The sequence below is a fragment of the Microcoleus sp. BROC3 genome (assembly GCF_036702515.1).
GTDB lineage: Bacteria > Cyanobacteriota > Cyanobacteriia > Cyanobacteriales > Microcoleaceae > Microcoleus.
In genome coordinates, this window is record NZ_JAUBTQ010000022.1 from 57,672 (window position 1) to 115,342 (window position 57,671).

Here is a 57,671-nt window from a genome sequence, read left to right on the forward strand (position 1 = left end):
AAATAATATCCTTACCTGAATCTTCCGAATCGAGATAGAGCATCACAGCGATGATTTGATTGGCAATTTCATCGTCAATGTCCCTGCCCAAGAAAATAATCCGTTCCCGGTAGAGGCGATCGTAGATATTAATCCACTGAGTATCATAACCACCCGGCATTTTGTAGGGAACTTTTGGCACACCTATAGGCATAATTCGGAACTCCGTTTAGTTGGTAATTGGCGATCGGGCAATTGGTTCTGGTTTATTAGTTATTTGTTACTTGTTATTTCCGGTTTTTTAGTTATTGGTTATAATGACCAATAAACAATAACCAATAACTAATAACTAATAACTAATACCCCCTAACCGAATTAGATGACTCCGGCAGGCAGCGGTTTCGGCAATTCTTCCGAACTTTCAAGAACGCGATCGATCAAACCGTATTCTTTAGCTTCATAAGGCGTCATGTACAGCAACCGATCCATATCTTTAGTAATCTTTTCGATCGGTTGGCCAGTACAGCTTGCAAAAATATCAAGCATCGTCGCTTTATTTGCCAGCACTTCCTTAGCCCGAATTTGAATGTCGCTTGCTTGACCCCGCGTGTAAGCCTTGGGTTGGTGCAACACAATAGAAGCGTGGGGCAAACTCGCTCGAAAGCCTTTTGTACCAGCCGCTAACAGCATCGCAGACATCCCCATTGCCGAACCGAGGCAAATAGTGTGTACGGGCGGCTTAATGTACCTGATCGTATCGCAGATAGCGAAGGCTTCTGTTTCAAAGCCGACGGGTTCGCCGCTGTAACCAGAAGTGCCGGTCGAGTTGATGTAGATTTTGATCGGCTTCTCGGGGTCTTCGTACTGCAAGAACAACAGTTCAGCGATAATCAGTTCTGTTACCGCAGGCACTAGAGGCATACCCAGATAAACGATCCGCTCCTTCAGCAACAGGGATGGCAAATCGGGAGGTGGCGTCCGAGAGTTCCCTTCCCCGTAGTATGGCGATTGCACAGCTTTAATTGGTGTGTTCATATAACCGAAATGTTGCCTGAACTGATGGAGCTATTCTTAAAGAAATAGTAACGCAATCTTTAGGTATCCCGCATGAAAGTTAGTTTGCTCCCGGTTTTAAACGACCCTAACCTTGACGCTGCTGCGCCCTCAACGCAGCGCCAGCTAGCGATTTCGGTGTCTGCGACGGCAAGCTCGATCGACTCCAGCGTACCCTTAAACCTGTGCCTGATTCTCGACCACAGCGGTTCGATGGGCGGACGCCCCTTGGAAACCGTCAAACAAGCCGCCGGACGGTTGCTAGACAGGTTGAAGCCCGGGGATCGCTTTTGCGCGGTGGCTTTCGACCATAAAGCCAAAGTCCTCGTCCCCAATCAAATTGTGGGAGATCCCAGCAGCATTAAACGGCAAATTGAGCAATTGCGCTCGGCCGGCGGCACAGCAATTGATGAGGGCATTAAGTTAGGTATTGAAGAGTTGGGCAAAGGCAAAAAAGAAGCTATATCTCAGGCGTTTCTGCTGACTGACGGCGAAAACGAACACGGCGACGACAGCCGCTGTTTGAAGTTGGCTAAATTGGCTGCCGACTACAACATGACTTTAAATTCTCTGGGATTTGGCGATAACTGGAACCAGGATATTTTGGAAAAGATTGCTGACGCTGGCGGCGGTGCTCTGGCTCACATTCAGCGTCCAGAAGATGCGGTTGACGAGTTTGGCAAACTATTTACTCGCATCCAAGGTGTAGGTTTGACTAATGCTTATTTGCTATTTTCGCTGATGCCAAAAGTACGGTTAGCCGAACTCAAACCGATCGCCCAAGTTGCCCCGGATACGATCGAATTACCGGTACAGCAAGAGGGCGATCGTTTTATGGTGCGCCTGGGAGATTTAATGAAGGATATAGAGCGAGTAGTTTTGGCTAATATTTATATTGGACAGTTGCCCGAAGGTACACAGGCGATCGGGCAATTGCAAATTCGCTACGACGATCCGACTGTCGGTCAAAGTTTGCTTTCCGATCCCGTTGCAGTTTCTGCTAATGTCTTGAAAGTTTATCAGCCGGCCCTTAACCAGACGGTGCAGCAGCACATTTTAGCTTTGGCTAAATACCGCCAAACTCAACTGGCAGAAACTAGATTGCAACAGGGCGATCGGGCCGGCGCGGCAACGATGCTGCAAACTGCCGCTAAAACAGCTTTGCAAATGGGCGATAAAAGTGCCGCAACTGTACTGCAAACCTCTGCTACTCGTTTGCAATCTGGCGAACAATTGAGTGAAGCCGATCGCAAGAAAACTCGGATTGCTTCTAAAACTATTTTGAAGTAATCGCGCGATTTGAAATTTTAAATAATTTTAAATTGGGCGATCGGACAATTCGGCGATGCCAAATCGCATCTACAAAAACGAAACCCGCACCCAGGCGGGTTTCAATATTGTGAGTCTCGCCTGCAAAAAGCGAAAGTCAGTGTATACCGATTGTTTCAAGCTGTGGATCGTGTAGAAGCTCGATCGTTTAGAATGTTTGTATCACCTATTAAGAGTGCTTGTATGAACCAGACAATATCTGATCAAGTACGCTGGACAACCGCCGATTTAGAACGATCGCCCGATAACGGCGATCGTTATGAAATTATTGATGGGGAGCTATTTGTGACATGGGCAGCACACTGGAATCATCAAGAAGTTTGTGGTAACATTTGCATAGAGTTAAATAATTGGTCACAAAAAACAGGATTAGGAGAATCAGTAATTAGTCCAGGAGTTATTTTTACAGATCTAGATTGTGTTATTCCTGATGTGGTTTGGATTAGCAATGAACGCTTGGCTATCTTGCTAGACGAAGCCGGCCATTTAACCGCCGCACCTGAGTTAGTTGTTGAAGTATTATCCCCCGGTGCAGACAATCAGAGACGCGATCGAGATTTGAAACTCAGACTCTATTCGGTGCGAGGAGTGCAGGAATACTGGGTTGTGAATTGGCAATTGCAGCAAATAGAAGTTTATCGCAGGGAACAAGCAAGTTTAAGGCTCATTGCTACACTGTTGAGCCATGATGAACTAACTTCCCCTTTGTTGCCCGGTTTTAGTTGTTCTGTAGCTCAAATTTTTTCCTAAATTATGAAATCATCCTTTTACAATTTAATTGCTACTCTAGTAATTTTTACTATCTTTGGTAATATATCCCCTGCTGTCTCTGCTAAATCCTCCGCAATATTAATAGCTCAAAAAACGATTGTTCAAAATCCTGCTGAAGATTTATTCAATAGTGCTTTAGCCAAATCAGAGGCTGGAGATATTCAAGGGGCGATCGCAGATTACACCGAAGCCATTCGCCTCAATCCGAACTACGCCAAAGCCTACAACAAACGCGGCATCATCCACGGCCGCAATCTCAAAGACTATCCAGCAGCTAAAGCGGATTTCGATCGCGCAATTGAAATTAACCCCAACTACGGCGACGCCTACTACAACCGCGCCCGAGTCCGCGAGTTCTTAGAAGACAAAGCGGGGGCGATCGCCGATTATCATAAAGCAGCCGAACTCTATCAAAAAGATGGCAATACCGACGATTATCAAGATGCCATCAAGCACCTTGAAATGCTGCAAGAATAAATTGCTTTTGAAAACATAGTATAATATGGTTAGTCTTTAACAAATATCAACTATGATTGCCAACAAAAGCCACAACTACGCATCCCCGGAAGACTATTTAGACGGCGAAAAAATCAGCCCCATAAAACACGAATACAGACAAGGCGAAATTTATGCTGTGGCAGGAGCAAGTGATGCCCATGAAACTATTTGCATCAACTTAGTAAACTTGCTCACAACTCATGTTAGAGGCAGAGGCTGTCGCATCTATGGGGGAAACATGAAAGCCAGAATTGAGCAAGCAGACGTGTTTTACTATCCCGATATTATGGTGACTTGCGACGAAAGAGATAGAAGCCTGGAATATTTAAAACGCCACCCGCGCTTAATCGTAGAAGTTCTATCTCCAACAACAGCAGCATTCGAGCGCGGAAATAAATTTGCCGACTACCGCACCTTAGAAACTTTACAAGAATACGTACTGATTAACCAAGAAAGAATCAGTGTAGAATCTTACCAGCGCAATGCAGAAGGGCGCTGGGAACTTTATCCTTACGCGGAGGGCGAAGAAATTCGCTTGGCTAGCGTAGACTTTCAATGCCCGATCGCACAAATTTACGAAGATGTTCTAGGAATCAGTTAAAATAGTCGATCGAACCGATATCAAAAATTTATCTGCGTTCATCCGCGTTCATCTGCGGTTAAACACTCCAAATTAACTATTCAAAAAATGTCCGTAATCTCTACCGTCACCGTTACCGTACCCGCCACAACCGCCAACCTAGGCCCAGGATTCGACTGCATCGGTGCGGCTTTAAGCCTCTACAACCGCTTCCAATTCTCCCGACTCGAACCCTCAGCAACCGAGAAACTAAAAATTACCGTTACAGGCCAAGAAGCCCCCAAAGTCAAGACAGACGACAGCAATCTCGCTTATCAAGCTTTTCTCAAGTTATACGATCGCCTCCAAAAATCGCCGCCGCCCGTAGCCATACATATAGATATGCAAGTGCCGCTGGCTAGAGGCTTGGGAAGTTCCGCTACAGCTATTGTCGGCGGGTTAGTCGGTGCAAATGAATTAGCCGGTGCGCCTTTGAGTCAGGTGGAAGTGATGCAGTTGGCGATCGAACTTGAAGGACATCCCGACAACGTTGTCCCCGCTTTACTCGGAGGATGTCGCCTCGCTGCTAGCAATGCACCCCCCCAACCCCCCCTTACTAAGGGGAGGCTAACAGAAGAATTCCCCCTCCCTGCTAGCAATGCACCCCCCCAACCCCCCCTTACTAAGGGGGGGCTAAGAGATGAATTTCCCCTCCGTGAAGCGGGGCTAACAGAATCACCCCCCCTCCGTGAAGCGGGGCCAACAGAATCACCCCCCCTTAGCAAGGGGGGGCAGGGGGGGGGTTCTTGGGAAATTTGCGATATTCCCTGGCATCACACTATTGTCCCGGTGGTAGCCATTCCCGATTTTGAACTTTCTACAGCCGAAGCGCGCCGAGTTTTGCCCGCAGATTACAGCAGGGCTGATGCGATTTTCAATGCCGCACACCTGGGTTTGCTGGTGCGGGCTTTGGAAACTGGCAATGAAAACTGGCTGCGCTGCGCCCTCCAAGACAAAATTCACCAGCCTTACCGGCAATCTCTGATTCGGGGATATGAAGCGGTGCAACAAGCTGCACTGAATGCAGGGGCTTGTGGAATGGTAATTAGCGGTGCCGGGCCGACGCTTTTGACTTTAACTGATGTGACTAACGCTGAGGCGGTTGAGAAAGCGATGGCGGCTGCTTGGGGGGAATTTGGGGTAAAGGCTGATGTAAGGGCGATCGCGATCGACACCCAAGGATCACAAGTTTCGACTCAATTAAGTTAGTTTACTTAAACAATCATTCAATTCCCCTACCAACCATTCTTTCTCAGCTTGCGGCAAAAATAAGCCAAAACAATAGTTACGCGACTTGGCGCGAATCCGGCAAAAAGTCATCGATTTTTTGAGCAATGGCAGATGAATTTTGCTCAACTTTACCCGCTGGATATCTTGAGGACTGATTTGAATTGGTCTAGTAAATAGACAAGAAGCAATCCTACACAAGCACCTACACAAGAACATCAAAGCATAAAATACGGTAAATATTATTACAGGTTTGCTTGATATAAATACAAACAGATGAAATGATTTACCTAGCGAGTCGGCTAAAGTGTATTTAAACAAGCTAACTGTCCCGTATATCAGTCCGGGAATTAACCATAGGATTAAATCAAAAAATAACAGAATCAAAGAGAAGGAAAGTAAAATTTTATAACTCTGATGAATGAACTGGAAAAACCCTGTGAGTTTACTAGGGAAACGATCGGGGTATATATTGATGAATAACCACCGTTTCGCGTCAATTAAAGTAATTCGGGATTGTGGCGAGCGCTTAAACATTTTTTCGGGATTAATCCCGCTTGGCTGTTCCCCTCGCAGCGCTAATAAAGCATCTTTTGCTGATTGAAATCGATCTTCAACTGCGGGTTCAATTATCTGATCTAACCACTCGGCAAACTCTGTAGAAATAGAGATGCGATCGCGGAATTTTACCTTCAGCTTTTGTCTGGGTAAATCAGATGGAAATTTCTGGGTTAACAGGAAAAGCAGCGTTGTTCCTAATCCATACAAATCTGTTGATAATACAGCTTTTCCTCGGAATTGTTCTGGTGCCATGTAACCGTAGGTCCCGACAACGGTACTGCCTCCAGTAACGGTATGATGGTAAGTATTTTGAACTGCGCCAAAATCAACTAGGAAGACTCGCCCATTTTTTTGCAGAATAATATTTTGGGGTTTAATATCTCGGTGGATCGCAGGAGGTAACAGCGATTGCAGGTAAGCTAGAATTTCTAGCAATTGATAGGCGATATGACGAACTTGAGCTTCACTTGGTTTCCAGCCATTTTCTATCAACTGTGCGAGAGATTTTCCCGGTGCGAGTTGTTGGGCGATATAAAAACAACGATCTTGGGAAGTATCAACTTGAAAGTAGTCAATGTAGCGAGGAATTCCCGGATGATTCAATCCCGATAAAGTTTTTGCTTCTCGTTCAAATAACTCGACTTTCTTCCATTCAGTTGTCAGACGCAGGGATAAAGCTTTGAGTGCAACTTTTTGATTGCTGTTTAAATCTACAGCAGCATAGGTGATTCCAACTCCACCCTGTCCTAATTTGCCGAGAATGCGATATCTTTCAGCAATGATTTTTTCCGATTGTTGTAGTGTTTTCATATTTTTGGGCCTGAGTTGATTGTGGATGATTAGTAGGTTGCACCGCGAGATATGAGTATTTTGGCTGCTGCTTCTCCGTCGGGGTTCCAGTTGGTTTCTGCTATCTTTAGCGGCGTCTCGCCATAGCAGTTGGTAGTGTTAATTTTTGCACCTTTAGCAAGTAGCAATTTTAAGATTTCTACAGTGCCATAATGTGCTGCTTTGTGGAGTGGAGTTGTGTTACACATATCTCTATTATTAACATCTGCACCGTTTTTAATTAGCAGTGCAGCAATATCATTGTGTCCGATCGCGATCGCTTGATACAACGGAGTTTGACCGTTCGCATTTCTAGCGTTAACCCTTGCGCCATTAGCAATTAGCAGTTCAGCGATATCTTGAGATCCTCGATCGACAGCTAGGTGTAACGGAGTATTTCCATATTCGTCCATAGCGTTGATATCCAGCATTAGCAAAGCAGCAACTTCTTTTGTGGTTGCATAGTGCAGTGGAGTTCTTTTTTCACTATCCAGAATCGCCACATTTGCACCGTCTTTAATTAGCTGTTCTACCAACTCCTTAAAACCTATTTTGGCTGCATTATGTAATAAAGTTGTACCCTTGCCATTTCGGGCATTTTCTTCTTTGATGTTAATTTTTGCGCCCGCAGAGAGTAGTATTTGTGCGATCGCCTTCGATCGCGCCCTATGTAGAGGAGTCAAGCCATTTTTGTTTTTGGCATTGACATCCGCACCTTTAGCAATTAGCGTCTGTGCCACTTTTATGCCATCGAATGCAGCAGCAAAGTGTAATGGGGTCCTGCCATGTGTATCCTTAGCGTTGACATCTGCACCTTTGGCAATTAGCGTCTGTGCCACTTTTATGCGATCGGACATAGCAGCGCTGTGTAATGGGGTCCAGCCATATTTATGCTTAGCGTTGACATCTGCACCTTTGGCAATTAACAATTCTGCCACCTCTTTTGAGCCAGCAAAGTGTAGTAAATTCTGATTATCTACCCTGCTATTAGCATTAATGCCAAGATCCAGATAATGCCTAACAGTTTGAGTATCTCCCTGTTCGACAGCATTGACAACTGCATTGGGTGTAAATCCAATCCGGTTGAGGATCGGATATTTAAAGTGATTGAAAACAGCAACAGTAGCAATAGCAGCAATTCCTATTTTGAGGCGTTTTTTCCATTGAGTCGGCTCGGATTTAACGCTAACTATTCGAGGATTGCGAAGAGATTCAAGCGCTTCTTGTGCCGATTCAAAGCGGTTTTCTAAATCTGACGCGATCGCTTTTTCTAACCAATCGGCAAATGCTGAAGAAATCTGAATTTGAGAGCGAAAATCTTTCTCTAGTATATTTGTCGGTAATTCGGCGGGGGAACGGTGGGTTAGTAAATACAACAATGTCGCTCCTAAACCATATAAATCTGTTGCAGGTACGGCTTGTCCGAGAAATTGTTCTGGAGCCATATAACCATAGGTTCCAACTACGGTACTTCCTCGCATTAAAGTATTGTAATAAGTGTTTTGCACTGCTCCAAAATCTACTAAGCAGACTGCCAAATCTTTGGGTTGGTGGGAATTAATGGGGGATTTGAAAACAATATTTTCTGGTTTAATATCCCGGTGGATAACAGGTGGTGTCTGTGAATGGAGATAAACTAAAATCTCCAAAATTTGTGTTGCAATGCGTTGAATTTCGGATTCGCTAGCGTGCCAGCCATTTTCAACTAAACTTGCTAGAGATTGCCCTTCTGCCAGTTCTTGTATTATATAAAAACAACGGTTATCGGGAGTATCGACATAAAAATAATCCAAATAACGCGGAATTCCCGGATGATTCAATTTTGATAAAACATTGGCTTCTCGTTCAAAGAGTTCCAGGACTTTCCAGTCATTCATCTTCTGTAAAGACAAAGCTTTGAGTGCGACTCGCTGGTGTGTTTGGAGGTCAACGGCTTCATAAGTTGTGCTACTACCGCCTTCTCCGAGTAGCTTTTTAATTTGATAGTGTTTGACTAAGTTATGGGGAATTTGTTCGACAATATCCATAGCATTATCCTGGGTGGATGAGTACCAACAAACATTTTATATTTGGGTTTTAAAACCCCAAATTTTGAAAAATTTATGCAAGGTAAGTTGAGTGTTTGAGTATATTTCAAACAAGTCAATAGAAAAGTCAATGACTGACTCTGTATATTTGCTTAAATTTCAATTACCGTATTTCTATGGATAGCTTACCCAGGATTTTGGAGTGTCATATCACCTTTGGCGAAAATTTACTTACGGGATATTGATCGTAATCGAGCCGATAATCATAGCCGGCGCGATCGTAAATGCCTGCAAGCAATTCCGGCAAATTAACAATAGGTTCTACATCTTCTTCGCGCAAAGGAAGTTGTCGGTCTTTTTGAGATGCTAGCCAACGTTCGTAGGCTTCTCTATCGCCACTTTCTCTCTCAGCGCCCTCTGCGTCCTCTGCGGTTAATCAAAAAAATTAGTGATTTTGGATACAATTCCCGACTAAACAGTCGATCGCACTCCTCAATTTTCGATGCGGATCTAAAATTCACCTAAAGTTCGACGCCCTTTGGCAAAACCCTTCCTAAGATAGAAGTTGGGGGACGATCGGTCTTGTAGCCGATTCAGGGGGCAAGTGTCAAGGACTCCATCGAACCCAAATCCAGAGCAGCAAGACAGGGAGGACATCAAAATCATGGTAAACGCGCCGACAGGGGAAGCCCGCCTGGGCCCGATCGATCAGGTGCAAGCCTTAGACCGCGATTGCACGACTCTATCCCGTCACGTACTCCAGCAACTTCACAGCTTTTCAGCAGATGCTCAGGATCTCAGTGCCCTGATGAATCGCATCGGACTAGCTGCCAAGCTGATCGCGCGGCGGCTCAGCAGAGCCGGGTTAATGGCAGATGCCTTAGGGTTTACAGGGGCTGTGAACGTGCAGGGAGAATCCGTCAAAAAGATGGATGTCTATGCCAACGAAGTGTTTATCTCGGTATTCCAGCAAAGCGGACTGGTATGCCGCTTGGCTTCCGAGGAAATGGAAAAACCCTACTACATTCCCGAAAATTGTCCGATCGGGCGTTACAGTCTGCTCTACGACCCCATAGACGGTTCTTCCAATCTTGACACCAATCTCAATGTCGGTTCCATATTCAGCATCCGCAAGCAAGAGGGGGACGATGCAGACGGCTCTGCTTCCGACTTGCTGCAACACGGGCACAAACAAATCGCTGCCGGCTACGTCCTCTACGGCCCCAGTACCATGCTGGTTTATTCGATCGGCCAAGGCGTTCATTCCTTCACTCTCGACCCCAGTTTGGGCGAGTTCATTTTAGCAACCGAAAACATTCAGGTTCCAGACAGCGGCCCGATTTACAGCGTCAATGAAGGCAACTTCTGGCAGTGGGAGGAATCTTATCGGGATTACATTCGCTACGTGCACCGCAGTCAAGGCTACAGCGCCCGGTACGGCGGGGCTTTGGTGGGAGATTTCCACCGGATTTTATTTCAGGGAGGCGTGTTTTTGTACCCCGGAACGGTCAAAAAACCGGAGGGCAAATTGCGCTTGCTCTACGAATCTGCTCCTTTGGCGTTTTTGATGGAGCAAGCCGGCGGGCGCGCCAGTACGGGCACTCAAGACATCTTAGACGTTGTGCCGACCAAACTGCACGAGCGATCGCCCTTGATTATCGGTAGCAAAGAAAATGTAGCGATGGTCGAGTCTTTTATTCAAGATCGATCGCGGAATCCTAGAACCGTCCAAGAGTGAAGGAAGTTCGGCAACGGATTGTGTAACGGATGTAACGGATGTAACGGATGTAAAGGATAGAAGGAAGAAGGAAGAGGGAAGAAGGAAGAGGGTTTTAACTTATAACTTTCGACTCCCAATTACCAATTCCCCATTGCCAATTTTCAATTACCAATTTTCCATTTCCAATTTCCAAGTCCCAATTCCCAATTATCAAATTGTAGGAGTTACAGTAATGACAGCAACGTCAACGAATCACCTGTTAGAAATCAAAGAAATTGGCCAAAGTATCTGGATGGACAATTTGACTCGCGATCTGATCGAGTCCGGCGAACTCAAACAGATGATTGAAAGTAGGGGATTGCGCGGGATTACATCTAATCCGGCTATTTTTGAGAAAGCGATCGCGGGTAATGTGATTTACGACGCGGATATCGAAGCTGGCATCCGGGCGGGTAAATCTGTCATGGAGATTTACGAATCTCTGGTATTTGAAGATATCCGCAACGCTTGCGACATTTTCGCCCCGGTTTACGCAGAGTCGAAGGGTTTGGACGGTTACATAAGCATAGAAGTGCCACCGACGATCGCCAACGATACAGAAAGCACGATTAGCGAAGCCTTGCGCTATTACCAAGCCCTCGGCAAAGAAAACGTGATGATTAAGATTCCGGGAACCGCTCAAGGTTTGCCCGCAGTCGAGCGAGTCATCAGCGAAGGCATTAACGTTAACGTGACTTTACTGTTCTCAGTTGACAGCTACGTCGAAACCTTCTGGGCTTACATTCGCGGTTTAGAAGCGCGGGCGGCTAAAGGTTTGGATATTAGCAATATTGCTTCCGTTGCCAGTTTCTTCTTGAGCCGGATCGACATCAATATCGATGGCAAGATTGACGAGAAACTCAAAAATGTCACAGATATTTCCACAAAAGCTAAACTGGAAGCAGTGAAGGGGAAAATTGCGATCGCCAATGCGAAGATAGCTTACCAGAAGTATAAAGAGATCGTAGCGAGCGATCGCTGGCAAGCATTAGCGGCTAAAGGAGCGAAAGTGCAGCGCTTGCTGTGGGCTTCCACCAGCACCAAAAACCCCAACTACAGCGATGTGATGTACGTCGATGAACTAATCGGCCCCGACACCGTTAACACTTTGCCGCCAAACACCGTTGAAGCTTGTTTCGATCATTGCGATGTCGCACCCCGGATTGAGAACAACGTTGCAGAAGCTTACACCCTGATCGAAAGTCTCAAAGATCCCGACATCGACATCAACTTGGACAAAGTGATGGGAGACTTGCTCTTGGACGGGATTGAGAAATTCGTCAATCCGTTCCAATCCCTGATGGATTCCTTGCAAGAGAAAGTCCAGAAGTTGTCACCCGTCGCTTAGGCAGATATCTGTATCCTGAAAGGCAGAAGCATTTAGGAATCGGAGTAGATAATTATTTGGGTTCTTAAAGGCTGAGTTTTAAATCCTCTCTAGGAATTTTGAGATTAATTGGTGTCAGAGTTCCTAGAGAGCAAAATCATCTGCCTCCTCTAGCAGTATTAAGAATCGATTAACTCTCTCACCCAGCAACTAGCAGAAATGACCGCAAACTATCATGATGTCTTAGCACGGTTAACAGCACTAGAAAAAGGAAAGTAAATGGTAACGCTACTTGAAAATCCACTGCGGGTCGGTTTGCGAAAAGAACGAGTGCCGGAACCACAAATTCTGGTAATCTTCGGAGCTTCTGGGGATCTCACCCAGCGCAAACTGGTACCTGCCATTTATCAGATGAAGCGCGATCGGCGCTTGCCACCGGAAACTACCGTGGTGGGAGTAGCCCGCCGCCCTTGGAGTCACGATTACTTCCGAGAGCAAATGCGCGAGGGCATTGAAGAATTTGGCGGCGGCATTGGCAAAGAAGAATTTTGGCAAGATTTCGCTCAAGGTTTGTACTACTGTCCCGGCGACATTGACAACCCGGAAAGCTATCAAAAACTCAAAGCTTTCTTAGCGGAACTCGACGAAGAAAGGAGAACTCGCGGCAATCACATATTTTATCTCTCAGTTTCTCCGAACTTTTTCCCAGAAGCAATTAGGCAACTGGGCGCGGCTCAAATGTTGGTTGACCCAGCAAAACACCGCTTGGTAATTGAAAAACCCTTCGGCCGCGACTTGAGTTCGGCAAAAGCTCTCAACCGAGTCGTGCAGCAGGTTTGCCAAGAACAGCAAGTTTACCGGATCGACCACTATTTGGGTAAAGAAACTGTTCAGAATTTAATGGTATTCCGGTTTGCTAACGCGATTTTTGAACCGCTGTGGAATCGGCAATTTGTCGATCACGTACAAATTACAGTTGCAGAAACAGTAGGCGTAGAAGACCGGGCCGGTTACTACGAATCCTCTGGGGCGTTGCGGGATATGCTGCAAAACCACTTGATGCAGATTTTCTGTCTGACGGCGATGGAACCGCCGAACTCGCTCGACGCTGACAGCATCCGCACCGAAAAGATGAAAGTTCTGCAAGCAACTCGCTTGGCAGATTTGAATAACTTGGAGTTCTCAGCGATTCGGGGTCAATATTCCGCAGGTTGGATGAAAGGGAAACCGGTGCCGGGGTATCACGATGAACCGGGGGTTGCTCCCAATTCGACAACGCCGACTTTTGTGGCGATGAAGTTTATGATTGACAACTGGCGCTGGCAGGGAGTGCCTTTCTACCTGCGAACCGGCAAACGGTTGCCGAAAAAAGTTAGCGAAATTGCGATTCAGTTCCGCGAAGTTCCGCTGCTAATCTTTCAGTCCGCGGCTCAACAAACTACTCCTAACGTTTTGACTATGCGCGTGCATCCGAACGAGGGGATTTCGCTGAGGTTTGAGGCGAAAATGCCGGGGCCGGATTTGCGGACGCGGACGGTGGATATGGATTTCAGTTACGGTTCTTCCTTTGGGGTGACATCTTCGGATGCTTACGATCGCCTGTTAATTGATTGTATGCTGGGCGACCAAACTTTGTTTACCCGTTCTGATGAAGTGGAAGAAGCTTGGCGGGTGGTAACGCCGGCGCTGATGGATTGGGAATCGTCCAACGAACAGGAGTTGGTTCCTAAATACGAAGCGGGTACTTGGGAACCGGCGGAAGCAGAACTGCTAATTAACAGAGACGGTCGCAAGTGGCGCAGACTTTAAAAGTCATTCGTCAGCAGTCTTTAATTTATTGGTCAGGATTAGCCATTATTGATTAGCTAAAAACCAATGACTAAGAACCAATGACTAATGACTAATAACAAATAACAAAGGAGAAAAGATTTATGACGATGACACCGATGAAAGCTCCCCCTCTGGTTTCCCTGCAAAGTCCTAAAGATGTGTCGATCGACCAAATAGAGGCCGAATTGAGTCAAATTTGGGAAAGTTACAGAGAATCAGGGTCAAATGGTGATGTTCCGATCGCTAGTAGGGCAACAACTTTTACTTTTGTAGTCTACGAACCCGAAGAAACTCAGCGTTTATTAGCGGATCTGGGGTTTTATGACGGGCCGGTGGACGGTATTACCGGGCCGATGACGGCATCTAGCATCAGGGCGGCTCAAAAAGCTTACGGGTTGCCGAGAACTGGCAAAGCTAACGCTGAATTGTTGGCGACTTTGCGGGAAGAAGTGGCTCGCAAAAATTCAAAAGGCGAGGAGATGGGATCGAGTGGTTTGGGTTCCGGGGGTTCGGGGGTGGCTGACGCGATTGTGGCTGCCAATCCCTGCCGGATTATTGCTCTGTGCCCGACGGCGGGGGAAGATACGGGCGTACAGGCTCAAGTCGCGGCTTATTGTCCGGTTCACAAGCGCACCACTGGCAATCTGATCTGCTGCGAGTACATTACGCTGCGGGGTACGGAAGCTGCTTTGGAACGGGTGAGCGGCATCGTGACGGCGTTGACTATCGCTGATTTGCCGACGCTGCTGTGGTGGAAAGCGAATCCTGATGCCGATCGAGGTTTGTTCCAGCGGCTGGCGGCAATTAGCAGTTCTGTGATTGTTGACTCTAGCAGCTTTGCCGAGTGTGAAGCCGAATTGCTGTTGATGCAAAGTCTGATTGAAGAGGGAATTCCGATCGCGGATCTGAATTGGCGGCGGCTGGCCGCGTGGCAGGAGTTGGCTGCTGAGGCTTTTGACGCCCCGGAACGTCGCGCTGCGATTCGGGAAATCGATCGGGTGACGATCGATTACGAACAGGACAATTCTACTCAAGCGCTGATGTATTTGGGTTGGCTGGCGAGCCGGCTTCAGTGGCGTCCGGTTGCTTTCAAACAGGAAGAGGGCGATTACCAAATCAAGCGAATTAAATTCGCGGGGCCGGACGAACGGGTTGTCGAAGCCGAGTTGGCTGCTATTCCTACTGCTGATACGGGCGATGTCCCGGGCGATTTGATTGCTCTGCGTTTGAGTTCTACGAACGAGAAGGCTGACTGCGGTACGGTTCTGTGTTCGGAAGTGGGCGGCTGTATGCGGATGGAAACGAAGGGCGGCGCTCAAACCGATCGGTTCAACCAGGTGAGTCCTCTGTTCGATCAGGTGACGGAACAGTTGCTGGGCCAACACTTGCTGAGTTGGGGCCGGGACGTGCTTTACGAAGAAAGTTTGGCAGTGACGGCTCAAATGCTGAAGTTAGCTAAGCGGTAAAAAGAAGTTCGGCAACGGATTGTGTAGCGGATGTAACGGATGTAACGGATGGATGGAATCAGGAGAAAGGAGAAAAAAATAAGCAAGACGGATTGAGTTAATATTCAGTGGGGCAGGCAATGTCTGCCCTACTTTTATTCTTCTCTTTTCTTCCTTCGCGCTCTTAGCGTCTTCGCGGTTCGTTAAATAGTTATTATTTGAGCGGTGCGAGAGCAATACTCATAACTTTATCAACTGTCTATTTTTATGAGGAAAGATTGCTTAAATCTTGATTGATACAGAAACCGCAGATACAAGGCAGATTAACACAGATAAACGCAGATAATTTCCTAATTAGAAAGTGACGTGGGCAATCTTATCTATTATTTATTTTAACTGACTAGAACTATGGCTTTAGTAATTGCTGGCGAACGCAGCGGTGCGGGAAAGACGACTGTGACGATCGCCCTTTTAGCTTATTTAATCCGCCGCGGCTTGAATGTTCAATCTTTTAAGGTAGGCCCGGATTACATTGACCCCATGTTTCATGCTTTTGTTACTGGTCGCCCCTGTCGGAATTTAGACCCGGTATTAACGTCTGAATCTTATGTAAAAAAGTGTTTTTCTCGTCATATTCAAGATGTCGATTATGCCTTAGTTGAAGGGGTGATGGGACTATTTGATGGAGTGAGTCGAAAAAATCAGGAATCAGGCAGGCAGGACACGGATTTTGACAGGGATACACGGATTAATTATCGAAAAGAAGAAGGCAATTATGATTTTTCCTTTGCTTCTACGGCTCATGTGGCTTATTTGCTGAATTTGCCGGTATTGTTTGTGATAGATTGCAGCAGGCTCTCTGGTTCTGTGGCTGCGATCGCCCACGGTTTTCGTTCTTTTAACCCTAACCTTAAATTCGCTGGTTTGGTGCTGAATCGGGTGGCGAGCGATCGACATTTGGAACTGCTTCAAGATGCTCTCAAACCGCTCAATTTACCTATTGTGGGCGTTTTGCGTAGGGATGAGGCTGTTACTATTCCCGATCGACATTTGGGGCTGATTCCTGCTGAGGAGTTGCCGAATCTTCATGCTGCGATCGATAAACTGGCTGATTTGGCTGCTGTTAGTTTTGACTGGGAGCAACTTTTGCCTTTGTTGGCTGCAACTCGAAATGGGGGGGGTGAGGGGTCTGAGCAACTTTTGGGTAGACACAATCTCCCTTACGAAATTGTAACTAAAAAAGATGATGTTGTCAACTGTTTGGGAAAACAATTTGGAGTGAGGATTGCAGTTGCGCGCGATCGGGCTTTTAATTTTTACTATCACGACAATCTTGATTTGTTGGAAGAGTTGGGTGCACAGTTGGTGTTTTGGAGTCCCCTTGATGACTCGGTTTTTCCTGACAATGTGCAAGGGTTATATTTTGGTGGTGGTTTTCCCGAAGTGTTTGCTCAAAAATTGAGCGGTAATGTTTTAATTCGGGATGCGGTAAGAAGTGCTATTTTTTCTGGAATGCCGACTTATGCGGAGTGCGGCGGTTTGATGTATTTGTGCGATTCTATTGTAGACTTCGATGGCAATTCTTGGCCAGGGGTGGGAGTATTGCCGGCTGCTGCTGCGATGGGAAAGCGTTTGACGCTGGGATACAGAGAAGCTGTGGCGGTGAGGGATAGTTCGGTGTTAACTGCTCTGGATGAGGTTTGGGGACATGAGTTTCATCGATCGCACTTAACTGTGGAACCGACTAATCCAGTTTATCACAGTTGGAGGTATGGGAAGCGAGGGGAAGTTGAGGCGGTTGCTGAAGGTTGGGGAGTTTGTCAGGTGCACGCTTCTTATTTGCATTTGCATTGGGGTGCCCGGCCTGATATTCCGGCTCGTTTTTTGCAGCAGTGTGCTGATTTTTATTGTAAGGGTGTTTTGGGCGATCGAGAAAACGAACTAGATTTTTTTATTTAATTAATTAACCGCAGAGGACACAGAGGGCACCCACAAGAGAAGAGAGAGGAGTTACTGTATTAGAATATTTATGACGGATCAAGCTAGGGATGTTGGGATTTATGAGCGAATCAATTTCGACTAAGCAGTTATCCGCAGAATGGGTGACACCGGAGAATTTTCGGAGTTACGGTCAAGTTATCTTTCCGGCTGTTGATGGCAAGTCTTTCGATGCTGAGGATGCTCAGTTAAATTTGCAAAATGGTATTCCTAGATTTTACATTATGCGGCTGCACCATAAAGGTCGCAAGTTTGGCAAAATTACGCGACACGTTCAATGTACTCAGTGTTTGGGTTCTTTGGAGGGGAAGGATTGGTTGATGGCGGTTGCGCCTCCTGGGGATAGCTATAAACCGAGTTTAGAGGATATGGCTGCTTTTCGGATTCCGGGCAATTGTTTTATTAAGTTAGATGTGGGGACTTGGCACGCTGGGCCGTATTTTGATGCGGATTTTGTTGATTTTTACAATCTGGAATTGAGCAATACTAATATGGTTGACCATTTTACCTTTGATTTGGTAAAAAATCACAATCTGGAGTTTGAGATTGTCTGATATTGGCGATTTGTAGTGGCGCTTTTTTCGGGGTTATTGTCGTTATAGCTTGCTTTTGTTAGTAAGATTTTTTAACCGCAGAGGGCGCAGAGGACGCAGAGGAGGAAAAGGAGGGGATTCGCAAGTGATGGGAGATTTTTTTTTGCCTCACTAGGCTGCGTAGCAACTAGGAAGGATCACGTTTACAAGTGTTAAATTTAGGTGCAATTGTCATGCCTGAGCAAAAGTATAGCATTGTTCTGCGCCAAGGTCGTTTGTTAGGTGCGATCGACGATCGCCCAACGGTAGATATTGCTATCGATGATGACCAAATAGTCGCCGTTTCGCCTCGGATATCAGAATTGGGCGAACGCGAAATCGACATTCAAGGCAATTTAGTTAGTCCTCCTTTTGTGGAGTCGCACATTCATCTGGATTCGGCTTTGACTGCGGGGGAACCGCGATGGAATCAAAGCGGCACTTTGTTCGAGGGAATTCAAATCTGGGGGGAACGCAAGCAAAGTTTAACTCTCGATGATGTCAAAAAACGGGCTGTTGAAACTTTAAGGCTGCAAGCGTCTCAGGGAATTTTGTTTGTCAGGAGTCACGCTGATGTTAGCGAACCGACGCTGACTGCTTTGCAAGGACTTTTGGAAGTTCGAGAACAAGTCAAAGATTGGATGACTCTGCAAGTTGTGGCTTTTCCCCAAGACGGGATTTACGGAAGTCCAGAAAATGACAAACTTTTAGAGACATCTCTGGATATGGGTGCGGATGCTGTGGGCGGGATTCCGCATTATGAGTTGACGCGGGAAGATGGGGTGAAGTCGGTTGATCGAATTTTTGAACTTGCTGAAAAATACAATAGATTAATAGATGTTCACTGCGATGAAATCGATGATGAACAGTCGAGATTTTTGGAGGTGGTAGCAGCTTGTGCGATTAGAAGCGGGGCGGGTTCGCGGGTGACGGCTAGCCACACGACGGCTTTCGGTTCTTATAACAATGCTTATGCTTTTAAGCTGATGGGAAGTTTGGCAAAATCGGGAATTAATTTTATTGCCAATCCTTTAATTAATATTACTCTGCAAGGCCGCGCTGATACTTATCCCAAACGCCGTGGGGTCACGCGGGTTAAGGAGTTGTGGCAACAGGGATTGAATGTGAGTTTTGGCCACGACTGCGTGCAAGATCCTTGGTATAGTTTAGGTACGGGAAATATGTTGGATGTCGCTCATATGGCGGTTCATGTTTGTCAGATGACGGGAATGGCTGAGATTGCAGCTTGTTTTAATATGGTCACTGTCAACGGTGCGAAAACTCTCTATCTGGGAGATGATAATTATGGGATAGATGCGGGTAAACCTGCAAATTTGATTGTGTTGGATGCGGATGATTGTTATGATGCAATTAGGAGGCGCGCTGCGGTTCGGTATGTGATTTCGCGGGGTAAGTTGCTGGCGGAAACTGCACCTGCTAAAATGAGTTTTTATTCGGTTTGACAAACAATATTTTAATCTGTTAAATTGTGAATCAAGGTGCTATTCCCGATGAGAGTCCGAGAAACTTGCAGGAGCAACTGCTACTGCAAGATGCTAAGGCTGGTAATTGCAAAGTAATTCGTCGCGGTACAGATAGATTGTTGGGGGATGCGCCGAGACTTATTGCTGTTTATGGCGGGAATTCTGAAGATTGGGATAAAATGACAAGTATTGAGGCTTTTGAAATTAATGGAGCTTCCGTACAAGTTCATTGGTTTCGGAACAGTCAGACTCTTCAAGATGTGGAGTTTAAGTTCAAGCGACAGTATCCCAAAATTGCTCCTAAAAATTTGTAGGTCATCAAGTTATGAAAATTCGTTGTATTGCTAATACGGGTGAATCTCTACCTGAAAATTATATAGATCCGCCACGCGGTTACACTAAAAAAATTAAGTTTGCATTAACAATAGGCAAAGAATATGTTGTTTACGCTATCCGAGAATGGCAAGGTAGTATTTGGTACTACATCTGCGACGATATTTTTAGCTATTATCCAATGGAGAATCCGGCACCGATGTTTGAAGTGGTTGACAGTAGGGTTTCTAAGTATTGGCGGTTTGAACTTTCGCCCAATGGTTTGTTAATGATAGCGTTTGAGCAGTGGTTTACTGACCCTTATTTTTATGATAAGCTAACCGACCAGGAAGAGGCGGAGGTTGAGATTTTTGAGAAGGTTAAGGAATTGATGGATGCTGAGGATTTTGCTTTGCCTTCGCTGGATGTGGCAGTTGAGAAGTTGCGGGAAACTGTCAGTGTTTGAGTGGGAACAAACATCGAACCGGGCTGAATTTATGAAATATACTAATTAATCTGGCCTAAAAAATGTCAAAATAGTTGTATTCGTAGGGTGGGCATTGCCCACCGGAACATTGGTAACTAATGCTTTTACACCCCTGATATTTAACGGTACACGACCGCATCAAATTTTATGAATGATAAATTTAAACCACTAGACCGCGATGATGATGTTTTGTTGTTCGATAACAATAATACATTTACAGTAGCGAAATTCAAGGATGTAGTTAGTAAAGAATTTACGGAAAAATTTTTAAATATTTATCCCTGGAAAGTTAGGGGTGGTACTTCGGAAGAACGTGCTGATATAAAAACCGACATAAATAAAATTTCCTTCGATTCCGAACGTTATATGTGGAACAATGAAATTCACTGGGAAGGTAAAGGAGTAAGCTGTAAACTTCTCAAAGTAGGTTTTGGAGGGTGGCAGGAAGGAACAGTAAGAGTGCAGGCAAGAATAGTAAATTCATATTATGAAAATTACGATGCTCAAAAGTATAAGAAAGCTGTTATAGATATATGTATAGAGTTCTGTCCCGATAAACCAACTGAACCTATATCGCCTCTAGATGATATCAGACAATCCGAGGAATACAAAAAACTGCTCGAAAATAACTAACAGCCCGATCGCGCTTACAATACAATCATCGATCGCACTTATATCTGAATCTTAGATTTTTAACCGCAGATGGGGCGGATGTACGCGGATGAACGCTGATGTTTTTTTGGGAGGGACTCATGGTAAATGTAGAAGAATATGTCGATCGCACGGCCGAACTGATAAACTTACCCTTAGACCCGGAACATCGTCCAGGCGTTGTGGTAAACTTCGAGAGGATAGCTGCGATCGCCCGACTGGTTACTGAGTTTCCTTTACCCCCAGAAGTAGAAGTCGCGCCGGTGTTTGAACCTTAGATCTTTAACCGCAGATGAGGGCCGATGAACGCAGATGAACGCAGATGTTTTTTAGATAAGGCTGATGCGGTTGCTACGGCAGCGGCGGTTAAATCGGGTAAGGTTACGGCTACAGTGGCGGTAAATGCTGCTTTGGAACGGATTGCTGTTAAGGATAAAGCTTTTAATTGCTTTACTGCCATCACTGCATCAAGCGCACTCGCAGCAGCCGAAAAAATAGATAATTCGATCGCAAATAACGAAAACCCAGGCCCTTTAGCAGGCGTTCCCTTCGCTGTCAAAAACCTGTTCGACATCGGCGGAATTACCACCCTAGCAGGGTCAAAAATCAACGCTGACAATCCTCCGGCTACCCAAGACGCGGCGGTGGTCGCCCGACTAAAACAAGCCGGGGCTGTCCTCGTGGGTACTCTCAACATGGACGAGTACGCCTACGGTTTCGTCACGGAAAACAGCCACTACGGCCCGACTCGCAATCCCCGCGATACTACCCGCATCGCCGGCGGTTCCAGTGGTGGTTCCGCAGCAGCAGTCGCCGCCGGTTTTGTACCCTTCACTCTCGGTTCTGATACTAACGGTTCCATCCGCGTACCGGCTGCTTTGTGTGGTGTCTTTGGGTTTAAGCCTACTTACGGCCGTTTGTCCAGGGCTGGCGCTTATTTATTTTCGAGTAGTTTGGATTGTGTCGGGCCGTTTGGGCGATCGATCAGAGATATGGCGCTGCTGTACGATATCCTGCAAGGCCCTGATTCTCGTGACCCAGTTTGCACTCAACGCCCGCCAGAACTTTGTTCGCCGCAGTTAAATCAAGGCATCGAAGGATTGCGAATTGCTGTTGCTGAGGGGTATTTCGCCACAGGGGCCGAACCGGAAGCAATGGATGCTGTAGAAATAGTTGCTAAAGCCTTGACAAATATATTGGAGTGTGGTAATCACACAGAAAAAACAACAAACCCCCCAAAAATAGGGGGGCTTGCAACTGTCAGCATACCGGAATCCGATCGCGCCAGGGCTGCGGCATTTATCATTACCGCTTGCGAGGGGGGAAACTTGCATTTAGACAATTTGCGATCGCGCCCTCAAGACTTCGATCCTGCCACGCGCGATCGCTTTTTAGCGGGAACCCTGATCCCTGCGACTTGGTACTTGCAAGCGCAGAGATTCAGACAGTGGTACCGATCTCGAATTCGCGAAATATTCCAACACGCAGACATCATCCTCGCACCCGCAACCCCGATAGCTGCCCCTGAAATTGGCGTCGAGAAAATGGTAATAGCCGGACAAGAAATCTTAGTGCGTCCCAATCTCGGACTGTTCACCCAACCCCTATCATTTATTGGCTTGCCCGTTCTTTGCGTGCCCGTACAGCGGCCCGGCGCTTTGCCCTTGGGCGTACAAATTATTGGTGCTCCCTACAGCGAAGCGGTGATTCTCCGAGTCGCTGCGGTACTAGAATCGCAAGGCATTATATCTGCCGAATCAATTTAGTGCTAATAATTCTAGGGCTTGTTATTGCGGTGAAAGCGTCTCTTAGTCCTTCTGGCAATAGCTTTGCGCTTCTGCTTTTCCAACGGAGTTTCAAAGTGGCGGTGCTTTCTCATGTCGGGGAAAATACCCGCTTTAGAAACTTGTCGCTTAAACCGTCGCAGGGCTGACTCAATCCCTTCATTTTCGCCTATTACAACTTGGGTCATTATTTCTCCTTAGTGTTTGTCAGATCAAGTTTTATCATATCAAGGTTTTTGACCGCGCGACCTGTTGAAGGTCGGGCGATCGGTCAAAACCCCAAAATTATAGCAAATCGGCTGCCCTCACCGCTCTTGATTCTTTAGTTTGCACAGACAGACTTTGTATGTCAAGGCGCGAATTAGATTCCTGCGGTTGAATCAGTTTGGGCTATCAACTGATTTTCCTGCCGCAGGTAAGCTTGAATAAAGGGGTCTAATTCGCCGTTCATGACATCTGCGATGGCGGTTGTTTCCACCCCTGTACGCAAATCCTTGACCATTTGGTATGGGTGAAAAACATAATTGCGAATTTGGTTGCCCCAAGCCGCCTCCACCATATCGCCACGAATCTCGGCAATTTCCGAAGCCCGCTGTTCCTTAGCAATCACCAACAGCCTAGCCTTGAGTAATGCCAAAGCTTTTTCCTTGTTTTGCAACTGACTGCGTTCCTCTGTACAGCGGACGGCCAAGCCAGTAGGAAGGTGAACGATGCGGACTGCGGTTTCTACCTTGTTAACATTTTGCCCGCCCTTGCCGCCCGCACGGGAAGTGGTGATTTCCAAATCTTTTTCGGGAATGTCCAACTTGACGGATCGATCGAGAATTGGCATCACTTCAACGCCTGCAAAACTGGTTTGACGCTTGTCGTTAGCATTAAAAGGCGAAATTCTGACCAAGCGGTGAGTGCCTTTTTCCGATCGCATATAACCGTAAGCGTAGCGGCCGACAATTTCCAAAGAAGCAGATTTAATACCTGCTTCCTCTCCCTCGGAAATTTCCATTAAATGTACTTTGTAACCTTGACTTTCCCCCCAGCGGGTGTACATCCGCAGCAGCATTTCTGCCCAATCTTGAGCATCTGTGCCGCCGGCCCCGGCGTTAATCGTCAAAACGGCGCCGCCTTCATCGTAGGGCCCCGATAGTAATTGTTGCAGTTCCCACTGGTCGAGTTCGCGGGTTAACTGAGAAAGACTCGATGAGGCTTCTTGGAACAGGGACTCGTCGGCTTCTAACTCCAGCAGTTCTAAAATAGCTTTAGCATCTTCCAAGCTCGTTTGCCAGCCGCGGTATTGGTCTAAATGAGATTTGAAGTCATTGAGTTCTTGGAGGGTTTCTTGAGCTCGATCTTGGTCGTCCCAAAATGCTGGTTGGGCGCAGATTTGCTCTAAGTCTTGAATTTTGGCTGTAAGTGCGGGGATGTCAAAGATAGTCCTGGGTTGTACCCAGTCGATCGGACAATGTTTCGATATTGTGTTTGATGTCTAGAACTTCCACTGTGAGTTCTCCTAGTTGTGGGGTGTATTTTTAAGTTTAGCTGAAATTTTGCTCTAAATGTGCAAATCAATTTTTCAGTAGCACACCAGCTTTGATAAATGAGTCAATTTTGCCGTCGAGCACGTCGGCGACGGCTGTTGTTTGGATTCCTGTACGGAGATCCAGAACTTTGCCCTGGTTCGCGCTGTCGCTGGCAAATTGATATTCCCGAATTGGTTGGTTGAGGACTGTTTTTAGGAGCTCGCCCTGAATATCTGTAAGCTGTTGAACTCCTTGTCTTTGCATAATAGCAAACAGTTTGCTTTTGAGAAGCGCCAAAGCCCTTTCTCTATTTTGCAATTGACTCCGCTCCTCCCCAGATATTGCAGAAATACCAGTAGGAACATGAACAATCCTCACCAAAGTTCGGATTACACAGCTCACGTAGGGAGAAGGCAAGATTATTAATTCTAAATCCTGCTGTGGAATCTCCAGTTCCACATACATTGGCACAACTTCCACCGTCACTGAACTCGCCTGCTTTCTGGTAATATTAAAAGGCGATGTACGTTTCAGTAGATGCACTCCGGTTTCTGACTTTAGATAGCCGTAAGCGTAACGTCCGTCTATTGCCAAAGTTAGAGAATTAACTCCTCCTATTTCCAAAATAGCCGAATTAATTTTTACATACTCCAATGGGGAATCTTCAACCACCATAACTCTATAGCCTTGGTTCAGTCCCCAACGATAGTACATTCTCAGCAACATTTGTGCCCAGTCTAGAGCATCTAAGTCATCTATTGCTGCATTAATTATCAGGTAGGCTCCATTTTTGTCGCAAGGCCCGCTGAAGGATTGCTCTAATTCACACTCTTCGAGAGAGCAGTTTAGTTGAGCTAAATTAGTTTGAAGTTCTTGCTCTAGTTCGTCGTCTGCTTGAAATTCGAGTAACTCCAGTGCTGCTGTAGCATCTGCCAAAATTGTTTGGCACTGGTTGAGTTTTGCCTGATAGGATTGGAGTGCGTCTAGTTCTTGGAGTAGCCGTTCTACTGTCTTGATGCTTTTGCCAGATTCCGGCTGTGCTGCTAGCTGTTGTAACTTTTCGTTCTCGGCAGTTAATGCTGAGCTAAAGATAGTCTTGTAGACTGGTTAGGCGATCGGAGAAAGTTTCGATATTGTGTTTGATGTCTAGAACTTCCACTATTACTTTTCCTAGTTGTGGCGTGTATTTTTGATTTTAGCTGAAATTGGAATCTTTCAACAAAATGTTATTGATTCTTCCTGATTAGATATGGTGCGAACCCGTTGAATTAAAAACTTTACCGCATTGAAAATTCAAAAAAAGTTGCTATAAACTAAAATCAGGTTAACGATCTCGATGGAAGTTAACTGCCATGATTTCCCCAGAACTAAAATTAAGCTTGCCGTCCACCGAAGACCTGCCCTGTTCGGACGATACCCCTGTGGATAACGAAGACCAGAATCTGCTACCCAACCTATTGTTGTTTGTCCTGACCGGCATTTGGTCAGATCGCATGGATTGGTACTTTGGGGTGGATATGGCTGTGTATCACACCACAGGAATAAGTCCCAAAGTGCCTGTCGTCCCCGACGGGTTTCTCAGTTTGGGGGTGGAGCGCCGAAAAGGAGGCAAATCTCGCCGCAGCTATGCTGTCTGGGAAGAAAACGAGGTTGTGCCGATCGTAGCATTGGAAATGGTGTCTCACAAACCCGGCGGGGAGTACGACGAGAAGATGTCGATTTATGCCGGTTTAGGAGTTTTGTACTACATTATTTACAATCCCGAATTTTGGCGGCGCGATCGGCATCAACCGTTTGAAGTGTACAAGCTGATTGACGGGCAGTACAGGCAGCAGATTGGCGAACCCTATTGGATGCCAGAAGTGGGACTGGGCATGGGGCGCTCGGGGCAACTTATTGGGGGCATCGAGCAAGAAATTCTGGTTTGGTACGACGAGTCAGGAAATGTCTATCCCCTGCCGGATGCAGCGGCGGGGCAGATGCGCGAGCAGTTGAGGGTAGAACGACAGCGAGCCGAACGCCTAGCTGAGTATTTGCGATCGCAAGGGATCGATCCCGATAACCTGCCTGAATCGTGACATGAAATTCGATCGGCTTCACCGCATTCTTCTTTCTTTCTTGTGAGAACTGTCAACAGTCAACAGTCAACTGACTTCTTCCTTCTTATATATACTGCGAACCTGTTGAATTGAAAGTTTTACCGCATTCGTGAGCGCATACGTCCAACCTTTTAGAACAGGAAAAACTTTTTGTGAGGTCTTCGCGAAACCAATCTCTGGCGATCGCATCTTTCACAGATTGAGTTCTGAGAGAATTAAAACCATTTCCGTACTTTTCAATTAAAGCCAGCATTTGCGGTCTGTAAGTATGGTTATAAACAGCGTATTTAGTATGGCTTACCCAACAGCAAGGCCAGAGTTCCGCTTCAAAACTGATGAAAATCTCTTTGGTGGCTTGAGTTTGACAGCTAATTTCTACATTACGGTAGTAATTGTTTAGGCTACCAAATTTTTCTACAGCTTGGATAAATTGGTCTCCCTGGGGATTTTTATATTGTTCCAACGATGGGGGTTGAAGTTCTTCGCTGGCTGGGTTTGATGGGACAGAAGGAGTTGCTTCTGGTGCTTGAGAGGTTTCGATAGCTATAGCTTGATACCAAGCATAATTTGCTTTTTCTGGTTGCCCCAACTGCGTCAACACTTTAGCTAAATTGCGATAAGCTCCTGCAAAAGTGGGTTTAAGCTCGATCGCCTTTTGGTAATAAGCACTAGCTGGCTGCCACTGTTGCTGCTGGGCATAAAGACTGCCGACATTAGCATAAACTTCTGGAAAATTAGGCTGAATTTTTAGGGCCTTGGCATAACAGTCTGCTGCTGCTTGCATCTTCCCCAAACCTTGAACAGCATTGCCCAAAGTTTTCCATGCTGCTGCAAAATTAGGTTGAATTTTTAGGGCTTGTTGGCTGGCTGCGATCGCCTCTGATAGCTTTCCTTGTTTCAAGCATTTCTCAGCTTGTCGGTGGAACTGAAGCGCGGCCGGTTCTTGATGCTGAGGGGCTGATACATTAGCGGTTGCTGGTTGGTTTGGGCGATCGCTCTTAGCCTCTACCTGAGAGTTTTCTGCCTTCTGAGGCTGTTGATTTGCGGACTCTTTGTCATAAATCTCTTTCGCCACAAAACGAGAGGTAGCTTTCGGTACAAACTCGACAAATCCTAATTGTTGGGCTAAATCCCGCGCTGCTTCTACTTGGTGCTGGTTGTGTTCAAATATCAAGTAATGCCATACAGCTTTTCCGCCAGCTTGGATAAAGGCCTTAACCGACTGCATTATCCTGTCCCAATTGGTATTTTGGCGGTAGATGCTGTTAGTATCGACCAACCCGTCGATACTAAAAATTACGCGATCGTGTTCTCCTGTCATCGCCTGTGCGAGGGCTTGCCACCAGTCTGGATTGCGTCCGCTACCGTTGGTGTACAGGCAGATATGAGGAACTCCCATGCGGTGCAAATACTCGATCGCGGGAATTGTGGTATTGCTAGTCATAGCATCGCCGTAGTTGCCGCACATATACACCAAATCCAACTGAGAGCAAAACTCTTGTGGGAAAATTCTCTCAATATCCTCCATCTTTAATTCCGCCCCCGGCAAAATCGGGTTGCCGGTGCGGGGGCACTGCGGACAAGCTGCATTGCACCGGGAGGTAATTTCTACGCTGACTCTCCTGATATCTTCATATTTTAAGTACATGAGTTTTCCCCAATTAATTTGTGATTAATATTATTGAAATCGCGATCGACACAATTAGATAACAAGAGCTTTGATTGAGTGATTAAAAAGTAAAATTATACCTTATGCCGGCCGGCTGTGAACATGATATAAGTTTTTTGTATGAAGGACAGAGGAGGCGAGGACGACTATCTTGATTCCAAATCTTAATTAAAAAACCGCGGCCGGAAGTCGATCGAGCCGCGGTTTTTTTAAGCTAAAGTTTCAATTAATCGCGGCCGTTGAGAGCAATCAGCAGGCGCAGAATGAAAATGAACAAGTTGACGTAGGTCAAGTACATCGACAGAGCGGCGGGCAAATACTGGTCGTCGCGGTAGCTGCGGGGTAATATGTAAAAATCGACGATCGCAGCGCCGGCGAACAGAAATACGCCGATGCCGGAAATGCCAATTTCCAACCAAGTTGGGGTGTAGATGCCAAATAGAGAGAGCAGAAACTGACCGCCAACGACGACTAACAAAGCAATGACACCTAAACTGATAGTTTTGGTGAGGGCCATGCCGTCTTGTTCAGAAAGGTTGGAGCCAATTTGGCGGGCGGCGATAAAAGTAATGCCACATCCAAGTGCAGCAAAACCAATACCGGCGATGCCGACGCCTTCGCTTCTGAGGGCTATAGACACCAATCCGCTGAGGGTGTAGCCTGTAAGCAAGCTGTAGGTTGCCAGCAGAGGCAAAGCGGTATTTTTGTTACCTTGTTCGGCAGCGCCGCGGGCGACAAAGAACAGAATTAATTGTAGGACGATCGCGCCGATGAAGGTGGGAAAGAAGATCCCGGGATAGTTGCGGATCACTCCGAGGCCGCCGTAGGCGCCGACAGCAGTTAAGACAAGTCCGCCGCCGACGAAGGGGAGAGCGTTGGAGATGACGTTGGGGCCTACTAGCGCTTGGTTTTTGGCCTCGCGCACGGCTTCGCGGAAATTGCTGGTGTTACTCACGAGGATTTACCTAATTTTGGCTGAGAATTGCTATCTATATTTTGACAGCTTTACACTTTGTTTGCAAAACCTGGAAGAGTTTAAAGATTTGATAAAGAACGGGTGTGAAATCACTCCCAAGCAGGGAGCGATTGTTTATAATTAACTGCGTACAAGTCTGTGCCGTGTCGCCCTATTGCACCGTTGCGCGTCGCGGCAGATCTATAATTGAGGTTAAAGATCCGGCGCTATCTGCCGCGAGGGGTAAGCTTAAAGTCGATCGAATCGCAGATAGGCGAGCTCAATCAATTTGGGATTTGGGATTTGCGATTTGGGATTGAGGACTATATGCTAGAAGCAGGGGCCGCAGTTGATTTTAGGTTGTTGATTTGGGGCTTAGTTGAAAATAGAGACAGGAAACCCCAATAATCTAAAATCTCAAATCTCAAATCGCTTGGGTTAGTTGCTAAGGTAGCTCAGACAGGGAAGGCCCAAAAAATTAACGATCGAGAGATCGAGTTCGATCGACAAAATGCTAAACAGGTAATGTCCAATGCCCACCTTTTTTCCTAGCAAATTATTGCCAACTGCCGCCGGAATTTTATTGGCTGCCGCCGCTGTGATTTCCGGCAGTCAAGCTGCCGTGGCGGCTAATGTCGGAGCCGTTTTTACCGCTGCTTCAGGGCAGGGTTCAGAAAATTTGCTGCTGGCTCAAATCGGTCAACTCCGACAAGGTACAACTTCTCCCAGCCCGAGTCCGGGAAGCGTAAGACCGGTGCCTCTGCCCGTGAAAATTCCTGAGCCTTCGACTGTGGTAGGGTTGGGTTTAGTTGCGGGTTCGCTGGCTGTGAGTCGCCGGAGAGTGAGAGTTAAAAATTAGACTTTTGGTCAAAAGTCTAATTTTTGGATTTTTAACCGCAGATAAATGCGGATAAACGCAGATAAATGCGGGTATCAGGATTTTAGCCGATCGCGTCGCGCAGAGCATTTTTAGTCATAGCTGCGATCGACTGTTCGGTAGCTTTGGGCAAGTGATAGTATTTCCCTCCAGAAGTCTTGGCCAACTCCTTCGCAAAGCCAGTAGAAATAAACTTGCTCTCGGTATCAATCACCAACAACTGCATTCCCAACCCGCGAATTTTGGCAGCAATTTCTAACAATTCCTTCTTAATATCCGGCTTTTCTCCATCTACAATCGGTTCGCCCAAAGAACGAGCCAAAGGAATATTACCCCGCCCGTCGGTAATGGCGACAATCGCAACTTGACCGATATCTCCAGACTGCCGCGCGTTGACTCCCACCCGCACTGCTTGAGTCAAACCGTGGGCCAGGGGGGAACCGCCTCCGCAGGGCAACCGTTCCAAGCGCTTGCGGGCCAAGGCTATCGAGCGAGTCGGCGGTAGCAGCACTTCTGCTTGTTCTCCGCGAAAGGGAATGAGAGCAACTTGGTCGCGGCTTTGATAAGCTTCTGTGAGTAGCTGCATGACTGCACCTTTTGCCGACTGCATCCGGTTGAGGGCCATCGAACCCGAAGCATCGACGACAAAGACGACTAAAGCTCCAGCTTTTCTGGCCAAGCGCTTCGCCCGAATGTCTCCCTGTTCGACAAATACACGGCGCTGAACTCCCTCTTGCCCCCCCTTGCTAAGGGGGGGTTGACTCGCCTGTTGCCCCCCCTTGCTAAGGGGGGGTTGGGAGGGGTTAGAATTCCTGTCGCGGCGGGCTTTTTGGTAGGGTGCGGCTGCTCTGAGGGTGGCGTCAACGGCGATGCGGCGGACGGGGCCTTTGGGCAATACTGGCTTGACGTAACGGCCTCTATCTTCGGAGAAAATGGTGCTGCGGCTGCCCGATTTGCCTTGGCGGCTGGCGGCTTGGGCGAAGAAAAGCACGCTGGGGTCGAGAATTACGCCTTCGGGGTCGAAGAGAAATTCTTCGGGAATGGTATCTTTTTCTGGTTCTTCTTCAGGTTCCGGGTTGTCTTCATCCTCTTGGTCTTCTTCGTCTTCTTGCTCGTTTTCTGGTTCGTCTTGTTCTTGTTCTGACTGCTTTTGGGGAGGCGGTGGGGGGGGAGGAGGAGGAGAGTTTTCGTCTGGGGGAGTTTGGATGATGGTGGCGCGGGGTACGATGACTAATTCTACGGCGCGGCGAAGGTCTTCGGCGTTAACTTCTGTGCGTCCCTCGATGGCTGCTGCCGCTTTGGCGACGCGGACTGCGAATATTTCGGCCCGGTGTCCTTGAACGCCACCCCGGATGGCTTCTTCTACTAGGTAGGCAATTTGTTCGCGTTTAATGCTGACATCTTTGAGCCATTCTCTGGCTAGGATGATTTGGGTTTTGAGGTTGTCGGTGTCTTCGGCGTATTGATTGAGGAATTCTTGGGGCGAGCTGGAGTAGGATAAAGCTTGTTCTACTGCATAGACTCTTTCTTCTATTTCGAGTGCTGCGTCCGCTGAAAGTACGATCGCGATGCGATCGAGCAAATGTTCTCTGAGCGGCCCTTCTTCGGGGTTGTAGGTGGCAATAAATAGAGGTTTGCAGGGGTGTTGAAAGCTAATGCCTTCGCGTTCTATTTGGTTGCGCCCTTCGGTTAATACTGTTAGCAATTGGTTGGAAATGTTGTCATCGAGGAGGTTGATTTCGTCTACATAAAGTACCCCTCGATTTGCTTGGGCTAAAAGTCCTGGTTGAAATACGGTTTCGCCGAATTTTACTGATTGTTCGACATCGACTGAACCTAAGAGTCTGTCTTCGGTGACACCCAAAGGAATTTGGATGAAGGGTGTGGGAATAATTTCTGTATTTGGAGAATTAGTATCGGTAGTGTGGGGTTCTTGCCCGCTTTCTTCCAATAGAAAAGATGCCTTTTCTGCAAGAATATCATTAGGTTCGGCGTTGCAAAAAGAGTCTTTAACAATTTCAATGGGTGGCAGTAAGGAGTGCAAGGCGCGGGCCATTACTGATTTTGCTGTACCGCGGCGGCCTGCGATCGCAACTCCTCCCAATCCGGGATCGACTGCTGCTAACAGCAGGGCTAGTTTGATTGCTTCTTGCCCGACTACGGCTGTGAGGGGAAAGGCTGTGGTGGAAGGGCTAATGTTGGCTGCGGGCATAGGATTTTCGGATGTAAAAATTTGAACTTAATGTTTAGCTTACTTCTTGGAGGATTTTAACTTCTAGGGGGAGAATCACGGTAAAAGTTGAGCCGACTCCTATTTGTGATACTAGCTCTATTTTGCCTTGCAGGAGTGTGACGAGCCGCGATACTATTGCTAATCCCAGACCGGTGCTTTCGGAGGGAAAGTGCTGTTTGCCGGCTTCTCCTGCTTGAAAGAAGGGGTCAAAGATGCGGTTTGTATCTTCGGGGGCGATGCCAATGCCGGTATCGGTAATTGCGATCGCCCAATGTGCTTCTCCAGCACGGCGGCAACTTAATTCGATACTACCGGATTCTGTATAGCGAATGGCATTGCTCAGAAGATTGGTAACAATTTGTTGCAGCCGCTGTCCGTCGGCGATTACTTGTTTTGGGGCGCAGTCGCTGGTAGCAGTGAGCTTTAATCCTTTAGCATCAGCCATGGGCTGCATCATTTCTACTACGGTGTTAATTACCGATCGTACATTAGTTTGCCGCAGGTGAAGTTTAATTTTTCCGGCGTCGGCGCGAGAAAGTTCTAGTGCGTCGTTAATCAGGCGCAGCAACTGTCTGCCGTTACGCAATACTCGCTCGATGTGTTCGATGCCGGGGAGGGTATCTTTGATGTCAGATTGCCATTTTTCTTTTCGTAAGAATAGTTCGGAATAACCGATAATTGAGTTGAGAGGAGTTTTGAGTTCGTGAGCCAAATGGTAGACGTTTTCTTGGTTGACGCTGACAAGGCGAGAGAGTTCTTGATTTGTGAGTTGTAGTTGAGTTTGAATTTGTTGAAGTTCCCGCAGCCTCTGAGCGACGTAGCTGTTGAAACACTGGGCAATGGCTTCGTCTACTACGGCATCTATGAGCCGAAAAGCTCTGAATACGTCTGCTGTAGTTCCTGCTAGCAATTCTGCTTCTAATTGGGAGAATATTACTTGACGCAATAAATGGTATTCGCGGGCTACTTCTGCGGCGTCGTAGCCTTGTTCTGCCCTGAGAAATCCGTGATCTAAACTGGCTTCAATTATTAGTTTTATTTCGCTGTGTTGATATTGGGAAAGCACTGTGGCCATCGCCGCCAGCAGGTAAGGTATGTGATTTTCGATTGCTGAGGGCGGTAAGGAGTCAGCGGTTTCAATTTTCCGATCCTGACGAACTGCTTCCATCCAGTTTTTGAGGATAGTATCGGTTTTGTCGGCGAGCACTTGGCTGTAGTCCATGATGTCGGCGTGGGGGTGAAGTTTGGCAGATATTGGCCATGCTTCATTGTAGTTGAGCGATCGCGCGAGCGCCATACCAAACTTCTGGCGATCGCGACCCTGCCAAAAGAAGTAGTTTTGAGGTGAATTTTTCCCCGTGCCGGAGCTCTGTCGAGCCGTCTATCCCAGCTTGTTGCTGCCAAAATCCTCCGTTAAACCTATTGACAGAAAAGCCATAAAGTAGTAAGTTTCCTCACACCGAGAGTTTTTAATTTTAAGTTTTAATTTTGTCAGGGGACTAAATGGAAAACGTTCAAGCTGCGATCGCTGCGGCAACATTTATCGGTGTAGTTTTCTTAATAATTACAGAATGGATACACCTAACAGTTGCGGCATTTCTGGGAGCGCTGATACTGGTTTTTACCCATGTAATGACGTTAAACGACGCGATCGAATATATCAGTCGGAGTCACGCAACGCTGGGCTTATTCTTCGGAGTCATGGTAATGGTGAGAGCCTTTGAGCCTACCAAAGTATTCGACTACTTGGCAACTCAAATGGTGCTTTTGGCAAAAGGCAAAGGCAAAAATCTCTTGCTGGGTATTGTCGGGATTACTACGCCAATTTGTGCAGTTTTGCCCAATGCCACGACAGTCATGCTGCTAGCACCATTAATTCCGCCAATGGCACAAGAAGTCGGTGTAGATTTCGTGCCGCTGCTAATTTTAATGGTATTTGTGGCTAACAGTTCGGGACTGCTGACAATCGTAGGCGATCCGGCGACATTCATTGTCGGCGATGCTATTAACATAAGCTTTGCAGATTACCTGGTAAAGTTAAGTTTGGGCGGGGCGATCGCCTTAGCAGTTATATTAGTTATTCTGCCTTGGATGTTCCGAGAAATTTGGAACAAAAAATTAGACGATTTGGAAAACTTGCCGCATCCAAAAATTAATCACCCGCGAGTCTTAGCAGTGGGTGGTTTAATTATAGCTTTCGTGCTGACATTTTTTGTAATAGGAGAGTCGATGCCGGTGCCTATTTCACCGGCAGCGGTTGCTTTGTTGGGGGCGGCTTTGGCAATGCTCTTAGCTCACCATTCCCAAATTGATTCGGTTAACAATATTTTGCGGGATTTAGATTGGAGCACGCTGCTATTTTTTATGTCTATCTTTGTGCTGATTGGCGGTTTGGAAAAAACCGGAGTCATCGCCAGTATATCTGGAATATTAGCAGTAATTTTAGGTAAAAATATTTTTGTTGGTTCCCTAGCTTTGTTATTTTTTGTGGGTTTGATGTCGAGCGTGGTGCCAAATATTCCTCTGGTAGTCGCGATGGTGCCGCTGCTAAAACAGTATGTTGTCAATGTCGGGCTCGCACCGCCCCAGGTGTTGGCACCGGATTTTGCAGGGCAGTTTCCACCTGCTGTGCTGCCCTTGTTTTACGCGATGATGTACGGGGCTACTTTAGGCGGAAATGGCACTTTGGTAGGAGCTTCTTCTAATATAGTGGCGGCAGGAATTTCTGAACAGTACGGGCGGCGAATTTCTTTTCAAACGTTTCTGCGTTACGGGCTTCCTGTGATGGCGTTGCAATTGGTGGCTGCGGCTGTTTATGTAACTATTCGGTTTCTAATTTGAAGAAGTCATTAGTGATTAGTCAGGAGTTATTAGTCATTAGTCATTGCTTTTGTTGCTAAAGAACTAAAGAATAGGTAAGGTGCTTAGGTTGCAGTCTAAATATAGAGGTTGAAGTCATTCCTGAATCTCAACTCCATCCAATTCTAAGGGAAAAATTACAGTGAAGGAAGAGCCAACTCCTACTTCAGAAACTAATTCGATTTTACCTTGCAAGAGGTTGACTAATCGAGCGACAATTGCTAGCCCTAAGCCTGTACTCTCAGGAATGTAAGCTCCCAGGGAGTTGTCGGCTCGAAAATAGGGTTGAAAAATCCGATCGCAGTCTTCTGAAGCAATGCCAATTCCTGTATCGCTGATGCAGAGACTCCACTGTTCGTCTGACAATAATTCGGTTTTTATGGTAATAGTACCAGCTTCGGTGTAGCGAATGGCGTTGCTCGTCAAGTTGGTGATAATTTGCTGCAAGCGCAAGTAATCTGTCATAACTTGATCGAGAAGCGGAGTGCACTCAACGACGATCTCTAAATTTTTTTCTTTAGCCAAAGGCTCGATTATTTCGACAACAGTCCCGATCGCCGATCGCACATTTGTAGCAGTTAGCTGCAATTTTATGCGGCCCGCGTCGTAGCGCGAGATTTCGAGAGTATCGTTAATTAATCTAAGTAAGCGTCTGCCGTTGCTGAGGACTTTATCAATATGTGCCAAATTGGGAACAGAATCTCTAATTGGAGAACTGTTTCTTTGGCGCAAAAACAATTCTGAGTAACCAATAATAGAGGTGAGGGGAGTTTTCAATTCGTGAGCTAAGTGAGATAGATTCTCTTGACTGGCGCGAACTAAGCGAGTCAGCTCTTGATTTGTAAGTTGCAATTGGTTGTGCAACTCCTGTAGTTCTTGGAATCTTGCCTGGGTATAGGTTTGGAAACAATCAGCAATTGCTTCGTCGATAGCACTGTCAATTAAGCGGTAAGCTCGGCTCACTTCAGCGCCCGAGCCTTTTACCAATTCTGGCTCTAAAGCATCGAAAATTACCCTCCGCAGCAAGCGGTATTCGCGCGCAATTTCTTGGGCATCGTAACCTTGTTTTGCCCTGACAGTCCCGTGCTGTAAACTTTCTTCTATGACTGTCCCAGTGTCGCTGTCTTCTGATTGGGACAGCATAGTTACCATCGCTTGCAGTACGATGGGAAGGCTGTCGCACACGGAATCGTAGGTGAGTTGTTTGGCGGTTTGGATTTGCTCCTCGGCGCGAACAGCTTCGATCCAGTTTTGGGTAATTAGGTCAATTTTATCTTGTAGCGCTTGGCTAAAATCAATCATGGCCCTTAATATATAAATCAAGTCAGCGATCGCATTTTATCTCTCTAGGTTAGTTTAATAATTAACTTTTTGAATTTTCTCTCAACTTTTGAGATCTGCCCAGCACAAATAGCTACTCCTCAAGACCTATTGACAATATAATAAGCTCGTGCTAGCTTAAGTTAAATTGGCTTAAAACGTCAAGCCTAATCCAGCACTGCGCGATCAAACCAAGCGTGTAGCTGGAGCGGAGGAACCAATTTTCGGGGCGAATCTCGACAGAATTATAAAGCAAAGTTAAAAATTTCTAAATTGCCAAATTTAAGTGTAATTTTTGATTTTGAAATCTAAAGAGAAGGACATCTCTCAGTCCTAGCCCGTCAGCTAACTTCGCAGGCATTGAGAAGAGACTGAAAAGCCAAATGTTCTGAAAAAGATTGTTTGGCTTCGTCAGTGTCTCAGGTTGGTATTGTTCAAGATTCTTGTACCTGCCCTGACTCTGAAGGAGATTGAAATGTTCATACAGCTTAATTTATCTGCGATCGCACTTGCAGGAGTTGCAACGTGGAAACGTGTAAAACCCGTTGTCATCCGAGATGCTGTTTTGTTACCTGCTGCGGGTTTTTTGGGAATTCTTGGCTTGTGGTGGATTGTTGCCAGCTTCAAAAGCGATTTGATTCCCACTCCCTATCAGGCGTTTATAGCTAATTTAGATTACATATTGCATCCATTTTATCAGCGCGGGCCTGGAGATTTAGGCATTGGCTGGCTGCTGCTAGCGAGTTTGCGACGGGTGTTGGTGGGATTTTTCCTGGGTGCAGCAGTGGCGATTCCCGTGGGATTTACGATCGGGATGTCGAAACCGGCAATGATGGCGCTCAATCCGCTGATTCAAATATTTAAACCGGTGTCGCCGCTAGCGTGGCTGCCGATAGCTTTATCGATTTTTAATTTAGCAGAGCCGTCGGCAATTTTTGTCATATTCATCACGTCTTTGTGGCCGACAATTATCAACACTGCTTTGGGAGTTTCTAGCGTTTCCCAGGATTATCTGGATGTGGCGCAAGTGTTGGAAATGCCGCGCTGGAGGCGGATTACCAAAATAATTTGGCCGGCGAGTTTGCCATACATTTTTACAGGTTTGCGGATTAGTTTGGGGATTGCTTGGCTGGTGATTGTGGCGGTGGAAATGCTGACAGGCGGTGTGGGAATTGGCTTTTTTGTGTGGGATGAGTGGAGCCGTTTGAATCTGAGTTCGGTATTTTTAGCGGTGTTGGTAATTGGCATAACTGGATTGTTGCTCGACGCGGCTGTTGACAAAGTTCAGGAATTGGTAACGCATCGATCCGTCATTAATCATTAGTCATTAGTCATTAGTCATTAGTCATTAGTCATTAGTCATTATCTAGCTAAAAGCTTAGGGCTTTTGATGACGGACATTTAGCTATTAGCGATCGAGAATTAAATATGAGTGACAAGTTTTCCAATGAATGGAAGCGCCGAGAGTTTTTGCAAGGAATCGGATCGGCGGCGGCGGGAATGGCTTTATCTGGTTGTGGAATTAGCGCGGATCGATCGGCAAAAGGACTCACTGAAGAAGCCGAAGCGGTAAAGCCGCTCGTCGATTCCCGAACCTTAGAAAAACCAAATTTAACCGTAGGATACGTGCCGGTTAACGATTGCGCGCCATTTGCGATCGCCTGGAAAAAAGGCTTTTTCCGCAAATACGGTTTAAACGTCCAACTCAACCGCGAAGCAAGCTGGGCAACCTCCCGCGACGGCGTAATCTTCGGCCGCCTCGACGCCTCCCCAGTTGTATCCGGCGCCGTCACAAACGCCCGAATTGGCGCCGAAGGAGCGCGCCACTCACCCCTGTGCGCGGCAATGACAATTCACCGCCACGGCAACGCCATGACGATGAACAAAGCTATGTGGGATTCCGGTTTGCGCCCGTGGCACGAATACAACGGCAATTTGGAAGAATTTGGCAAACAATTTCGAGCCTTTTTTGACAGTCAGCCACCGGAAAAAAGAGTTTGGGCAGTGGTTCTGAGTTCTGCGATTTACGAATACTTTGTCCGCTACATATCGGCGGCTGCGGGTGTCGATCCGTTCAAAGAATTTCGGGTAATTATTGTGCCGCCGCCGCAAATGGTAACGAACATTAGGATTGGCGCCATGCAGGCTTACATGGTGGCAGAACCTTGGAATACGCGGGCAATTCAAGGCAATTTGGGAGTGGGTTTTACCTTCGTGCAAGGGAAGGAAGTTTGGCTGGGACATCCCGATCGCGTTTTGGGAGTAATGGAATCATTCATTAACGAAAATCCGAAGACTTATTACTCGCTGGTTAAGGCAATGGTGGAAGCTTGTCAGTATTGCAGCAAGCCGGAAAATCGCAGTGAAATATCGGCGCTGCTGACTGAGCGATCGTTTACCGGGGCGAGACCGAAAAAAGGGGCGATCGACAAATTTACGCGACCGGCAATAGTTGGCGACTACAACTATGGAGGGTTTGACGAAAAAGACCGCACCATACAATCGGAAGATGCAACTATTTTCTATGACATTCCTAAGAATTTGCCTCAAATACCGGGAAATCATTCAACATTTATGTGGCAGTCTCAGAGTATTTGGTTGATGACTCAAGCCGCTCGCTGGGGACAGATTAAGGAAGTGCCAAAAAATGCTGAGGAATTAGCTAAAAAAGCTTGGAGAACCGACCTTTACCGCAAGATTGTTGCCGAAATGGGGATCGATTGTCCCCAGGAGGATTACCAAGTGGAACCTGCGGAACTTTTTATTGATAAAAAGGCATTTGATCCAAGCGATCCGGTGGGTTATTTGAATAGTTTTGAAATTCGAGCTAACCGCCCTCAGTCTTTTTTTCAGTCTTAATTTCTACATTCCTGAACGCAGAACCTCTGCGAGGGGGCGCACCTTACCGCTGCTTATGCAACCGGAAGGGAATCAAATTAACACTTTACTACTTTTTAGGAGAATACCGTGACTCAATACTTTTCTACTTCTATCGAAGCCAGCAGCCAAGTCAAGAATCATCCTGAGTTTCTGGAAATTGACAAGTTGTTCAAGTCGTATAAAAATGCTGACGGTAGCGAATTTAGTGTCTTGGAAAATATCAACTTAAGTATTGGAGAAAACGAATTTATTTCGGTAATCGGTCACTCGGGTTGCGGCAAATCAACGCTGCTGAAAATAGTGGCAGGTTTGGAAAAACAGAGCGGAGGAATAGTGACACTGGAAGGAAAAGAAATTCGCAAACCGGGAGCCGAGCGGATGATGGTATTTCAGCACTACGGATTGCTGCCTTGGCTGACGGTGCGGGAAAATATTCGGCTGGCAGTTGATGAAGTTTTGCAAAGTCTTAGCCGTCCCGAGAAGATTAGTCTTGTCAACGAACACCTAGCAATGGTAAACTTAACGGCAGCAGCCGATAAATATCCAGATGAAATTTCAGGGGGCATGAAACAGCGGGTTGGGATTGCGCGAGCTTTGGCGATTCGACCGAAAATGTTATTAATGGACGAACCGTTTGGAGCCCTTGATGCTTTAACTCGCGGCAAGTTGCAGAAACAGGTGCTGGATATCTGGGAAAATCACAGACAAGCTGCAATGATGATTACTCACGATGTGGATGAAGCTATCTATATGTCCGATCGCATTGTGCTGATGACAAACGGCCCGGCGGCGACAATAGGAGAGATTTTGTCAGTGCCGTTTGCGCACCCGCGCAATCGCCAGGAGTTGCGGGAATCGAAGGATTATTACGAACTGCGCAACTATGCTTTGAATTTTCTCGATCGCTACTTTACTCAAGACGAATAACACCCGACGGATCGACATAACAATTCACTTAAGAGAGGTCAAGCCTGTGAATCTCAAAACAATGTTAGCGCGTTTTGAAAGTGCATTGGGATACCAAAATTTAGCAGAAGAAATGGTGTTGCTGCCGGAGCCAACCTTACCAGTTTCTAAGAAATCAAAATCCCCAAAACAGGCAAAAACAATCAATTTTATTGTCGGTTACAACAGTTCTCCCCAAAGTCAAATAGCTCTGGATATTACCCTTTGGATAGCGCATCAAACTCGTTTAGTAACAACTAAAGAAGTCACGGTTCAAGTCGTATACGTGATCGACGAAGCGCCAAAAAGTTACCGCGAAGATACTTGCAAATTTGCTGTAGCAAATGCCTTGGCTGCACAGCAGAGAGTGTCTAATTTAGAGGACACATTCGCCCTTAATTGTGCAGCGCCTGCGAGCGCTTTACCAACCGAAATCCAATCTGTATCCCAGCAAAAAACTTGGATCGATCCGCATTATTTTCGAGAAATTTTTGGTCAAAAGAATGAGTATGAGGTAGCAGATCAGTTGCTGTGGCAAGCGCGCTGTTTGGCTGAGGAATGGCGCGGTTTATTCAAAGCTCATTTGCGCATCGGGCGGGTTGCTACAGAACTGAGAAATGTGGTTGAATTAGAATCAGCAAACTTACTTTTCTTGGGCTGCGATTCGGTAAACCACTCGCTGGTTAGGGAACTAGGCAATAATTTTCCGTGCTGCGTGCTCGGGATTCCTTCGGCACTCAGCTATCAGATGGATGTTCAGCCTGAAGAAAGTTTGAGTAAATTACAGTTGGCTACAACTATACCTGCACGTTGAACTTGTTGAGAACTTACCGAAAAGTTCTCTATGTAAGGTGCGCAGTTCGCAGCCTACCGCTATAAATTCGCACGCCAAAGCTTTTGTGGCCTTCCTGAACCCAAAAACCCGGTTTCTTCAGGTAATTTAGTCGTATACGCTCGAACGTGACAAGGAGAAACCGGGTTTGTTGGGTTAGCGTTCGTCCAGGACAGTTTGGCTGATTCCTATATCGATCAAAAAATAACAATAGTTTCCTCCCTCGAAGTTCCAATTACGAGACAATTGGGATTTTTTTTTGATTATTGAGATGTTTAAAATTAATTTAAAGGAAAATTATAGTCACTTACCTGATCATAGACAATTCGTTAACTAATTTGATCTTTCCCCGGCACACAGAGCGCAGGAGTCGATCGATCGAGCGTTTGTCTTCCTCCGTCAAATTTTCGTCAAAAATAGCAGCCATCAAACCGTACCGATCGGCTAGAGTAATGTAGCCATTGTGATTCACTTCGGCAAACAGCTCGGCCAAAGCAGATGGAATCAGGTGGATAGGAGTTTGCATAGCGATTAAGTCTGAATTCGACGATTGCGCGATCGGGCGTTTCTGAATTAACAAAAGGCGATCGCACTCTAAAATTTTGTCAGTGTATGGCCTTAAAAATTGTGACAATAAACAGCAAAAAACTGTGAGAATAAACAGCAAAATTAGTGAACGACATCACATTCAATATTTGCGAATTATGCTATGGCTTGCAGTTGCGCCCTAGCACAAACAGAGCAACTGCAACCTTAATTTTTTCTAAAGATTGTAAATCTGCACTTCCTCCACAGGTTCAGCTAACTCAAACTTAAATACCCGAGAATAGAAATAGAATTCGCCGTCAAGAGTTCTTTTGATATTTTCAGCGCGGCGAAAACCGTGCTGTTCCCCTTCATAAGCAACATAAGCAACTGGCAAACCTTTAGCTTTCAATATCTCTACCATCATTTCCGCTTGATTCGGGGGAACCACTTTATCTTCTAATCCTTGAAAAAAGATAACGGGACAAGATAAACGTTCGGCGGAATGAATCGGCGAACGAGCTACATACAAATCTTTTCTTTCAGGATAAGGCCCGATTAATCCATCCAGATAGCGCGCTTCAAATTTGTGAGTCTCGGTTGTCAAAGCTTCCACATCGCTAACTCCATAATAGCTCGCACCGGCCTTAAAAACATCGCGGAAAATAAGAGCGCACAGAGTGGTGTACCCCCCTGCACTGCCTCCGGCGATCGCCATTCTTTCGCCATCAACTAAACCTTTTTGAGCTAAATATTTAGCACCGTTAGCGCAGTCGTCAACATCGACAATTCCCCAACTATCTTGCAGTCTTTTTCTGTATTCTCGGCCGTAACCAGTGCTCCCGCCGTAATTAACATCGAACACGGCAAAACCGCGACTCGTCCAATATTGAATTTTCAAATTCATGCTGCTAGAAGTAGCAGCATTTGGGCCGCCGTGACTTTTAACAACAAGCGGCGGTTTTTCACCCGCAGGTGCTGCGAAATCTTGATTTTTCGGGGGATAAAAGAAACCGAAAGCAGTCAAATTGTTTTCCGTGGGGAATTCAATCGGTTCCGGTACCGAAAGATAACCCGGATTGATGCTTAAATTGCTTGATTGGCGCAATATTTCTAGTTGGCTTGTTGCTAAATTTAGTTGTACAATAGCAGTAGATTCAGTCGGCGAACCTGCCAGAAAAACAACTATTTGTCCCTGCGCTTTGACCGACGAAATATCAGTGTAAGGCGTCTCAATTGTTGTCAACTGCTTAGTCGTTAAATCGAGACTCGCTAAATGCCACTTGCCTTGCTGAGTGTAGGTGCAAATAATTTTGCTTTCCGAGACAACGGCATAAGTAGACATTCCAAAAACCCACTGGGGAAGTCCGAATTCAGCCGCCATTTCGCACAAGCTGGTTTCTATCTCTGCTTCCCCCCTTACCAAGGAGGGATTGAGGGGAGTTCTAGATTGCCAGCGATAGAAATTCCACCAGTTAGACTTGTCAGAAACAAAATACAAAACTCCATCGGGCGACCATTCCGGTTGAAAAATCGACTCCTCAACCCCGCCAGCAACTAAGTATTTTTCCCCTAAAGAACCGTCAGCATTAATTTCTGCTACCCACAATTCTGTGCCATCCCACGGCATATTTGGATGGTTCCAACAAATCCAGGAAAGTTGAGAACCGTCTGGACTTAAACGAGGGGAAGCATAAAAATCATTGCCCTGAGTTAAGATTTGAATATCTTCGCCGTTATCTAAATTAATGCTAACAATAGTATTGACAGGTTCCCCCTCACCTGAATGGTCTTCGCGCACGCAAATCAGGCGATTTCTTTGCTTGTCAACTATCGCATCTGCATAGCGAGAATTAGCAGTAGGTGTCAGAGGTTCTGGTTGAGAATTTAATGGTTGAGTATAAATACGTTGGTCGGCAAAATGAGAAAAATAGACAACGCCGCCAGCAACTGCAAAAGCAGCGCCGCCGTATTCGTTAACGCGAGTGCGAACATTCAAAGGAGGCGGTGTCACGTCGCTGATTTTACCGTCAGGAGTGCGCCGCACGAGGACGCTTCTTCCCGCTTCCGAAGGCCTTCCCTCAACCCAGTAAATATCATCGCCGTCAATAGTAATTTGTCCGAGCCCGACAGTTCCAGAAACAATTAAATCGGAAGAAATAGGTGATTTCCAAGAGCCGTAAGGTGATACTGTATTCATATAGTTGAGGCAGTTGTGTTTCTCGCACAAAAAAATTAATATTTGTACTTTACACTAATTCAGTCACCGGGGAAGCAAAATGTCCAAAAAACTCGTACTAATGGATCACGACGGTGCAGTTGACGACTATCTGTCTGTCGTGTTGCTGATGACAATGGAGGAAGTCGAAACTCTGGGAGTAATTGTAACTCCTGCGGACTGCTACATTCAACCGGCGGTGAGTGCAACGCGCAAAATCCTCGATTTGATGGGGCGTTCAGAAGTTCCAGTGGCGGCGAGTACGGTGCGGGGACTGAATCCATTTCCGGTGTTATTTCGGCGAGATTCCTTTGCAGTCGATCGACTTCCCATTCTAAATGAAAAAGGAACCATTGACACGCCGTTAATATCAGAACCCGGACAAAACTTTATGGTGCGAGTTTTGCGAGATGCAGCCGCACCAGTCACATTAATGGTAACGGGGCCGTTAACAACAGTAGCGCAAGCTTTAGATATCGCGCCCGAAATTGAAAGCAAAATTCAAGAAATTGTCTGGATGGGAGGCGCGCTAAATGTTATCGGCAATGTTAGCAAAGATATGGAACCCGGACAAGATATGTCGGCGGAATGGAATGCTTACTGGGACCCGATAGCAATCGAGAGAATTTGGCAAACCCAAATTCCCGTTGTCATGTGTCCTTTAGACATCACAAATAATGTACCGCTGACTGTAGAATTTTCCAATCTCCTAGCAAGACAGCGCAAATATCCAATTTCCGACTTAGCCGGACAATGTTATGCCCTAGCAATATCTCAAGATTACTATTTTTGGGACATTTTGGCAACCGCTTATTTAGCGCATCCCGAATTTTACCAACTGCGAGAATGGGAAACAGAAATTGTGACTGAAGGCATCAGTCAAGGACGCACAAAAGTTAAAACGGGAGGGCGAAAAATTCAAGCAATGGATCAAGTAGACACCGCAAAATTTTACAATTACATATTACAACAGTGGGGGAGGTAAAAATTACCATATCTGCTAGGGACAAGCGAGCAAACTCTCGGTACAAAACCCGCCATGACACGAAGGTTTACCTTCTCTTCTCTTCCCTCTCTTCCTCTGCGTCCTCTGCGCCCTCTGCGGTTAAAAAAAATCTCAACTCCCAAATGCAAAACATCAAAAAATGCTGCCACCTCTATCAATCATCCCCTTAGCCCAAACCCCTCCCGCACCTCAAGAAATCGTCCAAATCCAAGAAGTACGACCTCTCCCCGGACAGTTAGACAACATACCAGTATTTAACAGCAACAGTCCAGAAGTAGTGCTGCAAGAAGGAATTTTGCTTTCGACATTTCCCCCGGATGGTAAAAGATTTCCAGCGGCACATTTAAACTTTCCGTTTCAAGGACGTTTCGACATATTTGCCCACCACATAGCCCGCGCACCTTCCCCCGAAGATTTGCGAACCTTGTATCAAGGAGTAATTGTTTACAATCCGGGCAATAAACCTGTAAGATTAGATATATTGCAAGCTGCGAGTTATCTCAGTCAACCCGATGCACCTTTTATTGAATTACCGCCGCAAGTCGATAATTCAAACAGTAATATTTACGCCGGGCCGGGAAGCCGCGCTGTGAATGATATTCTCAGAGGAAGGAGACAGTCAGAGTTTGGGCCGGGGTTAATTATTCCACCGGGAAAAAGCGAACTTTTGATGAATCATCCGATACCGGTGCGGGGATTGGTACCGCCGCTAAACGGTCGATCGACCTTGATGCGGTTACGCAGCGATGGTATAGTCTATGTTGCCAGTCTGGCTATGTTTGCCCGAGTTGACGCAGAGGGAAACGGAGAGGGAAACGAGCGATCGCCCAACTTAGCAGAATGGCAAAACTTATTAGACAATGGTAATATAGCCGGGCCGCGCGATCGAACTCCCACACCGCCGGAAATCACCGAAGGTCAACTAATTTACGGCCGAGTTGCAGGTGTAGCATTAGGTTCACAATGGCGAGCACTTATCTCAGACAACCAAGCCACATCAAACCTAGCAATTCCCCAACCCGGAACAGCATTTTCCTACCCATTAAGCACCCTCCCGCGCGGAATGCTGGGCACAAATCAAGTGCAAAGTGCGAGGATGTTAGTCCGCTACCCAGATACAGCATACCGCGCCCACGGCAATTACGGAATTCAATACAGTCTCAGCTTGCCGCTATACAATTCTACCAGCAAAAATCAAACTGTAACTGTCGCTATTCAAACTCCAATTAAGACCGACAAATTAACTTCAGGAGGACTTAGTTTTTTAGAACCTCCGGCACCTCAAACTTTTTTTAGGGGGACGGTCAGAGTGCGGTATACTGATGATACTCAAGTGCCTCAAACTCGCTACGTGCATTTAGTGCAGCGGCGGGGACAGCAGGGGGAACCTTTGGTAAAATTAGAGATGAAATCGGGAGAAAAGCGACTTGTAGAAGTTGATTTTATTTATCCGCCCGATGCGTCGCCGCCGCAAGTTTTGACAGTGAAAACAAATTAAATTTTAGCGGCTGCTACGGGTAGGCAGACGGCTACAAAGACAATGCGTAATTAACCAGATTTGATATTAGTTTCGCGTGGAGCGGACTTGATTTGTCCCTTGTCGGTATTCGTAAAAAATAAGATGATGTTCTCAAAAAAATTCTGGGTGATTGCTTGCTTTGTGTACGTTTTAATTCTTCTCAGTATCATGCTTTTAGCAGGTACGGGGAAATTAGTCAACTTTCCTCTCGCTCATCCGCCTTATGACAAACTCGGCCACTTTATTTTGTACGGAATAGCATCTTTTCTGTGCCATAGAGCAACTGGAAAAAACAATATCAATTTGTTTAATTATTCAATTCCTTTCGGACCCGCAATTTTTACTATGTTCACTGCTGCCGAAGAAATGCTGCAAGCGATTTTACCCAATCGCAGTGCTAGTATTGAAGATTTTTTATTTAGTTTTTGCGGGATTGCAGTTTTTTATTGGATTGGAGAATTTTGGGATAGAAAAAAAGGAAATTGATGATATAGAAGGAAGTTCGGCAGCGGATTCTGTAACGGATGTAAAGGATAGAAGGAAGAAGGAAGTTCGGCAACGGATTCTGTAACGGATGTAACGGATGTAAAGGATAGAAGGAAGAAAGAAGAAGGAAGTTTCTAGAGTGCACAATGCGAACCGGTTGACGAGTGTCAGCAACTTTTTTTACTGGTGACTTTGCGCGCACGGGTAAAGAGATATTTGCAGCACAAAGGGGAGCAACTGTCAATACGCTGGCTGCTGCGGCCGCCGTTAAAAATTTAATTTTTTTGAACTTGTTTAAGATTAGCAATTAACCGGGATTTCCCCTCTCGACGTGTTTGAGAGCGTTTAATCACTCTCTTCCAAAAAGGTTTGTACTCGACCGTTCGGTCGCAAAACAACTCGAATTTTCGGGTTTTTGCCATTAGAAACGGCAGAAACAAACGGCTCGCCGGCTAATGGCATATTAATTTGCTCGATATAATCTGCTGCTGCTTTTCCCATCGGCACAATACTTTGAACTGACCCATTTTCATCGATCAGCACGCTGTATTCCAAAGTTTGTTCCATTCCTTCTGGAGGCTTCCACCGTTCCTCAAAGTAAGTTCTAGCTTCTGAAACTTGAGGAATTGTATCAAATAAAGTGTGGTTTTTTTTGCTCGCCGCCACCTGGTTGTTGTCCTCAGACTCGGCTGGGGGTTGAGCGTCCTCAAGGGGTGGGAGTTCGGTACTGGCGGGGGGGACAATCGGCTCTATGGGGCGGGGGGAGGGTTGCGACGGGGGAACGGGAAATCGGGAAGCCGACAGGGAGGGCGGCAGGGGGGGCGGTACGGCGGGAGCTAGTCTCGGCGGTAGGGGGGGCAGGACGTAGGGTACTGGTGCGGGTGCTTGGGGGGCGGCAATGGGCGGTTCTTCGGGGGCGGGAATTGTGATTGTTTGCCCTTGAGGGAAAGCTGGGGCGCTCTGGGGGGCGCTGGCTGCGCTGCCGTTGGCGGGAAATAGCAGGGGTGGCTGCTGGATGGGGCTGGGTCTGTTGCTGGGGGGATTTGGGGCGAGGGCGATGGGGGGCAAGCTGGGGCTGGGGGAGGCGGCGGTGTTGATGGGCGGGGGTGGCAGGGGCGGTAAACCGGGTGTGGCTGAGGGTTTTGGTGCTGGAGATGTTGGTAGGGCGGGAACTGGACTGGGGGAGACGCCGACACCTAACTGGGGGTTTCCGGGAGCGGTGCTCAATTGTGGATTGGCGGGGGCGGGAGCGGGGGCTGTGGCGGTTTGCGGGGAGGTGGCGGCCCGATCGAGCATTTTGATAATTCCTGTCGTCAGGCCCGCGCTGGCGACCATCATTGCTGCCACCTTGAGCCAGGGTGAGGACAGCGGCCGTCGGGACTCGCGGTTGAGGTTGGGAAGCGCCATCACTTCCGCGGCGCTGTCATCTAGTGCTGTAGCCAAGTCAAACAGTTGCAGGGTACTCAAGGGAACTACCGGCCCGGATTCTGCAGCGCTCAAAGAGCCTAAAAACAAGTTGTGGGCGAGCAAGCCGCGGGGTTCTAAGCGGGGGGGAACCGGAAGGTAGGTAGTGTTCGGGGCGGAGGTTGCTAGTTCGGAAGTGTTGACGGCTCGATCGAATATGACGGCGTTACGCGCTGCTTCGGGCGAGTCTGAACCCGCAGGAATACGGCCGGTTTGAGAGTTGAGGTTGCTTTCGCAATCGCGGGATTCGCCGAGCAAGTTTTGGACGTAGTTGCTAACAGCTTCGTGGAGGGTTTCGAGTTGAATTCGATCGCCCCTGAGAGTAACGTGTTGGGTATCTGGCAGCCTGGGGTCGTCGAGTCGCAGCTCGAAACTTAAAGATTTAAACACCGGTTGGCCCGCCCAGCGAGATAGAGGCGAACTTTTGGCTGTAATTTCCAGCGTGCAAGTGGGGGGCGTGTACCGTTTGAGAACCATAGCAGAAAGTCTGGTGACTGTTGACTGTTGACTGTTGACTGTTGACTGTTGTTTAATTCTTAGAGCCGAAAGTCTGTTGACTACTGACTACTGACTACTGACTACTGAGTGTTGTTTAATTTTTAGCACGGTCTAGAAGAGCCAGCCAGAGGCGGCGGTGGCCACCGGGACTGCTGTAAAACAGCAAATCGATCAGGAGTTTGAGGGCCAAATCAGTCAACTCTCGGGCCGATAAATTTTCTGCATCTTCCATGCGCGAGCCATAAGTGTTGCTGAACCTGTCAATATAATCTCCCAGCAAAGCGATTGTGTGAGGTTCGCGATTTTGCTCTGCCATTTGTTCCAGCAAAGCCACAGCGCGGCGGATTAAAGCTTGGTGCTGTTTTGCCAAATGACAGCTTATCAAAACGAGCGATCGAGCTTCCTCCACATCGAGTTTTTTGCGCCCTCCGTGGCCTTTCCGCAGCGGGTTAGATTGGCGCAGCCGCCACAAAGCTACCCGATCGGCTACCATTGGCTCTAAATTCAGTTCGGCTGCTACCTTGAGCATCGCCTCTGAGCCAATTTCTGCCAGTGCTTCTAGGGCTAACAGCACTAAATCCAGTTGGGCTTTAATGTTGTCCAACTGGGTAGGTTCTGGTGCTTTTTGGGTCAATTCTTCCCAGTTGGGAGATGGGCCCGTTTCGTTGGTGGGAGCGGAGGACTTTACGGTCGAGCGCATGGCTTCAGCACGGGAAATTTAAGACAGGTTGAGGCAGGATATCAAACAGTATGCAGTGATGAAAGCTTTGCGGCCTGTGGGCAACAGCACATCTGTTGATTTGTCTCCATAGCTCGTTGCTTTGATTCCGGCAATCCTAACTGCTGGAGGGAGTTGCGGGTGAAAAGTTGCGGTTTCAAGTTCGATCGATCCCCAGCAGCCAAACCCATAGATTTTCACCCCTAATCATCCTACGCCACACAGTGACCGAAATCAAATCAGTGCTTTGAAACTATTGGGACTTATATCAATGCCAAGATCCTAGCGCTCTCGAATGCTACTTATAGTCTGTCGCTACTTATAGTCTGTCAGATTATAGTTGTGATTGCTTCATCTGGCGCGATCTATGGATATTACGGAGCAATTTGGTAAAAAAGTTAGACATTTCAGAAAGCTCAGAAATCTTTCCCAAGATCAGCTTGCAGAACTATCTGAATTACATCGCACCTATATTGGTTCAGTTGAACGAGGTGAAAGGAATATAACGCTACTTAATGCCAGCAAAATAGCCAAGGCATTATCCGTTAGTCTAGCCGATCTGGTAGTTGATGATGACTGAAAGAAGACTAGAGGAAATTTTAGGAAGATACCAAAACTCATTTACAAAAAAAATTTATGCAGAAGAGAATGAAGAACACGATATTTTAATGGATGTGTTTGGTATTTCTCCAATTATAAAAAAAGAAAATAGGCAATATTGGGGACGTGAGTTAGGTATGTGTTGGCAATTGCTAGTTACTGAAACGTGTAAAACATATTGCAGTAGCTTTCAGCCAGCATTTAAAGTTGGAAGCGATGAGCCGTGCGATCTGATTGTTGATGGGTACGCAATAGATACAAAATATCGTATTGGCTCAGGAGACTCTGGAACACTGAAAAAGTTCAAGTCTTATGGCCCACTACTTCGTACTCATAATTACGAACCCGTATTCTTAATTCTTAGACAAGATAATTTGCCCGCAGCTATTACAGCGTGCAAAGTAGGGACTTGGAAAGTTTACACAGGGGACGATTCGTTTGAGTTCATAAAAACAATAAGCGGGTTTGATTTAAAGTCATTTCTTATTGAAAAAGTGGGAGAATTCCCTGTATACCGCTGAAACTATCCAGGCGCTTGTTGATAATATCTATGTATTCCGGTACTACTTCAATGCCAACATACCTAATGCCAAATTCTTGCGCCGCCAGCAATGTGGTTCCCGATCCTGCGAAAGGATCGATTAGAATAGAATTTTCCAAACGCGGTACAAATATTTCGACCAGCTTTCTCATTAGAGCGATTGGTTTAACGGTGCAATGGACGTTAAACTCCTCGGTTTTCTCACGCTGTATACCTTCTAAAATATTTGACTGAAAACCACCCAACTGATCTTTAGTATAAAATAGACCAGTACCATACTCCTGTAGAGTTTCCAAGTAATTATTGACCAGTGGTTTTTGAAGTACGCAGATTGCTTCCCATTCATTCCTCAGACAACTGTGCCAACCATCCCATTTTTCAGGATTTTCATATCCTTTCTTCTCTAACTGTTGTTTAATATTGACACCTTTAGGGATACCACTCGATCTTTTATAAACAAGAATATCTCTCGCATAGAAACCAGCACTTTCAAGTGCTACTTGTACGTGAGCAACAGTCCGCGTGCTGTTGAAAACTAAAACTGTCGCACCCGGTTTGCAGATACGAAAAAGCTGCTCGCCCCACTCAAAGCACCACTTTTCATAATCCAGAGTGTTGTTACGATTCCTTTGATACCATTTTTCGTTTCTGACTCCACCTGCTAAACCACTGCCATAGGGAATGTTTTTAACAAGGGTTTTATTTCCCTTGCCATTGACTCTTTCAATACGCCTTTGTATTTCTGAGTCATCCCATCTATGACCAATAAATTCATAATTATAAGGTGGGTCAGTGATACACGCAGAAATATAATTTTCTGGCAATGTCTTCATCACTTCACGACAGTCGCCAACCAAAACTTCATTTGAGGGAGTTTTTTTCATTAGTCAGGCAGTTACTAAAGTGGGAAATCAACTCTTAATTATGCCACATTTGCAGTATAGTATCCATTCCGGTTGCATCATTATGATAGGTTCGTTGCGACTTGTTTGGCTGCATACAACTATATAATTACGAGTCAACCGGAAATGCGTAAATCCTGACTATTTCAAATAAACCACCGTCACACCTGCACCTCCTTCTTTTTGACTGGCGAGCTCAAAGCGGGAAACCTGCGGGTGATTCGCGAGGAACTCGTGAACCCCGCGCCGCAACTGTCCCGTACCTTTGCCGTGAATTATCCACAGCACTCCGTATTCCACGGCTTTGGAAAGAGCTCTGTCTATTTCGATTTCCGCGTCGGAGACTCTCGCACCCCGCAGGTCGATCGAATTATTAGCAGTGCGGATGGCGATTTCGGGATTGGGTTTTGCAGGTTCCGCCGCTGCTTGCTTAGCTTTAGCCGTAGCGAGTGCTTGTGCTTGGGCGGCCGCCTTGGCTAATTGAGCTTTAGTTTCCGGTTTTTCACCGTCGAGGGATTCAATTTCTCCTAGTTTGACAGTCATTTTCATAATCCCAAACCGGACGCTCAACTCTTCGTTAGCGTCGGGGCCGCTGAGGACTTCGGCGGTTTGGCCCAAGCTGGGAATGCGGATGCGATCGCCCACTTTCGGCATAAAACTCGGTTTGGGTTTAGCCGGTTGTTGGCGAGAGGGCAGGTGTTTTTGGGAAATTTGATTTAAGGTTTCTGTCGCTTCTTGGGCATTTTGAGCCGTCTGGTTGCCCGACTGCAAGCGACGAATGATTTGAGCAATTTCTGATTTTGCCGACCCTATCGCCTCATTTACTGCCACTTCCTGAGCTATTTTTAGTTCTCGCTCCCGCTCTTGCAAAGCCGCTGCTTTTTGAGAAACTTCTCTGTGCAGTTTTTCGGTTTGGTGTAGCAGTTGAGTTGCTTCTCTGGCCTTGGTTTCCTGTTTCCGGCGCTGTGCTTCGAGTCCGGCAATCACTTGATTGACATCTTGAGAGGCTCCCCCGACATAGGTTTGAGCTTCTTCGACTATGGATGGTAGCAAACCGAGTCTTTTGGCAATAGTGAGAGCGTTGGAACGTCCGGGAATTCCCCACAGCAAGCGATAGGTTGGCTGCATGGAATTGTCGTCAAATTCTACTGAGGCATTTTCAAAGCGGGAGTCTTGATATTTGAGGGCTTTGAGTTCGCCAAAGTGGGTAGTTGCAACTGTTAATAGGGAATGTTGGGCGAGATATTGCAACAGGGCGATCGCCAATGCACTACCTTCTGATGGGTCTGTCCCCGCTCCTACTTCGTCTAACAAAACTAAAGATTTGGGAATTGGAAATTTGGAATTATGATTTGGGATTTGGGGTTGGGGAATTTGTAATTTAGGTTTGAGAATTGGGAGAGCAGAAACAGTGTTCTGTGTATCTGTGGCTTCTTGGTCTTGCTGTTGGGACTTAGTAATTGGAAGGTTTGAATTTTCTTCGTCTTCAACCTGCGATTTATTAGTTAAAACTTCTAAAATGCGGCTGATGCGGCGGATATGGCCGGAGAAAGTAGACAAACTTTGCTGCAAAGATTGTTCGTCGCCGATATCTGCCAAAATATTGTCGAACCAAGGCAATTCTACGGGTTCGCGGGCGGCGACAAACATTCCGGCTTTCGCCATTAAAGCTGCCAATCCCAAAGTTTTGAGGGTGACAGTTTTGCCGCCGGTGTTGGGGCCGGTGATGGCGACGACGCGGATGTGCGGCCCGATGGTTAAATCGACCGGCACGACTGGAAAGCCTTGCTCGTATTGCTGCTGCCAAACTAACAGGGGATGGCGCAACTGGCGGAGAGTTATTTGCGATCGCAGGTTGGGAATTAATAATTGACTGTTTTCTGAGTTTTCCTCATCTTCTTTTTCCTCATCTAATTTTTCGGGATTTTTTGGTGCTAATTCTGGCTCTCCCAATTCGATAAATTTCGGCGGATTTGCTTGCAACCAAAAACTATAACGCGCTTTAGCAACCGCTAAATCTAAAGTTGTAACTACAACCAACAATCTGTCTAAATCTGGTTTGACTGCTGCGACTTGCTCGGTGAGGGCGCGGCGGACTGCTTCTTCTTCGGCTTGTTCTTGCCTGAGCAACTGCCGCATTTGGTTGTTAAGATTGACTGTGCTGTGGGGTTCAACGTACAGTGTCGCGCCGCTGGCTGAGGAGTCGTGAACGATGCCCGGTATGGCATCTTTTTGGGGAGCTTTGACGGGAATGACAAAGCGCGAGCTTCTTTGGGTAATTAGCTGTTCTTGTACGGCGTTGGATTGGCGCTGCAAAATCCCCTGCAATATTTGATAAATGCGATCGCGCAACTGTCGCATTTGAACTCTAATTCCTGCTAATTTAGGAGTGGCTCTGTCTGCTACTTGAGCGCGATCGTCTATACAGCGGTGGATTTCTTGCTCTAGTTCGGGATAAGTCCGCAATTGGGATGCCAGTTCTTGGAGCGTCGGCACATCTGCCTGAGAGTCAATTATCCGGCGCAATTGCCTTGCTCCGGCGAGGGTGGTAGCAATTGCCAGCAATTCTTCGCCGCCGACCAAACCTTGGAGTTCGGCTCGCTGCAGGGAAGTGCCGATGTCTTGGATTCCTTCAAAACTCAAAGCACCGCCAGCGCGGCTCTCTAACTGATAAGCTTCCTGAGTTTGGGCCTTGAGTTCTGCTGTCTGAACTTGAGTTGCCGGGATTGAGAGGTCGAGGGCGGCGGCGACGCCGAGTTTGGTGGCAGCGAAGGTAGCCAAGTGCTGACACAGGCGCGGCCATTCTAATAGTTCTAGTGTTTCGGATTGAATCAAAGTTGAGGTGGTGTTGGTAATTGGCATTCCCAGGCGCTGACCGAGAAGGTGAATTTAACGATACTATTAATTGATTTTAAAGTTTTTTATTGTTTCCTGGCGCAATTTGAGAAAGTATCTGCGATCGCCCTCAGCAGTCTTTCGGCCGAAAGCTCTGATGTAACATTAATTACGAAGGAGAAAATTTGCATTTTTGCATTACCCGTCTAAAATTATACCTTCTCGTGATACCAGTCCCCAAAAAATATGCAACTTTAGGCAAGCTTCCAACTATTATACAGTAAGTCATTCCCAATTTTTTACTCTAAAATATAAAATCTAAAATGGTATGGGCTATTTTTGGTTTTGAGGGTGCAGGGATGGGCTGTTTTTTGGTGGAATTGAACTCTTTTGGAATTTTAAATAGGTCAGCGCAATTCTGGCGGTTGTATCCTAAAAAGTAATTTGTGGAGTTGGTAGAAGTATGGCAAAGATTCTGGCGATAATCGCGGATACTGTGACTTTTCAAGTTGTCCAAGAGTTACTCGACCAAGAGGGACATCAGGTGAGAGTCGTTCCCGACGATAAGGAGAGTTTAGAATTGGCGAGGGAATTGTCCCCCGATGCGATAATTTGCGACGGGACTTCGCCTCAAATCAATTTTTTGGAGGTGTGCCGGCTGCTGAAGGCCGATTCCCTACGGGATAGCTTCGCTTCACGAGAATTGGCGGCAGCCTATTTTATTCTGCTGACAACACCGGAGCAATTTGATGAAATTCAAGAATTGGATGCGCCCTTTGACGATTTTCTGTTTAAACCGATAGTTAAGCAGGAATTATTGGCGCGGGTGCGGGCTTCTAAGCGAGGGCGCGAGTTGAGGGCGCAGTTGGATCTCGTCCAGCAAGAATTGCAACTGTCGCGCGATCGAATGCTGCAAACTGAAAAAATGTCAAGTTTGGGCGAATTGGTGTCTGGGATAGCCCACGAAATTAACAACCCAATTACTTTTATTTACAGCAATTTAAATCACGTCCAAAGCTACGCGACCGATTTAATTGAACTGCTGCGATTGTATCAAAAAGAGCTAGTGAATCCCGGAGCGGAAATTTTACAAAAACAGCAAGATATGGATGTGGAATTCGTCCTCGACGATTTGTTGAAAATTGTGATTTCCATGCGTAACGGGAGCGATCGCATCCGCCAAATAATCTTGTCGCTACAGGATTTTTCCCGCAGCGATCGCTCGGGCTGGCAGTTGTTCGATGTTTCCGACGGTTTAGAAAATACTCTTTTGTTGTTGCAGCACCGCTTGCCGGCTCGCGAGGGAAGGCGAGACATCAAGGTGATGAAAGAATTCGGCAACTTGCCGCAGATTGAGTGTTATGCAGGTCGGCTCAATCAAGCTTTTCTGAATATTATCAATCACGAGATCGATACTTTAGAAGATTTGACTCAAGAGTTTGAGGAGTCGGAATCTGTCAAATTTAAGCCTGTAATTTGGATTAGCACTCAGGTGGTTGATGAGCGGCGGATTTCTATTGAAATTGGAGATAACGGCATGGCAATCAGCGAAGATATCACAGCGCAAATTTCTGACCCATTTTTGATTGCGAAACCTGTGGAATACAGCCTCGCCTTGGGACTTGCTGTCAGTTATCGGATAATTGTAGAACAGCACAAAGGAGAGTTAACTTGTTTTTCGGAACCGGGTAAAGGTACTAGATTTAGGATAGAACTTCCGCTGCGGCACAGTTAATTAATAGTATTTACCGTTGGGTGGGGCTGGTTTTTAAGATTGTTGGTGAACCCGCCCCTAAAAATGCTGTAAAAAATTGGTCAATTCAGTTCCGCAATTAGCCGAGAATTGACTTCGCTGCTAATTTTGTACTCGCACTGCTGTTGCAGCGGACACTCGCCGCAGCGGGGGTTTCTTGCGGTGCAAACTGCCGCCCCGAAGTCCAGCAAACCCAAATTCCACGGCCCGACTTGCTGTTTGGGAGCAACTCGTTCTGCGGCTTCCCAAAGTTCGGGCGATCGCGATTTTACCTTACCGCCGTCAATCCCAAAAAAACGCTGTAAAATCCGAGCAACATTCGTATCGAGCACCGCTTTTGGCTGTCCGAAAGCATTAGCGCAAACCGATCGCGCAATGTACTTGCCAACTCCGGGAAGTTCCAGCAACTGAGCTTCCGTGCGGGGAACGTTTCCCTGATAATTTTCTAGGATAACCAGCACCGATTCCCGCAGCTTTTGCGCCCTAAAAAAAAGACCCAAAGGCTGCAACAAACTAGCAACTTCCTCCGCAGGCGCGGCCGCTAGATCCGAGAGAGTCGGATATCGACCGACAAATTCTTGATAAATCGGAGCCACTGTAGCGGCAGTAGTTTTTTGCAGCAGGAACTCAGCCACTAAAATCGCGTAGGGGTCGCAGGTACGCCGCCAAGGAAAATCACGGAAATTGCGCTTTCCCCAAGCCTTCAGCCGGCGTTGAAACCACCGGATTTTAGCAGCGTCTAAATGCTTTGATCCAGGCTCAATATCGGAAGAAACAACAACGGTATTTAAGGCAGGCATTTGATTGGCACCTTCGATAAATTCCAAGTTTATATCTATATATTAGCAGATTTAAATAATTTGTAAAACTCTCTTTTTCTGCTCTCGTTCTTCTTTTCCTCTGCGTACTCTGCGTACTCTGCGGTTTATAAAAAAAATCTTATTAACCACCTGCCAGACCCCGAAACCTAGAAACAAAGTTGATTTCAAATATTTGAAAAATGTAAAATTTTGTATATTAAAGAACAAAAGTGCCATACAATAGACGATAGTTGATATTCAAGAGATTTCAAACGCCCGCGAAAACAAATTTTAATCAGGTAATAAAATGGTAGTAGCAGCACCTGTTCAATCCGGCAGTCAGTCGATTTTTCAAACTCGCTACGATAACTTTATCGGCGGCAAGTGGGTGCCACCGGTGAAAGGGAAATACTCGGAAAACCTTTCTCCAATTACAGGAAAATCAATTTGTCAAATCCCCCGATCGAGCGCCGAGGATGTAGAATTGGCACTGGATGCCGCCCACGCTGCGAAAGACAAGTGGGGTAAGACTTCCCCAGCAGACAGGGCGCGGGTTTTACACAAAATTGCCGATCGCATCGAAGAAAACCTCGATCGCCTCGCCATCGCCGAAACCTGGGACAACGGCAAACCAATTCGCGAAACCCGCCTCGCAGACATACCGCTGGCGATCGACCATTTCCGCTACTTCGCAAGCTGCATCCGAGCTCAAGAAGGGTCGATCGGCGAACTCGACGAAACCACCGTCGCCTACCACTTCCACGAACCCCTAGGCGTCATCGGACAAATCATCCCCTGGAACTTCCCGATATTAATGGCCGCCTGGAAACTCGCCCCAGCCCTCGCCGCCGGCAACTGCGTCGTCCTCAAACCAGCAGGCCCCACCCCCGCCTCCATCTTGGTACTGATGGAAATCATCGCCGACTTAGTACCAGACGGCGTTATCAACATCATTAACGGGCCCGGTGCCGAAATCGGCAAAACCCTCGCCACCAGTCCCCGGATTGCCAAAGTCGCCTTCACCGGCGAAACCACCACCGGTCGCCTAATCATGCAATACGCCTCGCAAAATGTCATCC

52 protein-coding genes and 1 riboswitch (2 of these 53 cut by a window edge) are annotated in these 57,671 nt (G+C 46.7%); of the genes, 32 read left to right on the plus strand and 20 right to left on the minus strand.

Going from position 1 to position 57,671, the window contains the following annotated elements; genetic code table 11:
* A protein-coding gene (locus QUB30_RS15845; RefSeq protein WP_332983122.1) for an ATP-dependent Clp protease proteolytic subunit crosses the window boundary here: on the minus strand, positions 1–193 show its 5' portion. It extends 401 nt beyond the left edge of the window; only the first 193 of its 594 coding nucleotides appear in the window; the start codon lies at positions 191–193; the stop codon falls past the left edge of the window.
* Positions 194–354: 161 nt separating this feature from the next.
* Positions 355–1,014 (minus strand): ATP-dependent Clp protease proteolytic subunit, encoded by a 660-nt coding sequence (locus QUB30_RS15850; RefSeq protein WP_333191593.1) that lies wholly within the window; start codon positions 1,012–1,014, stop codon positions 355–357.
* A gap of 72 nt (positions 1,015–1,086) precedes the next feature.
* Between QUB30_RS15850 and QUB30_RS15855 the strand changes: the two genes are divergently transcribed.
* The 5 genes from QUB30_RS15855 (at position 1,087) to thrB (ending at position 5,458) form a co-directional block, all read left to right on the plus strand.
* Positions 1,087–2,322, plus strand: coding sequence for a VWA domain-containing protein (locus tag QUB30_RS15855; RefSeq protein WP_333334822.1), 1,236 nt, complete (start codon positions 1,087–1,089; stop codon positions 2,320–2,322).
* 222 nt (positions 2,323–2,544) lie between these two features.
* Positions 2,545–3,111: a Uma2 family endonuclease gene (locus QUB30_RS15860; protein WP_333334824.1), complete on the plus strand. Its 567-nt coding sequence runs from the start codon at positions 2,545–2,547 to the stop codon at positions 3,109–3,111.
* A gap of 3 nt (positions 3,112–3,114) precedes the next feature.
* Complete coding sequence (locus QUB30_RS15865) at positions 3,115–3,609, plus strand: tetratricopeptide repeat protein (RefSeq protein ID WP_333334826.1); 495 nt, start codon at positions 3,115–3,117, stop codon at positions 3,607–3,609.
* Between the two features lie 52 nt (positions 3,610–3,661).
* A complete protein-coding gene (locus tag QUB30_RS15870) occupies positions 3,662–4,231 on the plus strand; it encodes a Uma2 family endonuclease (protein ID WP_333334829.1) in 570 nt (189 codons plus the stop codon).
* 87 nt (positions 4,232–4,318) lie between these two features.
* On the plus strand, positions 4,319–5,458 hold the full coding sequence (gene thrB / locus QUB30_RS15875; RefSeq protein WP_333334831.1) for a homoserine kinase: 1,140 nt from the start codon (positions 4,319–4,321) through the stop codon (positions 5,456–5,458).
* Here the strand turns inward: thrB and QUB30_RS15880 are convergent.
* From QUB30_RS15880 to QUB30_RS15890, 3 genes are all read right to left on the minus strand, one after another.
* Positions 5,450–6,847, minus strand: a complete 1,398-nt coding sequence (locus tag QUB30_RS15880; RefSeq protein ID WP_333334833.1) for a serine/threonine-protein kinase — start codon at positions 6,845–6,847, stop codon at positions 5,450–5,452. The genes thrB and QUB30_RS15880 overlap by 9 nt on opposite strands.
* Before the next feature lie 29 nt (positions 6,848–6,876).
* A complete protein-coding gene (locus QUB30_RS15885) occupies positions 6,877–8,892 on the minus strand; it encodes an ankyrin repeat domain-containing protein (protein WP_333334835.1) in 2,016 nt (671 codons plus the stop codon).
* 205 nt (positions 8,893–9,097) lie between these two features.
* On the minus strand, positions 9,098–9,232 hold the full coding sequence (locus QUB30_RS15890) for a DUF4058 family protein (RefSeq protein WP_445300506.1): 135 nt from the start codon (positions 9,230–9,232) through the stop codon (positions 9,098–9,100).
* A 324-nt stretch (positions 9,233–9,556) separates the two neighbouring features.
* Here QUB30_RS15890 and fbp point away from each other — a divergent pair, with 324 nt between their 5' ends.
* The 12 genes from fbp (at position 9,557) to QUB30_RS15950 (ending at position 22,523) form a co-directional block, all read left to right on the plus strand.
* Positions 9,557–10,630 carry a class 1 fructose-bisphosphatase gene (fbp, locus tag QUB30_RS15895; protein ID WP_333334917.1) on the plus strand — a complete coding sequence of 358 codons (1,074 nt, stop codon included), beginning with the start codon at positions 9,557–9,559 and terminating at the stop codon, positions 10,628–10,630.
* Positions 10,631–10,844: 214 nt separating this feature from the next.
* Positions 10,845–11,999: a transaldolase gene (gene tal / locus QUB30_RS15900; RefSeq protein ID WP_333334837.1), complete on the plus strand. Its 1,155-nt coding sequence runs from the start codon at positions 10,845–10,847 to the stop codon at positions 11,997–11,999.
* A 258-nt stretch (positions 12,000–12,257) separates the two neighbouring features.
* A complete protein-coding gene (gene zwf, locus QUB30_RS15905; protein ID WP_333074181.1) occupies positions 12,258–13,787 on the plus strand; it encodes a glucose-6-phosphate dehydrogenase in 1,530 nt (509 codons plus the stop codon).
* A 122-nt stretch (positions 13,788–13,909) separates the two neighbouring features.
* Positions 13,910–15,274 carry a glucose-6-phosphate dehydrogenase assembly protein OpcA gene (opcA, locus tag QUB30_RS15910; RefSeq protein ID WP_333334840.1) on the plus strand — a complete coding sequence of 455 codons (1,365 nt, stop codon included), beginning with the start codon at positions 13,910–13,912 and terminating at the stop codon, positions 15,272–15,274.
* Between the two features lie 387 nt (positions 15,275–15,661).
* Complete coding sequence (locus tag QUB30_RS15915; RefSeq protein WP_333334842.1) at positions 15,662–17,212, plus strand: cobyrinate a,c-diamide synthase; 1,551 nt, start codon at positions 15,662–15,664, stop codon at positions 17,210–17,212.
* Positions 17,213–17,313: 101 nt separating this feature from the next.
* Positions 17,314–17,805, plus strand: coding sequence for an ureidoglycolate lyase (locus QUB30_RS15920; protein ID WP_333334845.1), 492 nt, complete (start codon positions 17,314–17,316; stop codon positions 17,803–17,805).
* Between the two features lie 212 nt (positions 17,806–18,017).
* Positions 18,018–19,286, plus strand: coding sequence for a cytosine deaminase (codA, locus tag QUB30_RS15925; protein WP_333334847.1), 1,269 nt, complete (start codon positions 18,018–18,020; stop codon positions 19,284–19,286).
* Between the two features lie 26 nt (positions 19,287–19,312).
* Positions 19,313–19,621: a hypothetical protein gene (locus tag QUB30_RS15930; RefSeq protein ID WP_333146788.1), complete on the plus strand. Its 309-nt coding sequence runs from the start codon at positions 19,313–19,315 to the stop codon at positions 19,619–19,621.
* 11 nt (positions 19,622–19,632) lie between these two features.
* Positions 19,633–20,085 (plus strand): hypothetical protein, encoded by a 453-nt coding sequence (locus QUB30_RS15935; RefSeq protein ID WP_333334849.1) that lies wholly within the window; start codon positions 19,633–19,635, stop codon positions 20,083–20,085.
* 168 nt (positions 20,086–20,253) lie between these two features.
* A complete protein-coding gene (locus tag QUB30_RS15940; RefSeq protein ID WP_333334850.1) occupies positions 20,254–20,739 on the plus strand; it encodes a KGK domain-containing protein in 486 nt (161 codons plus the stop codon).
* 119 nt (positions 20,740–20,858) lie between these two features.
* Positions 20,859–21,035, plus strand: a complete 177-nt coding sequence (locus QUB30_RS15945; protein WP_015176516.1) for a DUF4089 domain-containing protein — start codon at positions 20,859–20,861, stop codon at positions 21,033–21,035.
* Between the two features lie 24 nt (positions 21,036–21,059).
* Positions 21,060–22,523, plus strand: coding sequence for an AtzE family amidohydrolase (locus tag QUB30_RS15950; RefSeq protein WP_333334852.1), 1,464 nt, complete (start codon positions 21,060–21,062; stop codon positions 22,521–22,523).
* An 11-nt stretch (positions 22,524–22,534) separates the two neighbouring features.
* Here QUB30_RS15950 and rpsU read toward each other — a convergent pair whose 3' ends face one another.
* From rpsU to QUB30_RS15965, 3 genes are all read right to left on the minus strand, one after another.
* Positions 22,535–22,729 carry a 30S ribosomal protein S21 gene (rpsU, locus tag QUB30_RS15955; protein WP_006632476.1) on the minus strand — a complete coding sequence of 65 codons (195 nt, stop codon included), beginning with the start codon at positions 22,727–22,729 and terminating at the stop codon, positions 22,535–22,537.
* 173 nt (positions 22,730–22,902) lie between these two features.
* Positions 22,903–24,037, minus strand: a protein-coding gene (prfB, locus tag QUB30_RS15960; RefSeq protein ID WP_333334854.1) for a peptide chain release factor 2 whose coding sequence is annotated in 2 segments (ribosomal slippage) — positions 22,903–23,964 and positions 23,966–24,037 — 1,134 coding nt in all. Because the reading frame shifts where the segments join, the coding sequence is not laid out codon by codon here.
* A 66-nt stretch (positions 24,038–24,103) separates the two neighbouring features.
* On the minus strand, positions 24,104–25,150 hold the full coding sequence (locus QUB30_RS15965; protein ID WP_333334920.1) for a PCRF domain-containing protein: 1,047 nt from the start codon (positions 25,148–25,150) through the stop codon (positions 24,104–24,106).
* 260 nt (positions 25,151–25,410) lie between these two features.
* Here QUB30_RS15965 and QUB30_RS15970 point away from each other — a divergent pair, with 260 nt between their 5' ends.
* Entirely contained in the window at positions 25,411–26,136 is a 726-nt protein-coding gene (locus QUB30_RS15970; protein WP_333334856.1) for a Uma2 family endonuclease, read from the plus strand.
* An 85-nt stretch (positions 26,137–26,221) separates the two neighbouring features.
* Here QUB30_RS15970 and QUB30_RS15975 read toward each other — a convergent pair whose 3' ends face one another.
* On the minus strand, positions 26,222–27,805 hold the full coding sequence (locus QUB30_RS15975) for a tetratricopeptide repeat protein (protein ID WP_333334858.1): 1,584 nt from the start codon (positions 27,803–27,805) through the stop codon (positions 26,222–26,224).
* A gap of 247 nt (positions 27,806–28,052) precedes the next feature.
* Positions 28,053–28,781 (minus strand): Bax inhibitor-1 family protein, encoded by a 729-nt coding sequence (locus tag QUB30_RS15980; protein WP_333334860.1) that lies wholly within the window; start codon positions 28,779–28,781, stop codon positions 28,053–28,055.
* Positions 28,782–29,313: 532 nt separating this feature from the next.
* Between QUB30_RS15980 and QUB30_RS15985 the strand changes: the two genes are divergently transcribed.
* Positions 29,314–29,640, plus strand: a complete 327-nt coding sequence (locus QUB30_RS15985; RefSeq protein ID WP_333334862.1) for a PEP-CTERM sorting domain-containing protein — start codon at positions 29,314–29,316, stop codon at positions 29,638–29,640.
* A gap of 82 nt (positions 29,641–29,722) precedes the next feature.
* Here the strand turns inward: QUB30_RS15985 and QUB30_RS15990 are convergent, their stop codons facing one another.
* Together QUB30_RS15990 and QUB30_RS15995 are read right to left on the minus strand one after the other, a co-directional pair.
* Positions 29,723–31,870, minus strand: coding sequence for a VWA domain-containing protein (locus tag QUB30_RS15990; protein ID WP_333334864.1), 2,148 nt, complete (start codon positions 31,868–31,870; stop codon positions 29,723–29,725).
* Between the two features lie 34 nt (positions 31,871–31,904).
* Positions 31,905–33,188, minus strand: a complete 1,284-nt coding sequence (locus tag QUB30_RS15995) for a HAMP domain-containing sensor histidine kinase (RefSeq protein WP_333334866.1) — start codon at positions 33,186–33,188, stop codon at positions 31,905–31,907.
* 206 nt (positions 33,189–33,394) lie between these two features.
* Between QUB30_RS15995 and QUB30_RS16000 the strand changes: the two genes are divergently transcribed.
* Positions 33,395–34,732 carry an ArsB/NhaD family transporter gene (locus QUB30_RS16000; protein WP_333334868.1) on the plus strand — a complete coding sequence of 446 codons (1,338 nt, stop codon included), beginning with the start codon at positions 33,395–33,397 and terminating at the stop codon, positions 34,730–34,732.
* Between the two features lie 114 nt (positions 34,733–34,846).
* Here QUB30_RS16000 and QUB30_RS16005 read toward each other — a convergent pair whose 3' ends face one another.
* Positions 34,847–36,052 carry a sensor histidine kinase gene (locus QUB30_RS16005; RefSeq protein ID WP_333334870.1) on the minus strand — a complete coding sequence of 402 codons (1,206 nt, stop codon included), beginning with the start codon at positions 36,050–36,052 and terminating at the stop codon, positions 34,847–34,849.
* Positions 36,053–36,224: 172 nt separating this feature from the next.
* A riboswitch (cyclic di-AMP (ydaO/yuaA leader) is annotated at positions 36,225–36,445 on the plus strand.
* A 100-nt stretch (positions 36,446–36,545) separates the two neighbouring features.
* On the opposite strand from QUB30_RS16005, the gene ntrB reads away from it, so the two are divergent.
* The 4 genes from ntrB (at position 36,546) to QUB30_RS16025 (ending at position 40,709) form a co-directional block, all read left to right on the plus strand.
* Positions 36,546–37,394, plus strand: coding sequence for a nitrate ABC transporter permease (gene ntrB, locus QUB30_RS16010; RefSeq protein ID WP_333038274.1), 849 nt, complete (start codon positions 36,546–36,548; stop codon positions 37,392–37,394).
* A gap of 104 nt (positions 37,395–37,498) precedes the next feature.
* A complete protein-coding gene (locus QUB30_RS16015) occupies positions 37,499–38,929 on the plus strand; it encodes an ABC transporter substrate-binding protein (protein WP_333334872.1) in 1,431 nt (476 codons plus the stop codon).
* A gap of 108 nt (positions 38,930–39,037) precedes the next feature.
* Complete coding sequence (locus tag QUB30_RS16020) at positions 39,038–39,877, plus strand: nitrate ABC transporter ATP-binding protein (RefSeq protein WP_333334875.1); 840 nt, start codon at positions 39,038–39,040, stop codon at positions 39,875–39,877.
* Positions 39,878–39,923: 46 nt separating this feature from the next.
* Positions 39,924–40,709, plus strand: coding sequence for a universal stress protein (locus QUB30_RS16025; protein ID WP_333334877.1), 786 nt, complete (start codon positions 39,924–39,926; stop codon positions 40,707–40,709).
* A 325-nt stretch (positions 40,710–41,034) separates the two neighbouring features.
* Here QUB30_RS16025 and QUB30_RS16030 read toward each other — a convergent pair whose 3' ends face one another.
* Positions 41,035–41,253, minus strand: coding sequence for a hypothetical protein (locus QUB30_RS16030; RefSeq protein WP_333243706.1), 219 nt, complete (start codon positions 41,251–41,253; stop codon positions 41,035–41,037).
* Between the two features lie 237 nt (positions 41,254–41,490).
* Positions 41,491–43,452, minus strand: a complete 1,962-nt coding sequence (locus QUB30_RS16035; protein ID WP_333334879.1) for a S9 family peptidase — start codon at positions 43,450–43,452, stop codon at positions 41,491–41,493.
* A 79-nt stretch (positions 43,453–43,531) separates the two neighbouring features.
* Between QUB30_RS16035 and QUB30_RS16040 the strand changes: the two genes are divergently transcribed.
* The 4 genes from QUB30_RS16040 to QUB30_RS16055 all read left to right on the plus strand — a co-directional run bounded on the left by QUB30_RS16040 (position 43,532) and on the right by QUB30_RS16055 (position 46,792).
* On the plus strand, positions 43,532–44,455 hold the full coding sequence (locus tag QUB30_RS16040; protein WP_333334881.1) for a nucleoside hydrolase: 924 nt from the start codon (positions 43,532–43,534) through the stop codon (positions 44,453–44,455).
* A 160-nt stretch (positions 44,456–44,615) separates the two neighbouring features.
* Complete coding sequence (locus QUB30_RS16045; RefSeq protein ID WP_333334883.1) at positions 44,616–45,974, plus strand: DUF3370 domain-containing protein; 1,359 nt, start codon at positions 44,616–44,618, stop codon at positions 45,972–45,974.
* A gap of 60 nt (positions 45,975–46,034) precedes the next feature.
* Positions 46,035–46,481, plus strand: coding sequence for a VanZ family protein (locus QUB30_RS16050; protein ID WP_333334885.1), 447 nt, complete (start codon positions 46,035–46,037; stop codon positions 46,479–46,481).
* Between the two features lie 164 nt (positions 46,482–46,645).
* Complete coding sequence (locus QUB30_RS16055) at positions 46,646–46,792, plus strand: hypothetical protein (RefSeq protein WP_333334887.1); 147 nt, start codon at positions 46,646–46,648, stop codon at positions 46,790–46,792.
* Positions 46,793–46,826: 34 nt separating this feature from the next.
* Here QUB30_RS16055 and QUB30_RS16060 read toward each other — a convergent pair whose 3' ends face one another.
* Both QUB30_RS16060 and QUB30_RS16065 read right to left on the minus strand, forming a co-directional pair.
* Entirely contained in the window at positions 46,827–48,422 is a 1,596-nt protein-coding gene (locus QUB30_RS16060; RefSeq protein ID WP_333334889.1) for a DUF4335 domain-containing protein, read from the minus strand.
* A gap of 115 nt (positions 48,423–48,537) precedes the next feature.
* Positions 48,538–49,143, minus strand: a complete 606-nt coding sequence (locus QUB30_RS16065; protein WP_333044296.1) for a DUF3038 domain-containing protein — start codon at positions 49,141–49,143, stop codon at positions 48,538–48,540.
* Between the two features lie 385 nt (positions 49,144–49,528).
* On the opposite strand from QUB30_RS16065, the gene QUB30_RS16070 reads away from it, so the two are divergent.
* Positions 49,529–49,741, plus strand: a complete 213-nt coding sequence (locus QUB30_RS16070; protein WP_333334891.1) for a helix-turn-helix transcriptional regulator — start codon at positions 49,529–49,531, stop codon at positions 49,739–49,741.
* The gene (locus tag QUB30_RS16075; protein ID WP_333334893.1) at positions 49,731–50,282 is read left to right on the plus strand and encodes a hypothetical protein; all 552 of its coding nucleotides are present in this window, start codon (positions 49,731–49,733) and stop codon (positions 50,280–50,282) included. Before QUB30_RS16070 ends, QUB30_RS16075 begins: the two co-directional genes overlap by 11 nt.
* On the opposite strand, the gene QUB30_RS16080 is transcribed toward QUB30_RS16075, so the two are convergent.
* Complete coding sequence (locus QUB30_RS16080) at positions 50,245–51,186, minus strand: site-specific DNA-methyltransferase (RefSeq protein ID WP_333334895.1); 942 nt, start codon at positions 51,184–51,186, stop codon at positions 50,245–50,247. The genes QUB30_RS16075 and QUB30_RS16080 overlap by 38 nt on opposite strands.
* 159 nt (positions 51,187–51,345) lie before the next feature.
* Positions 51,346–54,039 (minus strand): endonuclease MutS2, encoded by a 2,694-nt coding sequence (locus QUB30_RS16085; RefSeq protein ID WP_333334923.1) that lies wholly within the window; start codon positions 54,037–54,039, stop codon positions 51,346–51,348.
* Between the two features lie 463 nt (positions 54,040–54,502).
* Here QUB30_RS16085 and QUB30_RS16090 point away from each other — a divergent pair, with 463 nt between their 5' ends.
* Entirely contained in the window at positions 54,503–55,774 is a 1,272-nt protein-coding gene (locus QUB30_RS16090; protein ID WP_333334897.1) for an ATP-binding protein, read from the plus strand.
* 80 nt (positions 55,775–55,854) lie between these two features.
* On the opposite strand, the gene QUB30_RS16095 is transcribed toward QUB30_RS16090, so the two are convergent.
* On the minus strand, positions 55,855–56,592 hold the full coding sequence (locus QUB30_RS16095) for an A/G-specific adenine glycosylase (protein ID WP_333334899.1): 738 nt from the start codon (positions 56,590–56,592) through the stop codon (positions 55,855–55,857).
* A gap of 307 nt (positions 56,593–56,899) precedes the next feature.
* Here QUB30_RS16095 and exaC point away from each other — a divergent pair, with 307 nt between their 5' ends.
* Positions 56,900–57,671 carry the 5' portion of an acetaldehyde dehydrogenase ExaC gene (gene exaC / locus QUB30_RS16100; RefSeq protein WP_333334902.1) on the plus strand. 749 nt of this gene lie beyond the right edge of the window, so only the first 772 of its 1,521 coding nucleotides appear in the window; its start codon is at positions 56,900–56,902; its stop codon lies beyond the right edge, outside the window.

What these genes read in the sequence shown, in the direction of transcription:
- QUB30_RS15950 (WP_333334852.1), top strand. Translation starts at nt 21,060, where the DNA reads ATGAACGCAGATGAACGCAGATGTTTTTTAGATAAGGCTGATGCGGTT.
- rpsU (WP_006632476.1), bottom strand. Translation starts at nt 22,729, where the DNA reads ATGACCCAAGTTGTAATAGGCGAAAATGAAGGGATTGAGTCAGCCCTG.
- QUB30_RS15940 (WP_333334850.1), top strand. Translation starts at nt 20,254, where the DNA reads ATGAATGATAAATTTAAACCACTAGACCGCGATGATGATGTTTTGTTG.
- QUB30_RS15885 (WP_333334835.1), bottom strand. Translation starts at nt 8,892, where the DNA reads ATGGATATTGTCGAACAAATTCCCCATAACTTAGTCAAACACTATCAA.
- QUB30_RS16090 (WP_333334897.1), top strand. Translation starts at nt 54,503, where the DNA reads ATGGCAAAGATTCTGGCGATAATCGCGGATACTGTGACTTTTCAAGTT.
- QUB30_RS16030 (WP_333243706.1), bottom strand. Translation starts at nt 41,253, where the DNA reads ATGCAAACTCCTATCCACCTGATTCCATCTGCTTTGGCCGAGCTGTTT.
- QUB30_RS16015 (WP_333334872.1), top strand. Translation starts at nt 37,499, where the DNA reads ATGAGTGACAAGTTTTCCAATGAATGGAAGCGCCGAGAGTTTTTGCAA.
- QUB30_RS15920 (WP_333334845.1), top strand. Translation starts at nt 17,314, where the DNA reads ATGAGCGAATCAATTTCGACTAAGCAGTTATCCGCAGAATGGGTGACA.
- QUB30_RS15985 (WP_333334862.1), top strand. Translation starts at nt 29,314, where the DNA reads ATGCCCACCTTTTTTCCTAGCAAATTATTGCCAACTGCCGCCGGAATT.
- zwf (WP_333074181.1), top strand. Translation starts at nt 12,258, where the DNA reads ATGGTAACGCTACTTGAAAATCCACTGCGGGTCGGTTTGCGAAAAGAA.
- opcA (WP_333334840.1), top strand. Translation starts at nt 13,910, where the DNA reads ATGACGATGACACCGATGAAAGCTCCCCCTCTGGTTTCCCTGCAAAGT.
- QUB30_RS15850 (WP_333191593.1), bottom strand. Translation starts at nt 1,014, where the DNA reads ATGAACACACCAATTAAAGCTGTGCAATCGCCATACTACGGGGAAGGG.
- QUB30_RS16060 (WP_333334889.1), bottom strand. Translation starts at nt 48,422, where the DNA reads ATGGTTCTCAAACGGTACACGCCCCCCACTTGCACGCTGGAAATTACA.
- QUB30_RS16070 (WP_333334891.1), top strand. Translation starts at nt 49,529, where the DNA reads ATGGATATTACGGAGCAATTTGGTAAAAAAGTTAGACATTTCAGAAAG.
- QUB30_RS15975 (WP_333334858.1), bottom strand. Translation starts at nt 27,805, where the DNA reads ATGTACTTAAAATATGAAGATATCAGGAGAGTCAGCGTAGAAATTACC.
- QUB30_RS15970 (WP_333334856.1), top strand. Translation starts at nt 25,411, where the DNA reads ATGATTTCCCCAGAACTAAAATTAAGCTTGCCGTCCACCGAAGACCTG.
- QUB30_RS16040 (WP_333334881.1), top strand. Translation starts at nt 43,532, where the DNA reads ATGTCCAAAAAACTCGTACTAATGGATCACGACGGTGCAGTTGACGAC.
- QUB30_RS16095 (WP_333334899.1), bottom strand. Translation starts at nt 56,592, where the DNA reads ATGCCTGCCTTAAATACCGTTGTTGTTTCTTCCGATATTGAGCCTGGA.
- QUB30_RS16035 (WP_333334879.1), bottom strand. Translation starts at nt 43,452, where the DNA reads ATGAATACAGTATCACCTTACGGCTCTTGGAAATCACCTATTTCTTCC.
- QUB30_RS15995 (WP_333334866.1), bottom strand. Translation starts at nt 33,188, where the DNA reads ATGGCGCTCGCGCGATCGCTCAACTACAATGAAGCATGGCCAATATCT.
- QUB30_RS16075 (WP_333334893.1), top strand. Translation starts at nt 49,731, where the DNA reads ATGATGACTGAAAGAAGACTAGAGGAAATTTTAGGAAGATACCAAAAC.
- QUB30_RS15860 (WP_333334824.1), top strand. Translation starts at nt 2,545, where the DNA reads ATGAACCAGACAATATCTGATCAAGTACGCTGGACAACCGCCGATTTA.
- QUB30_RS15855 (WP_333334822.1), top strand. Translation starts at nt 1,087, where the DNA reads ATGAAAGTTAGTTTGCTCCCGGTTTTAAACGACCCTAACCTTGACGCT.
- QUB30_RS15870 (WP_333334829.1), top strand. Translation starts at nt 3,662, where the DNA reads ATGATTGCCAACAAAAGCCACAACTACGCATCCCCGGAAGACTATTTA.
- QUB30_RS15945 (WP_015176516.1), top strand. Translation starts at nt 20,859, where the DNA reads ATGGTAAATGTAGAAGAATATGTCGATCGCACGGCCGAACTGATAAAC.
- QUB30_RS15865 (WP_333334826.1), top strand. Translation starts at nt 3,115, where the DNA reads ATGAAATCATCCTTTTACAATTTAATTGCTACTCTAGTAATTTTTACT.
- tal (WP_333334837.1), top strand. Translation starts at nt 10,845, where the DNA reads ATGACAGCAACGTCAACGAATCACCTGTTAGAAATCAAAGAAATTGGC.
- QUB30_RS15935 (WP_333334849.1), top strand. Translation starts at nt 19,633, where the DNA reads ATGAAAATTCGTTGTATTGCTAATACGGGTGAATCTCTACCTGAAAAT.
- QUB30_RS16000 (WP_333334868.1), top strand. Translation starts at nt 33,395, where the DNA reads ATGGAAAACGTTCAAGCTGCGATCGCTGCGGCAACATTTATCGGTGTA.
- QUB30_RS15880 (WP_333334833.1), bottom strand. Translation starts at nt 6,847, where the DNA reads ATGAAAACACTACAACAATCGGAAAAAATCATTGCTGAAAGATATCGC.
- QUB30_RS16005 (WP_333334870.1), bottom strand. Translation starts at nt 36,052, where the DNA reads ATGATTGATTTTAGCCAAGCGCTACAAGATAAAATTGACCTAATTACC.
- QUB30_RS15915 (WP_333334842.1), top strand. Translation starts at nt 15,662, where the DNA reads ATGGCTTTAGTAATTGCTGGCGAACGCAGCGGTGCGGGAAAGACGACT.
- QUB30_RS16045 (WP_333334883.1), top strand. Translation starts at nt 44,616, where the DNA reads ATGCTGCCACCTCTATCAATCATCCCCTTAGCCCAAACCCCTCCCGCA.
- thrB (WP_333334831.1), top strand. Translation starts at nt 4,319, where the DNA reads ATGTCCGTAATCTCTACCGTCACCGTTACCGTACCCGCCACAACCGCC.
- fbp (WP_333334917.1), top strand. Translation starts at nt 9,557, where the DNA reads ATGGTAAACGCGCCGACAGGGGAAGCCCGCCTGGGCCCGATCGATCAG.
- QUB30_RS16065 (WP_333044296.1), bottom strand. Translation starts at nt 49,143, where the DNA reads ATGCGCTCGACCGTAAAGTCCTCCGCTCCCACCAACGAAACGGGCCCA.
- codA (WP_333334847.1), top strand. Translation starts at nt 18,018, where the DNA reads ATGCCTGAGCAAAAGTATAGCATTGTTCTGCGCCAAGGTCGTTTGTTA.
- QUB30_RS15990 (WP_333334864.1), bottom strand. Translation starts at nt 31,870, where the DNA reads ATGCCCGCAGCCAACATTAGCCCTTCCACCACAGCCTTTCCCCTCACA.
- ntrB (WP_333038274.1), top strand. Translation starts at nt 36,546, where the DNA reads ATGTTCATACAGCTTAATTTATCTGCGATCGCACTTGCAGGAGTTGCA.
- QUB30_RS16080 (WP_333334895.1), bottom strand. Translation starts at nt 51,186, where the DNA reads ATGAAAAAAACTCCCTCAAATGAAGTTTTGGTTGGCGACTGTCGTGAA.